Raw genomic sequence first — 57,671 nt, 5'->3', positions numbered from 1 at the left:
TACCGACAATTCACGACAAAAAAACAGGAGCTCTCTAGCCCCTGTCTTCTAATACTTTCAATACAGTTTGTTTCAATATTTCTACCCCATCCATAATACAACTATGATCAAATCTCATATACGGATGGTGTAATCCAGGTTGTAGGTCTGCTCCTAGTCCAAGCATGACAGCTTTTAAATGTGGTCTTTTCACTGTATAGTAATGGAAATCATCGCTTCCCGTCGTATAGAGCGGTCCCGTACATCTCTCTTCCCCATACACTTCGAGAATACCTTTACGCATAAAGCGCTCTGCTTCTTCGGAAACCTCCGCTCCTGGTGCAAGATCCATCCATTCGTATGAAGTTTTTGATCCCATCGATGCAGCTGATTCTATTACATGCTCAATCTTTTTCTTTAATTCTTCTAATAGTATATTACTCTCTGCTCTTACATCTAAACTGAAATGACCATTTCCCGGAATAATATTTAAATTATCACCACCAGCTTGGCATCTCGTCATTTTTACTGAATAGGAACTTTGCGGTGGCAGCCAAATATTTTTCAAACCGATATTAATCATGGAAATGACATCAATTGCATTCACACCTTGATGTGGTCTTGCCCCGTGTGCATCCTCCCCATGAATCATACCCTCTAAAAATCCTGCTGCTCCATGACGAATAGATGGGGCTGCTTGTTTCAAAGATAGTTCTTCAATTGGTCTTAGATGGACGCCAAATAAGAAATCAGCATCATCTACAGCACCTTTCTCCACCATCTTCAAAGCACCATTACCCTTCTCTTCTGCTGGCTGAAAAATAAATCTAACCGTACCACTTTTCCATCTCATATTTTTCAATTGTAAAATAAGTCCCATTACAATGGTCATATGAGCATCATGGCCACATGAATGGTTCGCTTTAAATTCTCCATTTACTTCTTGCCAAAGTGCATCCATATCAGCACGAATCGCAATAACTGGATTCCCGCCTCCAATCTCAGCAATTACACCTGGACAATCATCAAATGTTCTATATGAAATTCCTTCTTCTTTTAAAAAGTCAGTAATATACGCTGTCGTTTCATATTCTTTCCAACTTACTTCAGGGTTTTCGTGTAAATGCTGAAAAATCTCCGTTAAGCGCTCTTGTAGTTCTAATGTTTTCAACGTTCCAGTCTCCTTCCCACATTACAAACGATTCGGGTTAATTATACTTATGAAAAACAGATGTTTTTATGAACATATTGAATTTTAAGAAAAAAGTCAATTATTTATTTTTAAATACTTAAAAAGCTTACTACTCACCTATATTACAAACTAAACAAACAACTAGAACATTCCTTATTTTCTGTTTTTTATGTTGACGCTTACATAAACTTTTAGTTATCATAACCTAATAAACGTCTATTTTACGACAATTCTAAAAATACAAACAAACATACGTAACAAGGAGGAACTTTATGAAAAAAGAAATACCTTTTGGAATAGCGATTATCCCTATTATCATTACCGTTGCAGTTATGATGGTTACAATTGTTGTATTAAAACAAACCCCTCACGTTCCACTTATTATTGGTACAACCGTTGCTTCTATTGTCGCTTGGCGTTACGGTTACAAATGGAATGATCTTGAAGAAGCAATGTATAAAGGGATTCGTCTTGCATTACCCGCTATCGTCATTATTATTCTTGTTGGCTTAACAATTGGTGCTTGGATTGGCGGTGGAATCGTCGCAACGATGATTTATTACGGTTTAAAACTTTTAACTCCATCACTATTTTTAGTTTCCATTACCGTCATTTGTTCTATCGTAGCATTAGCAATTGGTAGCTCTTGGTCTACAATGGGCACAATTGGTGTTGCTGGAATGGGAATTGGCCTAAGTATGGGAATTCCAGCTCCAATGGTTGCTGGTGCCATTATTTCAGGCTCTTATTTTGGCGATAAAATGTCACCGCTTTCAGACACAACTAACTTAGCCGCAGGATTAACAAATACAGATTTATTCGCACACATTCGTCATATGTTATTTACTACAGTTCCAGGTTTAATTATTACTCTTATCGTCTACGCAGTCTTAGGAAAAAGCTTCGGCGCTAACAATATTGATGCGAAGAGCATCGATCAAACGTTACAAGTATTGCAACAAAACTTTGTTATCTCGCCTTTCCTACTCATTATACCCGTAGTCGTTATGGTATTGGTCGCTAAAAAAGTCCCTGCTATACCAGCGATTCTCGTCGGTATTATTTTAGGATTCTTATCACAAGTCTTTATTCAAGGTGGTTCTGTCTCAGCATCTGTCGGTGCACTCCAAGCTGGATTTGTTATAGACACTGGAAACAAGCTAGTAGACGAACTATTTAACCGCGGTGGCTTAGATTCGATGATGAATACAGTCTCTATGACAATTGTCGCTATGACTTTCGGAGGAGTATTAGAACATACAGGTATTCTTCGCTCAATTGTAAATCAAATTTTAAAGTTAGCGAAATCAGCAAAAGGGCTTATCGCTTCTACTATCGCATCTTGTTTTGCAACAAACCTTACTTGCTCTGAACAATATATTTCAATTGTTGTCCCTTCAAGAATGTACGCAAATGCATACACGGAAAAAGGACTACATTCAAAAAACTTATCCAGAGCATTAGAAGATGGTGGAACATTAACTTCTGTCTTCGTTCCTTGGAATACGTGCGGTGTATTTATTCTCGCAACACTTGGCGTAGGTGCATTTGAATATGCTCCTTATGCTATTTTGAATTTCATCGTACCTATTATCTCAATCATTTATGGTATAACAGGCTTCACAATTGTAAAACTATCAGACATTGAAAAAGCAGAACTACTAAAGAAACAAAAAGCTCAACTAGAAGCTTAAAAATAGCGGTAAATTCAGTTCATATAGTGCGCGAGGTCGCCCTTGTTGATAGGGCATTTCCTCGCCGCAAATATGAGCATACCCGTAATCAACTAATTTCTTTAACAACCTTTCTGTCGATCTTCGAGTCACTTGTAAGTACTCAGAAAGGTCAGCTGCTGTAAACTTCAATGACGGGTGCGATTGACTAAATTGAATGATTTTTGACAAGTTGGCCGGACTAAGCTTTGTTTCCTTCGCTATTTTCATTAGTTCCGGATTATCATTTTTCAAACTTTGTACTCTCTGTTCTTTCGGGAACGGACCAAACAAATCTTTATCACTTGTTAGTATATAAAAACAACGATCTATTGGATTGTTCTTTGCAAAACTTTGAGCAATTTTTGCATTTTGCTCCGCTTCTTTCACGGTTTTCCCATAACCAAATCCAATAGCTATCGTTCCTTCTACGCTCGCAAACAAGTTATCTATCGCATTTGTTTTAATAATTGATTCGATATCACCACGAGTTGTATACAAAATGCATGTCATTTCATCCACTTGTTTAAATGAACCACGTAGTTCTTTTGAAATGACATCTAGTTTTTCAAGCAAACTCGCTCGTAATTCTAAGGAAGAAATTATACAAGCACCAACAGTAGCTGAATAGCTTTTTGCTAACTCAGCTTTTATTTTTGCATCTTTTAGCCCATGTATAATGGATTGTGTTGGATCAATCATGCGCTCTGAAGGAACACCTATTTTTTGAAGCTCGTCGTAAACAGTGTGAATACTAGTTAAAGCTAAATGAGCTTCTCCAGATTGATATTTAGCTACATGAAAATCGATAACTCTATTTATCTCATCTTTACTCCACAGCATATTTTCATAATCCAACACTTGCGGACTTTCTTTTATACCAATATCATGGAACACATTTGTAATAAACGAGCGGTCTACTAAATCGATGGAAATGTTATGTGGTTGAATACTTTGATGATACATGATAGAAAGAATGGAAGATGCGACAGTTGTCTCGTCTTGCTGTAAGTATGTACTTGGAATTCGTAATTGTTCTCTTATTTCTTTTGCCATATAATAAGGTAAAGCACCTGAGAAAAAGATGACATCACAAGGCTTTAGACACTTTAATAGTTCAGAAGATTCCGCCGGATGAAGGTAAATATATGGATCAATTTCTATTCCCTCTAATTTTTGAGCAATAGGAAAAAGGTTGTCCATAAATTCCTTTGAACCGACAACTGCAATTTTTATCATCATTTTCTCTAACTCCTTATCATTAATTAACGACTATTTAACGTCAACTATATCAAATGTACAAAACTATTGTAAACAGGAAGGGGTTTCTATTCAATGAAAATTACAGCTATTCATCTTTACGCAATTCGTTTACCGCTTCGCAATCCGTTTGTTATTAGTTATGGCTCTTATTCTGATATGCCCTCTATTATCGTCAAAATGGAAACAGATGAAGGTATTATCGGTTACGGTGAAGGCGTTGCTGATGATCATGTCACAGGTGAATCATGGGAAAGTACTTTCCATACTTTAAAACATACGCTAACCCCTGCTCTAATCGGGAAAAATCCAATGAATATCGAAAAAATACACGACATGATGGACAATACAATTTACGGTGTTCCAACAGCGAAAGCCGCAATTGATATTGCTTGTTTTGATATAATGGGCAAAAAACTAAATCAACCTGTATATCAATTAATTGGCGGGCGCTACCATGAAGAATTCCCTATCACTCACGTTTTAAGTATTGCCAATCCAGAAGACATGGCTGAAGAAGCTGCTTCTATGATTCAAAAAGGTTACCAATCTTTCAAAATGAAAGTTGGTACGAATGTAAAAGAAGATGTGAAACGTATTGAAGCTGTACGTGAACGTGTAGGAAATGACATCGCTATTCGCGTTGATGTAAACCAAGGCTGGAAAAATAGCGCGAACACATTAACAGCACTGCGTTCATTAGGACATTTAAACATTGACTGGATTGAACAACCTGTTATCGCGGACGATATTGATGCAATGGCTCATATCCGTTCTAAAACAGACCTACCGCTTATGATTGATGAAGGACTAAAAAGTTCTCGTGAAATGCGCCAAATTATTAAATTAGAAGCTGCTGATAAAGTGAATATAAAACTAATGAAATGCGGTGGCATATATCCAGCTGTAAAGCTCGCTCATCAAGCTGAAATGGCCGGCATTGAATGCCAAGTGGGATCAATGGTCGAATCATCTGTTGCCTCTTCCGCAGGATTCCATTTCGCTTTCTCAAAGAAAATCATTACGAGCGTAGAGCTAACAGGACCATTAAAATTCACGAAAGACATTGGAAACTTACATTACGATGTACCATTCATTCGCTTAAACGAAAAGCCCGGACTCGGCATTGAAATAAACGAAGATACACTACAAGAACTAACCGTCTTTCAAGACGTTGTACGCTAAAGGAGGACTATCATATGACAGTTCTATACAAAGGAACATTAAAACAAAATAACAATCCATTTCACGTTACATTACTATCACTAGAGCACATCGAGCAAACCTTATCACTACAAAACATTGTAGTTGAAGCACTAGAAGATAAAAGTCGTTTACAACCACTCTCACAAGAAGAATTTCAATACATTCTAGAAGGAAACGGCATGATGATCGGTGCTTTTATCGAAAACGAACTCATCGCATTTCGCGCTCTACTCGTCCCGCCTATCGATGATGAACATTTAGGGCTTGATATTGGTTTGCCAGAAAGTGAACTACACCGCGTCATCTATCAAGAAATCTCAAACGTTCATCCGAACTGTCGAGGAAATGGCATACAAAAAATATTAGCGATGGTCATTATGGACGAATTGCAAAAAGAAGATAGCAAATACGATTATGTCTGCTGCACCGTAGCACCTTTTAACATTCCAAGTTTGAAGGATAAATTTGCGCAAGGGATGGAGATTGCTGCGCTGAAGGAGAAGTATGGTGGTAGTCTGCGGTATGTTTTTGTGAAGGAATTGCGCGGAGATAAAGAAAGCGATTTGACGGATGTTCAAAGTATTCTAATGAGTGATGCTAGTGGACAGCAGGCTTTGCTTTCGGAGGGGTATCGTGGGTATGAGATGGAGAAAGTTGATGAAGAATTTGTTGTGAAGTTTGGACGATAATCTATATACTCGAAAAGAGGAGATGTCCCTTGTGACATCTCCTCTTTTCGATTTGTTGAACAATCCTGTAGTAAATGAAATTATATCAACGATTTTTCGAATATATCTATCATAACTTACAATATATCAACGATTTTTAAAATATATCTATCAAAACTCACAATATATCAACGATTCGACAAGAAATATCGATTTACAGACAAAAATCGATATCCCTTCCTAAACCGTCATCTTCCAACTAGATAAAGCTAACCAGTTCTCCATTTCTTTATAATCAGGCATTATCTTCCCGACAAGCCGCCAAAAAGAACGATCATGATTTAAATGAACCATATGACACATTTCATGAACGACTACATAGTCAATTACTCGCTGTGGTGCCATTGCTAGCTTCCAATTGAATGTTAGTTGTAAATTCGAATCGCAAGTACCCCAAGTACGACTACTATCTGTAATACGAATAGAACGTGGTTTTGTTTTGAAATTACTTTGATGCGCTTTAATACTCTTCTCTACTAAAGATTTACACTGCTTATAGTAAAATCGTTTTAAAGCTTGCTGTATTTTCTCATCCTTTAGCTCTTTTACATAAATATGTAACTTATCCCCTTCAAAAATCGCATTGTCTTGCTCAATGCTTGCATCTTGGGAAATCTGTATCGGATACGTATTCCCTAAATACAAAAAGCCTTCTCCTTGATCGTAATCCTTTTCCTGTGGTCCACGCGCTCGCTCCGCCATTTCCTTACGAGTTGTCTGAATCCAATCCCACTTTTCCTCTAGCAACTGGACTAAGTATTCAACAGGTGTCCCTTTCGGAGCCTGCACTTCCACATTTCCATACGAATCCACAAAAAGACGCACGGACTTTTTCTTCTTATAAGTTATATGAAAATTAATTGTCTCACCTAAATATGTATGTACCATTTCATCACCTAGCATAGTATTTTTACAAATAAAAAAGAGTAGGATACGAACGTCCTACTCTACCTATTATATCATTTACTGCTTTAACGAACTCATTATCCTCTATACTTTACACCTAATCCCTTAATGAAATTCCTTGCGTATCTATCGCCGCACTCTTTGTAATTTTTATGACCTTTTTTTCTTAATAGAGCGCCTAACTCTCCTTTTGTTACCGTAACGCCTACGCTATCTAATATATCAAGTACATCCTCACTCGTTAAAGATAGTGCGATTTTCATTTTCTTTAGAAGAAGGTTATTGGCACTCTCCTTGCTCTGTACAGGTGCAGGCTGCCCTGGTTTCGGATCTTGCTTTCCTCTTTTTAAAGTAATAAATCCATTTAAAAATGCCTCTAACATCATCATATCGCATGTTAATACGTACTCATCTTCAGCTACCTCATCATTTTCAGCTTCATGCTGAGGAGCCCTCTTTATTTTTGTAAGCATATCAACTACGTCTTCTTTCGTTACTTCCATCCCGCCAAGTTTAAAGATTTCTACCATATCTATATCTTTTATATCTAAAGCGTATCTTACTCTTTTTAATATATCGTTGTTGCTCATTGCCATTGGGTTTCCTCCTGAAATGTTGATTATTTATTCAGCAGTTAAAGTTTATCCTATAACGTGCTTTAAATTATCATGTTTAAATCTAACCTTTTAGTTATTGTCCGCTAAATTAATACTTTAACATTTTAAAGATATGTTTTATAGTCTTACCCGAACTTTTCTCTATCATTGTATCTACAGAGCTCTTACGTGTTTTTTATATGCCTTTAAAAAGATTTCTCTCTTAACATTAACTAAAAGAAAAAAACAGTGCTTTGATTTCTCAAATACACTGTTCTTTTCCAGCTCTACGCTTATTTTCAACTCACTCATGTCATACACTACATATGAAATGATTTAACTGCTTAAAAGTTAAACCGTCTCACTATCCTGAGCCACACCAACACTATCCTCAAACCTATCCAACAAAGCACGCACCTCATCAGTCGACTTCGTACTCATCAATTGATTTCTCAATTCAGCAGCTCCTGGGAAGCCCTTCACATAAATTTTGAAGAAGCGGTGAAGCCCTGTGATTGAGCGTGGCAGTACTTCTGCATATTGATCTTGTAAATCAAGTTGTAGTCTTAAAAGATCTAGATGCTCTTTACTGCTATGCTCTCTTGGCTCTTTTTCAAACGCAAATGGATTTTTGAAGATGCCTCGTCCGATCATTACGCCATCAATGCCGTATTTTTCAGCAAGTTCCAGTCCCATTTTACGATCAAGGATGTCTCCATTGATTGTTATTAACGTATTTGGTGCGATACGGTCACGTAATTTTTTAATTTCCGGAATTAATTCCCAATGCGCATCTACTTGGCTCATTTCTTCTCTTGTGCGTAAATGAATAGAAAGGTTTGCAATATCTTGTTTGAAAATGTGCGTTAACCAATCTTCCCACTCGCTTAACTCTTTAAAGCCAAGTCTTGTTTTTACGCTGACAGGTAGTCCGCCCGCTTTTGCTGCTTGGATAAGTTCTGCTGCAACGTCTGGACGTAGAATAAGGCCACTACCTTTTCCTCTTGATGCAACGTTCGGAACTGGGCAACCCATGTTAATATCGATACCTTTAAATCCTAGCTCTGCCATACCGATACTCATTTGACGGAAGTATTCAGGATTATCTCCCCAAATATGTGCTACCATCGGTTGTTCATCTTCTGTAAAAATCAAACGGCCACGTACACTTTTCATACCTTCTGGATGGCAATAGCTATCCGAGTTTGTAAACTCTGTGAAGAATACGTCCGGACGACCTGCTTCACTTACTACGTGACGGAAAACAACGTCTGTCACATCTTCCATTGGTGCAAGTACGAAAAATGGTCGTGGTAATTCACGCCAAAAATTATCTATCATTTCAAATTCAAATCCTCTCACTAAGAATACAATTTCAAAATCTCAATTTATAATTTGTGAAAATCAGCAATATTTATTTTAACTAAAATCGCTTATGAATGGTATTTTTGTAAACCAAAAAGCAGGTGGTATAGATTTTTTCTATATCAACTGCTTTCCTATTATACTAACTTAAGCCAAGCTACACACTCCACATGAGTCGTATGCGGGAACATATCAACAGGTTGTACTTCCTGTGTTTTATATCCGCCTTCTTCTAATACTTTTAAGTCACGCGCTAATGTTGCTGGGTTACATGATACGTATACGACGCGGTTTGGCTTCATGTCAATGATTGTGTTTAGTAATGCTTCGTCACAGCCTTTACGCGGTGGGTCTACGACCATTGTGTCAGCAATTACGCCTTCTTTGTACCATTTTGGAATGACTACTTCTGCTTCTCCTACGCCAAATTCAGCGTTTGTCATGTTGTTTAGTGCTGCATTTCGGTTTGCGTCTTCAATTGCTTCTGGGACGATTTCAACGCCGTACACTTTTTTCGCTTTTTGCGCTAGGAATAACGAGATTGATCCGATTCCGCAATAGGCATCGATTACAGTTTCGTTACCATTTAATTTTGCGTATTCTAACGTTTTATCGTATAGCACTTTCGTTTGTTCTGGGTTTACTTGATAGAATGAACGTGCTGAAATCGCAAATTTAATGTCACCGATAAAGTCATAAATATATTCTGATCCGTACAGTACTGTCGTTTTATCTCCGAAAATTACATTCGTACGCTTCGTATTTACGTTTTGAACAATCGATTTTACTTCTGGAAATTTTGCTGCAATTTCTTCAATAATTGCTTTTTTGTTTGGTAGTTCTGCTGTACGTGTAATGAAGACAAGCATAATTTCCCCTGTTACTTGTCCGTAACGAGCCATTACGTGACGAAGTGTTCCTTTGTTACGCTCTTCGTTGTACGCAGTGATACCGTGCTTTTCACAAATACGTTTTACTTCTTGAATTAATGTATCGTTTTCTTCTGCCTGAATTAAGCATGATTCCATATTAATGATGTCATGCGTTCCTTGACGATAGAAACCAGCTACAAGCCCACCTTCACGTTCTCCGATTGGTACTTGTGCTTTATTGCGGTATACCCACGGGTTCTTCATACCAAGTACAGGATGAACAGGAACATCGCCTAGTCCTCCGATGCGATGCATAACGTCACGTACTTGCTTTTCTTTCGCCTGTAATTGTCCTTCATAAGTTAAGTGCTGAAGCTGACAACCGCCGCACTGGTTATATACCGGGCACTCTGCATCTTTACGATATGGACTTTCTGTATGAAGCTTCATTAAACGACCAAATGCAAAGTTTTTCTTCACTTTAATAATTTTAATTTGCGCTTCTTCACCTGGTAATCCGTTTTTAACGAAAATAGGATAGCCCTTTACTTTCGCAACACCGGCACCATCATGTGTTAAATCTTCAAATACTACATCTATAAACTCGTTTTTCTCAACTGGTGGCGTCATTTTAGTACTCATTTTCCGACCTCTCTTTTTCATAACACTGCGTTACATTTTATCATACTTATATGGTCTTTTTCTATTGGAAGAAAAAAAGCTATTGACGATACTTCTCTGTTAATGTTACGCTACTACTAATTTAATACGGACGATGTTACCTCATATATACTTGATAATATGGATCGAGAGTTTCTACCCGGCAACCTTAAATTGCTGGACTATGGGGAAAACTAATGAATATTAGCCTATGCGTAAAAAAGGACTCATATTGATTAGCTTTCTCTCATAGATGAAAGTGAATCCATATGGGTCTTTTTTTATTTTTATTTTTCTAAAAGGTCAGACATCTTACGTATGACATAAAACCTCGTTCTTTTATTTTTAGTAATATAACGAACGTTTTATGTACAAACTTTATACGAACTTCTGAAAGGGGCAACTACATGCAATATGTAATGAGCATTATCGGTATTCTTGCCGTGTTAGGTTTATGTTTTGCTTTGTCAAACAACAAAAGTAAAATCAACTTCCGTGCAATTGCAATTATGATTGGTTTCCAAATTTTAATCGGTTGGTTTATGTTTGCTACAAAGATTGGTCAACAAATCATTATTTTCATTAGTAAAGTTTTCAACAAACTAATTAAACTTGGTACGACAGGTGTCGATTTTCTCTTTAATGGAATTCACAGAGATTTTGTCTTTTTCTTAAACGTATTATTAATTATCGTATTTTTCTCAGCACTACTTTCAATCTTTAGTTATTTAGGTGTTTTACCATTCATCGTTCGTGTTGTCGGCGGTGCAATTTCAAAAATTACTGGTTTGCCACGCGTTGAGTCATTCCACGCAGTAAACTCTGTATTCTTCGGTTCAAGTGAAGCGTTAATCGTCATTAAAAACGATTTACAGCATTTCAATAAAAATCGTATGTTTATCATTTGTTGTTCTGCGATGAGCTCCGTTTCTGCTTCTGTTACAGCATCATACGTAATGATGTTAGATGCAAAATACGTACTAGCAGCTCTTCCGCTAAACTTATTCTCAAGCTTAATCGTTTGTTCGTTATTAACACCAGTTGATACGAAAAAAGAGGATGAAGTGATTCAAAAATTTGATAGAACTCTATTCGGAGACAGCTTTATCGGCGCAATGATTAACGGTGCGCTTGATGGTTTAAAAGTAGCTGGTATCGTTGCCGCATTAATGATCGCCTTTATCGGTGTGATGGAAGTTGTAAACTACGTAATTAGTGCAGCTTCAGGCGCAATGGGACATGCTGTTACTTTACAACAAATCTTCGGTTACGTACTTTCTCCATTCGCATTCTTAATGGGTATTCCAACTCAAGATATTATCCCAGCTGGTGGTATTATGGGTACGAAGATTGTTTTAAACGAGTTTGTAGCAATCCTTGATTTAAAAGACACAGCTACAACATTAGCTCCACGTACAGTTGGAATCGTTACAGTATTCTTAATTAGCTTCGCAAGTATTAGCCAAATTGGTGCAATCGTTGGTACAATCCGTGCCCTTTCTGAAAAACAAGGAAGCGTTGTTTCTAAATTTGGTTGGAAAATGCTGTTTGCATCAACACTTGCTTCTATTTTATCTGCGACAATCGCTGGATTGTTTATTTAATAAAAAATCACCTTTGCTTAGACAGCAAGGTGATTTTTTTATTATCATCATTTAAGAAACTGAAGAAAACTCTAATGCCTCTTCCTTATTAATAATTTCCCCCTTATAATTACCTTTCACCGAAATATCAATAATTGATTTATTTTCTGCTTCCATTTTCCCTAAAGAAAATATATATATTAAATCATCTTTTTTTAACATCCATTGTTTTCCGTGCCAAGGACCAGTTAACTTCTGTTCTGGTGACGCCAGTATTTCTCCAAAATATTCACATTCCCCTAGAGATGTTTTTACTGTATTCTTCTTCGTATCAATAACTACATATTTAAGGAGCTTTATACTTTCACTTGAAAAAATCTCTACTTCATGATCATTTTTTTTCTTAAATTTCAGCTTTCCATCTTTTGTATTAACCAATTTACTTTGATCAATTGCATTTAGTACAAACTCATACTCTTCTTTTGTAACACCGAAATTAGGATGATATGGAAAACTTTTTTTCTCTGCATGTTCTTCTACATATTTTAAATACCATTCCATATTACTCGCTAGATGCTCTCTCATTCTTTGACCAATACTCCCTACCTTTTTAAGAGTATCTGGTTCCATCTCTAGTGTCATAATATCCGCCGTCACTTCCGCATTCATAAGATGCGATGGAATATACTCTTCCACACTATTTGCTTTACTCACTTCACTTTGACAACCAGCTATAAATAGCGATATGAAAAAGATATATATTATTTTTTTATATTTCATTTCTATTCTCCACTCCATACATTATCCTTACTTAGTTTTATAGCGGTTTTTATTATAGTATAAAATCTTTATATTTTAATAGAATCCATACCCGTATGCAAAATTGCATATTAATAAGTCTTCTTCTTACTTTAAAATTAGCTTAAATCACTTTCCAAATTATACAAATAACAAGTTTAAAATGTTATAATTTTCAAAAAACCATTGGAGGATATTATGAAAGCCCACGCAATTTTCGATTTCTTACATTTACTAGTCTTAACCCTAAAAAGCTATTATGTATGGGGAATGCCTATCTATGTCTTTATTATTCCTCTTATCTTTGTAGTCGGTTATATTATTATTAATTCTAATAAGAAACAAAAAAATACATCTATTCAAAGTCACTAATCTATTACCTTAATAGCCTCCTAAAAATCATATTCCCCTCATTTTCTTCAAATGATATGATGAACAAGGGTATATCCCCACCACTCTTATAGCGGTGGGGATTTTAATGTCAATATGCAACATACTACACAATAGAAGGTGATTTTTATGAGAAAATACGCAGCAATTGCTTTATGTACGTCTGCCATTCTAGCAGGCTGTAATACTAACAATGTAAGTCCAGAACCTAAAAAAGAGAAAACGGCTCAAGGGATTAAGAAACAAGAAGAGACTGTGCAAAAACAAGGTAAAATCTCATATAATGCAATTACACACGAATCTACAAACACAAGTATTCATATTACAGACATAAAAGATTCTTTAAATGAAGTACAATATAAAATTTGGCGCACAGCTGATGGAAAGGAAAGTGCTAAATCTTTTTCTTCTAAAGAAAAAGAGAAACAATTTACACTTCCTTTTGATATAAAAGAATTTGAAGGAAAACGCGGTGAATTCCAAATTGAAGCAACAGGAATGAAAGAAGATGGGAAAACAATCCCGCTTACGAAATCTACTATTACTTTCGAACAAAAGGTTCCTGTTCTTATGTATCACGCAATTGATGATTATCATGGTCAAGGTATTAAAGACTTATTCGTATCACCAGCTAACTTTGAAGCACAAATGAAACATTTAAAGGACAATGGTTATACACTGTTAACGTTTGAACGCTGGAGTGATATAAATAAAGTAAATAAGCCGATTTTCGTTACATTTGATGACGGTATGAAAAATAATATGAATGCATTTCGCGTTTTACAAAAGCTAAAAGATGATACTTTCAAACCGGTAGCAACAGAATATATGATTGTTGATAACGTTGATGTAGAAGGAGCATTGTCTACTTCTGAAATAAAAGAAATGGTTGATTCCGGCATTTTCTCGGTGCAGTCTCATACTGCAACACATGCAGACTTGCCGAAAATTACAAACTATGAGGAAGAGTTAAAAGGTTCAAAAGAAAAGCTAGAAAAAATAACAGGTAAGCCTGTTATCGCGATTGCATATCCATTCGGCCATGTAGATGATAAGGTTGTTGCAGAAACGAAGAAGTATTACCAATTTGCGACGACGACAAAGCCTGGGCAATTCATTACGAAGGGTGAACCTGATGAATTGTTAAAGATGAAGCGCGTTCGTATACACCATACAACGACTGTAGAGCAGTTTGCTTCTTCAATTAAGTAAATGTAAGAGCTCAATACATTTTGAGCTCTCTTTTTGCGCTATATTTATATATATTTTTAGAATTTTCTTGTATTATATATAGTAAGAAATTTTTCAAATTAAAGGAGATTATACATATGTCATTTGAACAAACGTTAGAGAAATATGCTGCTCTTGCAGTTAATGTTGGTGTTAATATTCAACCTGGACAAACTTTATCAATTAGCGCACCTCTTGAAGCTGTACAATTTGTACGCCTCGTTACAGAGAAAGCATATAAATCTGGTGCAAAACACGTATATGTGGATTGGAATGACGAGACGTTAACACGCTTAAAGTTCGATCTAGCTCCTGAAGAAGCTTTCTCTGAATTTCCTTCTTGGAAAGCACATGCTCGTGAAGAATTAGCAAAAGAAGGCGCTGCATTTATGTCTATCTATGCAGAAAACCCTGATTTATTAAAAGGTGTAGAACCAACCCGTATCGCAACAGCTCATAAGGTAGCTGGAGAAGCGATGAAAGTATACCGTGATTACGTACAAGCTGATAAAGTAAGCTGGTGTGTCATTTCTGTTCCTACGAAAGAATGGGCTGCGAAAGTATTCCCTGACATAGCGCCAGAAGAACAAGAAGCAAAGCTATGGGATGCTATTTTCAAAGCTACTCGCGCTGATTTAGAAAAACCTGTAGAAGCATGGAAAGAACATGATGAAACATTACATACAAAAGTGGATTACTTAAACGAAAAGCATTATAAAGCTCTTCACTATACAGGTCCTGGAACAGATTTAACAATCGAACTTCCAGAAAAACATGTATGGGCTGGTGCTGGTAGCTTAAATGAAAAGAATGTACCATTTATGGCGAATATTCCAACTGAAGAAGTATTTACAATGCCACTTAAAACAGGTGTAAACGGCCAAGTGTCTAGCACAAAGCCGCTAGCATTTGCAGGTAACATTATTGATAACTTCACGTTAACATTTGAAAACGGACGTATCGTAGACTATAAAGCTGAAACTGGTGAAGAAGCTTTAAAACATTTAGTAGAAACAGATGAAGGTTCTCACTTCTTAGGAGAAGTAGCTTTAGTACCTCACGACTCACCAATTTCAAACACAAATATTTTATTCTACAATACGCTATTTGACGAAAATGCGTCTTGCCACCTTGCAATCGGAAATGCTTATGCATTTAACTTAGATGGCGGAAAAACAATGTCTAAAGAAGAACTTGCTGAAAACGGCGCAAACGCTAGTATTACACACGAAGATTTCATGATTGGATCAGCTGAGCTTGATATCGACGGTATTACAGCTGATGGCAGACATGAGCCTATCTTCCGTAAAGGTAACTGGGCGTTTTAATAAAGTGAAACTTTAATCAGCCCTCACCAATTGGGCTTTTACGGGCAGCCCGATCCCCCACCTAACTTCTTTGCTTTCGCTGAATTTTGAAGTAGGGGTCTTACTGCCCGGAAAATAGCGGGATAAAAGTAAAAGGCTATCTTCCACACAGGAAGATAGCCTTTTATGATGCCGATGAAACCTTAAGACCAATGACACCCAAAACAATAAAAAGAATACAAAATGCTTGGAATAAGCTAATGTGCTCTTTAAAAAAATACACACTAATGATTGTAATAAGTAATGTTCCAACGCCAGACCAAATAGCATAAGCAATACTTAAATGAATCTTCTTCACAACGATGGCGAACACGCTGAAACAAATTCCATAAAATACGAAAATCAATACACTTGGAACGAGCTTTGTTAAACCATTTGATAGTTTCATCGCAATTGTTCCAGCCACTTCAAAAATAATTGTAACAAGTAATAATAGCCAATATACCATACTAGAATCTCCTTCTCTGTTACCTTATAGAGATTCTAGTATACTACTTATAGTCCTAATGAAATATATTTAATTTCTAAATATTCCTCGATGCCGAAATGGCCTCCTTCACGGCCGATACCACTTTCTTTAAAGCCACCGAATGGTGCTTGTGCAACTGATGGAAGACCGTCATTTAGACCAATAATACCGTACTCTAGCGCTTCACTAATTTGGAATGCTTGGCTAATGTCTTTCGTGAAAATATACGCAGCTAAACCGTATGGTGTATTATTTGCACGTTCGATTACTTCATCAACTTTTTTAAATTTCGCAACTGGTGCCACTGGCCCAAATGTTTCTTCGTTCATACAAAGCATCGTATCATTTGCCAACCCAATTACAGTCGGTTGAATGAAATGTCCCTCTAACTCTGCGACCTTTTGACCACCATATAAAACTTTTCCACCTTTTTGAATAGCATCTTCAATATGTTCTTGTACTTTTGAAACTGCATTCTCATCAATAAGTGGTCCGACAGTCGTTCCGTCACCGAAACCGTCTCCTACTTTCAACTGCCCTACTGCCTTTTGGAACTTCTCTACAAATACTTCGTATACTTCTTCTTGAACGAATACTCGGTTTGTACATATACACGTTTGTCCTGCGTTACGGAATTTCGAACCAATCACCGCTTCTACTGCTTTATCTAAATCTGCATCATTCATTACGATAAACGGAGCGTGACCACCTAACTCAAGTGAAACTTTTTTCATCGTTTGCGCCGCACTAGCCATTAACTCTTTTCCGATTTCCGTTGACCCTGTAAAGGACACTTTTCGCACACGACCATCTTCCATCCACGTATCAGCAATTGCTTTTGCACTACCTGTTACGATATTAATTACACCCTTTGGAATATCCGCTTCATGTGCTAATTCAGCTAATTTTAATGCAGTTAGTGGTGTTTGACTTGCAGGTTTTACAACTGCTGTACAGCCTGCTGCAAGCGCTGGAGCAACCTTTCTCGTAATCATCGCTGCTGGGAAGTTCCAAGGTGTAATAGCTGCCATAACGCCAACTGGTTGCTTCATAACTAAAATGCGCTTATTCGGATGAGAAGCAGGAATCATTTCACCATATACACGTTTCCCCTCTTCTGCATACCATTCAACAAAGCTATTTGCATAATTTACTTCACCAAGCGCTTCTGCAAACGGCTTTCCTTGTTCCTTCGTCATAATCGCTGCGATTTCTTCCTTATTTTCATCAATAAGTGTGAACCACTTTTTTAATTTCGCTGCACGATCCGCTGCTGTTAACTTAGACCACGTTTTAAAAGCTTCATGTGCAGCATCAACAGCTTGCTTTGCCTCTGTTACTCCGCCTTTTGGTACAGTTGCAAATATTTCCTTCGTCGCAGGATTATTTACTTCAATTTGTTCTTGTAGTGTAATCCACTCACCATTTATATACATCGCCTTTTTATCTATACTTACGAAAGTCGCCTTTTTATCCAATGTTTTCTTCCTCCTCTATGAACTTCTTAATTTTCCTAGTAGCAGCAGATTGACTAATTTGCAAAAACTCAGCCACTTTATAACTTGATCCATACGTTTTATACGCTTTAAGAATAATATTTCTCTCTACCTCTTCCAGCATTTTATAAAGGCTTTGCCCCGATTGTTCAACTGCAGCCTCTTGCATAGAGAGTGGCAAATCCTCTACCGTTACAACATCATCGACAGTAATAACAATTCTCTCAATTACATTCTCTATTTCTCTATTGTTTCCTTCCCACGGATATCCAACAAACATTTGTAACGTACTCGGCGCTAGTTTCACATCACGTCCGTACTTTTTATTAAAGTGCTGCAAGTAATGATAAATAAGCGGCAAAATATCTTCTGTTCTCTCCCTAAGCGGGGGAATTGCAATTGGAATGACATTCAGACGATAGTATAAATCTTTCCGAAATGTTCCTTGTTTCACCATCTCGCTTAAATCTCTATTTGTTGCCGCCACAATTCGAACATCCACTTTTTTTAATTCTCTTCCGCCTATAGGACGAAATGTTTTTTCTTGCAATACTTGCAAAAGCTTCGCTTGAATTTCAATCGGCATTTCACCGATTTCATCTAAAAAAAGAGTTCCTTTATGCGCGGATTCTAATAGTCCCTTTTTCCCTTCACGATTCGCACCTGTAAAAGATCCACCTGAATATCCAAAAAGCTCCGATTCAATTAAATTAGTTGGCAATGCCGCACAATTAATTTCATAGAAACTTTCATTCTTACGGTGACTCACTTCATGTAAATGGCGTACTAATCGACTTTTTCCTACTCCAGTCTCGCCTAAAACGAGAACAGTACTATCCACTACAGATACTTTTTTGATTGTATCGACTATTTTTTGCATAGCTAGACTTTTAAAAATAAGTCCTTCATGCTCATATGTTTCTCTTAATTCTTTTTTATATGTTTTTAGCTGATTATCCATTTCCTCTACCTTTTGACGTAATTGATAGAGTTCAGTAAGGTCCCGAGAATAACTAATCACTCTTCTTAAATTTCCCTCATCATCAAAAACAGGCCTTGTACGAACGTGTAAATACTCTCCTGATTTTGTAGTTTGAACGAGTTCAATTGGCCTCTTTTTTTCAATCACTTCTAATGTCGCTGATGGATAAAAGATTCCATCCTTTTGTAGTTCTTTTACATGCTTACCAACTAACTCTTCTGCAGCTAGTTGATAGTGCCTTTCACATGTACTATTTACACGCACAACGATCCCTTGCTCATCTGTAACAAAAATTTCGTCAAACGCATATTCAAATACATCTTTTAAATCCATTAACACTCGTTCCTTTTCTGCAACCATCCTAGCCACCCCTAACTTCAAATCCATCGATCCACTTCACTACCTTTATTATAAAGTGAATTTTCTGCATTTAATATAGAGTCAGCTAGAATGTTTGCTATTTATACTTCAGTTTTTAAACGCGAGCGATGTTTGTTTGCTTATAACAAGCTTGCAACGATTCTTCAATTATTGTTAATCCTTCTTCAAGTTGCTCATCTGTAATAATTAAAGGCATTAACACACGGATAACATTTCCATACGTTCCTGCTGATAATAAAAGTAACCCACGCTTATTTGCTTCTGCACATAGATTAGCCGTTAACGTTTTGTCAGGTGCTTTCGTCTTACGATCTTGAACGACCTCAAATGCACACATTGCTCCTAACCCACGCACATCACCGATGCAATGATATTTATTTTTCATCTCTTCGAATCGATTCATTACGACTTTTCCTAATTCTATCGCTCTATCATTTAATTTCTCATTTTCTATTACATCGAGAACAGCTAAGGCAGCCGCACATCCTAATGGACTTCCTGCATACGTTCCACCGAGTTCACCTGGTGCAGACTCATTCATAATTTCTTTACGTCCAATGACACCACTTATCGGTACACCAGCCCCTAATGATTTAGACACTGTAATTAAATCTGGAACGACATCATAATGATCAATTGCAAAATATTTTCCTGTACGACTAAAGCCTGTTTGTATTTCATCCGCTACAAATAAGATGCCATTCTCTGAACAAATGCGGCGTACTTCTTGAACAAATTTCTTACTTGGGACGATAAATCCACCTTCCCCTTGAACAGGTTCCATTACAACAGCTGCAATTGTTTCTGGCGCTACTTCCGATATGAAGAAGTTCTTAAACTCTTCAATAATAAAATCATCATACTGCTCTTCCGTTAATCCCTCTGGGCGACGGTATTCGTATGGAAATGGCGCTTTATATACTTCTGGAGCAAAGGGACCAAACCCAAATTTATATGGCTTCACTTTACTTGTCATCGTCATTGTCATTAATGTACGCCCGTGGAAACCTTTAGAAAATGCGATAATACCGGGTCTCTTCGTATATTTACGAGCGATTTTCACCGCGTTCTCAACTGCTTCTGCACCACTATTTAAAAAGAGGACTTGCTTATCGAAACTTCCTGGTGCCAATGCCGCAAGTTTTTCCGCTAATTCAATATATGGCTCATACATCATGACGTTAAATCCAGTATGAATGTATTGATCGACTTGTTTATGGAGCGCTTCTTTAACCGTTGGATGACAATGCCCTACGTTAATTGTCCCGATTGCTCCTGCAAAATCAATGTACTGATTGCCATCAACATCTGTTACAAGAGCACCATTTGCAGATTGTACAAACGTTGGGATGCCGTTACTTACTCCTTTTGGTACTATATTTTGACGGCGTTCTAATAAAGATGCCGCTTTCGGTCCTGGAATTTGTTCATTTACTTTAGCAAATTTTTTTGTGTTCATTGCGTACCCCATCCTTTTCTTTACATTGTTTTCTCTTTTTATTGCAAAATGTATGCCAACTTTCTTTTCTAGCATTTATCCTATATTCTTTGTATCCAGGCATAAAAAATAAGTCTATAAAGACTCATTAAGAGTCTTTATAGACTTATTTTCCTTACACATTAGACTTTTCTTTCTCCCAGAAAAACTCACCCGATTGAGAAATAAACTCTTCAACAGAATCTAACACTAAATCAGCAAGTGGTTCTAATGTTGGACGGTCTCCCGTACCAGATAGCACCCCAATTGCATAGCAATCGCCATTTTTAGCTAAATGTAAATCAGTTGGCGTATCTCCAACAACCGCAACCTCACATGATTCTAAATTAAATTTCTCACAAAACACTTCTATAATCTTTTTATCTGGTTTTTGCACAGGGAATGTATCCGAGGCTATAATATAATCAAAAAAGTTCTCCAACTTATATTGTTTTAAAAATAATTCTGTTGGTGCAAAATCATCCGCCGTGACAACCCCTAATATAAATCCTTTATCTTTTAATGCCTGTAACACTTTCGGTAAATTCGCTGTCATTTTCATATGCGAACGATGCTCATACATAAGGGAAAATAACTTCTCACTTACCCAATGATGCATCTCTTCTTCTCTAGCAGACTCAATATAATTACAAAGCCCCTTCGCTACATCAAGGCTTGTTCCAGCAGCTATTGCACTCCTCGGATTAACAAATGCTCCCTCTACACCAATCTCTTCTAATAAGGTCTGCCGTATTGTATTTGGTAAATGATATAAACTTATACATTCAGCTACAAGTTCTTCAGCTACTTTTATCCATATTGAATGAAAATCCATTAATGTCCCATCTTTATCAAATAATATCGCCTTTATCTTCTCCATAGCATCCTACCTCTCATTTCTTATCTCTTCCAGTGTATCAATAAAGTATGGATGTAAAATAAAAGAATTGTAAAAATACCATAAAAATCAAACTAACTCCCAATTTACAATTCATTTTAACAAAGTAAAAAAGGATGCCTTTACAAGGCATCCTCTTGATGTTCAGGAACAAATAGTTCTAAACAATGATATATATTTTCGAATTCCATCGGTGCATCTCCACCATACTCACCATCTAAATTAATCATTAGTTTATCTGGTGAATGTACTTTAATTCGGTTCGCTTGTGTATATAACACTTTTGGATTGTTAATATGTTCACCACGTTGTGCTTGTGTTGCTGCTTTAATTAAATCAGCGATAGAACCTTTTTTCAGTACTAATAGGTCAAATAACCCATCGTTAATAGATGCATACGGTGCTACCTTTTCAAATCCACCTACTGAACGAGTATTCGTAATTAAAAACATTGTAATTTCTTCTTGTAGTAACTTTCCATCATACTCAATTTCAACATATGTCGGATGCAATGATGGTAACATCTCGATACCTTTTAGGTAATAAGCAAGTTGTCCTAATACTGTCTTTAACTTACTCGGTACTTCGTATGTTAATTCTGTAATACGACCGCCACCAGCGATGTTAATAAAATATGTATCGTTCGCTCTACCGAGGTCTAATGGCACTGTTTTTCCTTCGCAAATAATATCTGCTGCCTCTTCAATAGAACGAGGTACACCAATCGCACGTGCAAAGTCATTTGTCGTTCCAACTGGAATAATTCCAAATTTCGGGCGGAATTCATGTCCAACTAAACCGTTTACTACTTCATTTAATGTACCGTCGCCACCAGCGGCAATAACAACATCAAACTTACGATCCGCAGCTTGCCTCGCCGCCACAGTAGCGTCTCCAGGACCCGTTGTCGCATGACAAGATGTCTCATAGCCAGCTTGTTCTAATTTTTGTAATACTTCTGGTAAGCTCTTCTTAAATAGCTCACGCCCAGAAGTAGGATTATAAATAATTCTTGCTCGCTTCATCATTTATTAGCACAGGAAATTTCTTTATGCATCGAAAAAGAACATACCGAACTTCTATTCAGTATTCCCATGCCTACCTCCTCTCATCTTGCTATCCTTCTTTTATCCCGCTCAAACAGGCAGTAAGAACCCGATTCGTGTAGTCCATCAAAAGTAAATATTCATTTCAATGGTTTTGTTTTATTTGACCAAAAAATTTATCCCGCTATTTGCGGACAGTAAATGCCCGATTGGTGTGGGCTAATAATCAGTTGGGGATGAACCTCCCACTGATTAAAGTTTCACTTTATTTCTATCCATTCTTCCATAAAAATTTACATATAACGAATAATAACTATCTATTATTTCATGAGATGAAAAAAAACCTCTATGTTTAGATTTATCATTATTCCCACCTTTTTGCAACTATCATACCATAGTTGCTATACAAACATTTTTCCACTTTTGACAGTTAATCAAACGTTTGTTTAAACGATTTTGTCTCATTTAAACAAACGTTTGATTAACCTAGAAAAACACCCATGTACGGGTGTTTTTCTGCTTAATCTTTAAAAGTCACTACTATTATCGCTTATTAATCTCTTCAAGTAAGATTTTGTTAACAAGCGGTGGATTTGCTTGTCCTTTTGTAGCTTTCATAATTTGACCAACTAAGAACCCAATTGCACGGTCTTTACCGTTTTTAAAGTCTTCGATAGATTGCTCATTATTATCAAGAATTTCTGTTACAACTTTACGAAGTGTACCCTCGTCAGAAATTTGAACAAGACCTTTCGCTTTAACGATTTCTTCTGGGTCTCCACCTTTTTCGATTAATTCATTAAATACTTTCTTCGCGATTTTAGAAGAAATTGTACCTTTTTCAATTAATTGAACCATTTTAGATAAACCAGCAGGCGTTAATGCAACGTCTTTTAATTCTTTTTGTTGTTTGTTTAAGTATGCAAGTACTTCACCCATTAACCAGTTCGATGTTAATTTCGCATCAGCACCGTCTGCAACAGTTGCTTCAAAGAAATCAGACATTTCTTTCGTTAATGTTAATACGTGTGCATCATAAGCTGGTAAGCCAATTTCTGCAACGTAGCGAGCTTTACGCGCATCTGGAAGTTCTGGAATAGAAGCTCGAACTGCTTCTTTCCACTCATCGTCGATGTAAAGTTCAACTAAGTCTGGCTCAGGGAAGTAACGGTAATCGTCAGATCCTTCTTTCACACGCATTAAGATTGTTTTCTTCGTTGCTTCATCATAACGACGTGTTTCTTGTTGGATGATACCACCAGATAACAGTTCTTTTTCTTGGCGCACTTGCTCGTGCTCAAGACCTTTTTGTACGTAAGTGAATGAGTTTAAGTTTTTCAGTTCCGCTTTTGTACCAAACTTCTCTTGTCCAACTGGACGAAGAGAAATGTTCGCATCACAACGCAGAGAACCTTCTTCCATCTTACAATCAGATACACCAGTATATTGAATGATTGATTTTAACTTCTCTAAGTATGCATATGCTTCTTCTGGCGTACGCATATCTGGCTCAGATACGATCTCGATTAAAGGCATACCTTGACGGTTGTAGTCTACTAATGAACCATCAGCTGTATGCGTTGATTTACCAGCATCTTCTTCTAAATGAAGACGTGTAATACCGATACGTTTCTTTTTACCGTCTACTTCGATTTCAATCCAACCATTTTCACCAATTGGCTTATCAAATTGAGAAATTTGGTAAGCTTTCGGATTATCTGGATAAAAATAGTTTTTACGGTCGAACTTCGTTTCCGTTGCGATCTCACAGTTTAATGCCATTGCAGCTTTCATTGCAAAGTTAACTGCTTCTTTATTTAAAGTAGGAAGTACCCCTGGGTATCCTAAGTCAATTACACTTGTTTGTGTATTTGGCTCCGCTCCGAATTCTGTTGGACTCGCAGAGAAAATTTTCGAATTTGTTTTTAACTCAACGTGAACCTCTAAACCAATAATTGTTTCTAAATTCATCTATGCTCGCCTCCTTACAGACTTGCTTTTTTTGTATGATAGTCTGTTGCTTGCTCAAACGCATGTGCAACGCGGTAAATTGTCGCTTCATCGAAGTGTTTACCAATGATTTGTAGACCAAGTGGCATGTTGTTAGCACCGAATCCACATGGAACTGAAATCGCTGGAACACCCGCTAAGTTTACTGGGATTGTTAAAATGTCATTTGCATACATTGTCATTGGATCGTCAACTTTTTCTCCAACTTTAAATGCCGGAGTTGGTGTTGTTGGTCCAATAATAACATCATAGTTAGCAAATACATTTTCAAAGTCATTTTTAATTAATGTACGTACTTGTTGTGCTTTTTTGTAATATGCATCATAGTAACCAGAGCTAAGGGCAAATGTACCAAGCATAATACGACGTTTAACTTCATCACCGAAACCTTCACTACGTGTGTTTTTGTAAAGATCTAATAAGTTATTTACATTATCAGAACGAACACCGTAACGCACGCCATCAAAGCGTGAAAGGTTCGCAGATGCTTCAGAAGAAGATAGTAAGTAATACGTTGCTAGAGCGTATTTAGAGTGTGGAAGCGATACTTCCTCCCAAGTTGCGCCCATACCTTCTAATACTTTTAAAGCAGCTAGTACTGACTCACGAGCTTCTTCGCCAACACCTTCGCCTAAGTATTCTTTCGGTACAGCAATGCGTAAACCTTTAACATCGCCTGTTAAACCAGCTAAATAGTTTCCAACTTCAACGTTTGCAGAAGTTGCATCCATGCGGTCAATACCTGAAATAGCTTGTAATAAGTATGCATTGTCTTCTACTGTACGTGTAATCGGTCCGATTTGGTCAAGTGAAGATGCGAATGCTACTAATCCGTAACGAGATACGCGTCCATAAGTTGGTTTTAAACCTACAACACCGCAATATGCAGCTGGCTGACGGATAGAACCACCCGTATCAGAACCTAGAGAGAATAGTACTTCTCCTGCTGCTACAGCTGCTGCAGAACCACCACTAGATCCGCCCGGAACGTAATCTAAGTTCCATGGGTTTTTCGTAGCGTAGAATCCTGAGTTTTCATTTGAAGAACCCATTGCGAACTCGTCCATGTTTAATTTACCGATTGTAATTGTGTCAGCAGCTTTTAGCTTTTGCACAACTGTCGCATCATAAATTGGATCGAAGTTTGCTAACATTTTGCTCGCACAAGTTGTACGAAGACCGTTAGTTACAATGTTATCTTTTACACCAATTGGCATACCGAATAATAAACCATTATCTTCAGCGCCGATTTTTGCATCTAATTCTTTCGCTTTTGCGCGTGCATTTTCTTCATCTAATGTAAGAAAAGCTTTTACGTTATCTTCAACATCCGCAATACGTTTGTAAGATTCTTCTACTAAATCCGTAACGGAAATTTCTTTGTTGTTTAACTTCTTATGTAACTCTGATACTGAATGATCAAATAATGACATCGAAATTCCCCTCCTCTATTCTAATACTGCTGGAACACGGATTTGATTATCTTTGTGATCCGGTGCATTTTTTAATACTTCTTCGACTGGTAAACCTTTTTCTGGTACATCTTCACGCATAACATTTTTCATAGTTAATACATGAGTTGTTGGTTTTACATCTGTTGTATCTAATTCATTTAACTGTTCTGCAAATGTAACAATTGCATCTAGTTGTTTTTGAAATTTTTCTGCTTCTTGATCAGTAATTGCAAGACGTGCTAAATGTGCTACGTGCTTTACATTCTCAACGGAAATTCTTGACACGGCTAGGCCACCTCCATAATATATCGTTCAATCTACAATACTATTGATGATACCAAATTTTCAGTACTTCAAGCAAGTCAACACAGAGTACTTACGCCATTTTTACATAAAAAAAGAAAGGCAAATGCCTTTCTTTACAATTTACTCTTTATCTAACGGTTTATTTTTCGGAAATCTCTCGTTATCTTCTTCATTATCACGAATTGTTTTTTGTAATACAAAACAAGACATCGTTAAAAATAATGTTCCAATTAAATAGTATCCTTTTACACTAAGCGTTTCATCTAACGTATAAATCCCAATTAGCATACCTGAAAGCGCACAAACAAATGAAGTCCATGCTAAAAATGTGAACGCTTGCGTATTACGTCTTCTCATCGTTCTCCCCCTCGTTAGCTGTATACCCATTATAGATAAGTATATTTACCATGATGGATTTTTATGTAAATTCTAGTTTTATATTTATAAATCTATCATAAAAGAATACTATTTTAAAGAAAGTTTTCTGTCTAATCTGAAAAAACAATCTAAACAATTGGTTTTTCAGATTACCTTACTGTTCGCTATCTACTTTCATTCATAAAAAAAGACCAGGAAAACTCCTGATCCATTACTCTACTTAACAAACATTGGATTCTACGTTATACAAAATTGGAAGGTACAGAATTAGGGTTCGTTTGTTAAGTAGATTATATGTTGAACGAACTAACAGCGGAGGGGTTCCTTCTGTTAGTCCATTAAACCCAATCATTATTTTACGATTTTTTCAAGCTCCTCAAGTGAAAGGTCAACTGAAATTGAACCATCATTTGTTTCTTTCTTAATTGCATCTGTTACTTCTTTTGAATGATATAATTCAATTACTTTTTTCAGTGTTGGATCATCTTTATCTTTCGTACGAGCTGCGAAAATATTAATATAAGGCTTCGCATTTTCATTCTTTGGATCTTCTAAGAAAATAGGATCCTTCGCTGGATCTAATCCAGCTTGACCAGCAACACCGTTATTAATAACTGAAGCTGCTACATCTTTTAATACACGAGGTGTTTGCTGTGCGATAACCGGCGTGATTTTTAATTTCTTCGGATTTTCAGCAATGCCGCTTGGATCTCCAAATAAGCCAAAATCTTTTTTAAGCTTTAATAATCCAGCTGCATCAAGAAGTTTTAATGCACGTGCTTGGTTCGTTGGATCGTTTGGAATTGCAATTTCTGAACCATCTGGGATTTCATTTGCTTTCTTATATTTTTCAGAGTATAAACCCATTGGTGCAATTTGCGTTGTACCAACAGCTGTAATATCTAACTTATGCTCTTTTTTAAATTGCTCTAAGAAAGCAATATGCTGGAATGAGTTTAATTCAATATCTCCATCAGCTAACGCTTTATTTGGCGTTGTGTAATCAGAGAACTCAATCAGTTTAACTTTAATCCCTTCTTTTTCAGCTTTTTTCTTCAAAATTTCCCAAGCGTCTCCATCCGTTCCAGTTACACCGACGCGAACTACTTTTTCTTTCGCTCCTGCACCCGTGTCTCCACTTGAGCAGCCGCTTAATGCTGAGATTCCTACAATCGCTGATAATGCAAATGCTAAAATTTTCTTCATTTTCTTTTCCTCTCTTCCTTTTTATGATCTGCGTAACAAGACTTTCGCAAAGTAGTTTCCTAAATTTTGAGCTATCTGTACGAGAATAATAAGTAAAACAACCGTTACGAACATAACCGATGTATCAAAACGTTGATAACCATATGTCATTGCTAAATCACCAAGACCGCCACCACCGACAAGCCCAGCAACTGCAGAAAATTCAATTAAACCAACTGTCATAAATGTGACACCTAAGATTAATGGTGCTAACGCTTCTGGTACAAGGATTTCAAAAACGATTCTAATTGGCGAGGCGCCCATTGCTTGTGCTGCTTCAATTACTCCTTTCGGAACGGAAACAAGATTTGTTTCAACCATTCTAGCAATACCAATTGATGCGACTAACGTCATCGGGAAAATTGCCGCTGCTGTTCCAATCGTCGTTCCGATAACACTTCTTGTTAGTGGACTTAAAGCTACTAAAAAGATAATGAATGGTACCGGACGAATTGTATTAATGATAATGTTAAGAATAGAAAAGACCCATTTATTTTCTAAAAAGTTTCCTTTTCTCGTTACATATAAAAGTAAACCTAGAGGTATACCCAGAATTGTAGCAAATATAAGGGTTACAATTACCATTAAGAGGGTATCCCCCGTCGCATCTAGTATGCGCGGCCAAAATATACTCCAATCAACTCGCATGAGCTTCTACCTCCTTCAGCTGCACTTGCAGTCTTAGATGTTGTAATGCTTTTTGAATTTCCCTCTGCTCACCTTGCAATTCTATAAGAAGATTTCCAAATAGCACATTTTGAAGTTCAATAATATTTCCGTACAGTACATTTACATCGACGTTATAATTTTTTGCGATATATGATAGTACCGGCTGTCCTGTCTCCTCACCAGTAAATGTTAGACGATAAATTTGACCACCATTTTGAATTTTCGCTAGAACACTTTCTGGTAAATGATCATTAATAACAGAACGTACAAAGTTTTGAGTCGTCTTTGTTTTTGGTTGCGTGAAAACATCAAACAGTTTTCCTTCTTCAATAACTTTTCCCTTCTCCATTACAGCTACACGGTGACAAATTTCTTTCACAACATGCATTTCATGTGTAATAAGAAGAATTGTTAAATTGTATTCTCGATTTACCTTCTTTAATAAGTTTAGAATTTCTGTCGTTGTTTCTGGATCTAAGGCTGATGTTGCCTCGTCACATATAAGAATATCTGGCGATGTCGCAAGTGCTCTAGCAATACCAACACGCTGCTTTTGTCCACCTGATAGCTGTTCTGGATAATAGTTTGCTTTATCTTCTAGCCCTACAAACCTTAGCAGTTCATTTACTCTTTCTTTTATCTCATTCTTTGGTACTTTCGCTAACTTTAATGGATAAGCAATATTTCCAAATACTGTTCTTGAATTAAATAAATTAAAACTTTGAAAAATCATTCCAATTCTTTGTCTTAGTTTACGTAATTCTTTCGTCGATAATGATGTAATATCTTTATCATCTATTGAAATCGTTCCTGCCGTCGGTCTCTCTAACATATTTACTAGGCGTAATAACGTACTCTTTCCAGCGCCACTAAAACCAATAATGCCAAAAATTTCGCCTTTCTCAACTGATAATGTTACATCCTCCACCGCATGAACAGATTGCCCAGCTGATTCATACACTTTACTTACATTGTTAAAAGAAATCATTTTTCCCCCTCCTATATGCTGTAAAAACTTGAAGTAGAGCTTTCGAGGTAAAATAAAAAGTGCTCTCCTTCTTATCAACCATAAAGATTAAGAAGGAGAGCACTTATATGTACTCGTTCACATCTTCTCATCTTCCAAGCCTTTATATGGCTTGCTGGAGTTAGCACGGTATTAAAAAACCCGTTGCTGAGGTATCGTAGGGCCAGTCCCTCCACCTCTCTGGATAAGAATGTATCGATTTAATTGTCGTTTAATTAATTCTCATTATAGAACTCAGAATAATAAGAGTCAATACATTTTTTAGAAAAATATTAATTATTCCTTTATCGAAATTTTCAGATGAACATTCATAAGAAAATAGTAACTTTCAAGGTTATTTAAAATTCTTCTTCCTCATATTTTTAAACAGGAGAATCCTCTCTACGAATTGAATAAATTTATTTGAATATGAAACTCGGAGGAAGATAAATATATGAAAACAGCTCTTTTACTCGTCGATATTCAAAACGATTATTTTCCAAATGGAAAGATGGAATTGCGTAATCCAGTAGAAGCAAGCGAATATGCTAATCAGTTATTACAACACTTTAGAACAAACAGCGAACCTATTTTTCATATCCAACACGTAGCTATAAAAGATGACACTACTTTTTTCCTACCTAATACAGAAGGTGTACATATTCACGAAAGCGTACGTCCACTTAGAGAAGAAACAGTTATACTCAAACATTATCCAAATAGCTTCCGAGAAACTAATCTTCTAGAGCAATTAAAACGTTTAAATATTGAACATGTCGTTGTATGCGGGATGATGACTCATATGTGTATTGATGCAACAGTAAGGGCTGCATTCGATTTTGGCTTTCAATGTACCGTTATACATGATGCTTGTGCTACAAAAGACCTTTCTTTTAAGAACGCTACTATACCAGCTGTTTATATTCACAATACAATTTTAGCTAGTTTAAATGGCGTATATGCAAATGTAATAAGCACGCAAGAATTTTTAGCTACATAAAAAAACACTCCTTTCAGTGAGCAAAACTGAAAGGAGTGTTCCTTGTCGAACCATAGATTTTCTTTCAAATTGTATTATACAGGAAATTCTCAAAATGAATACTAAAAAATATGACTAATAAGTCAACTTTTCTCATCATTTTATTTCTGTTCACATGTTTATCCCGCTATTAATAGGTTTTAGCTCATTCCCTTCGAACGATGGTAATATACGGGATTTCAATTTTAAAAGGAGCTCTTCACATTCTGTGAAGAGCTCCTTTACTATTTCTTATAAAGTTTCAGAAGTAGTTTTTGCTTGCATGTGAAGTGCTAAGTAGTCAGGGCCACCAGCTTTAGAGTCTGTACCAGACATGTTAAAGCCACCGAATGGTTGGTAACCTACGATTGCACCAGTACATCCACGGTTGAAGTATAAGTTACCCACATGGAATTCTTCACGTGCTTTTTCAATATGGTCACGGTTATTAGTAACAACAGCACCTGTTAAACCGTATTCTGTATTGTTTGCAATTGCAAGTGCATGATCAAAGTCTTTCGCTTTACAGAATGCTACTACTGGTCCGAAGATTTCTTCTTTCATTAAGCGAGCATCTTCTGCAACGTCAGCAACGATTGTTGGTTGGATGAACCAGCCTTTAGAATCGTCTCCTTCGCCACCTGCTAAGATTCTACCTTCTTCTTTACCAATTGCAACATAGCTCATTACTTTATCGAATGCAGCTTGGTCATTAACAGGGCCCATGTTTGTACCTAATACAGCTGGGTTAGCAACTGTTAATTCTTTCGTTAATTCAACAGCACGATTTAATACGTGATCGTATACGTCTTCATGGATTACTGCACGAGAACATGCAGAACATTTTTGTCCTGAGAACCCGAATGCTGATGCAACGATAGACTTAGCTGCTAATTCAAGATCTGCTTCTTTATCAACAACGATTGTATCTTTACCGCCCATTTCAGCAATAACGCGTTTTAACCAAATTTGGCCTGGGTTTACTTTCGCTGCACGCTCATAGATACGGATACCTACATCACGAGATCCAGTGAAGCTTACGAAACGTGTACGAGGGTGATCTACTAAGTAGTCACCAACTTCAGAACCATTACCTGGAACGAAGTTTACTACACCAGCTGGTAAGCCAGCTTCTTCTAATACTTCCATAAATTTCGCTGCTACTACAGGAGTTGTACTAGCTGGTTTTAGTAATACTGTGTTACCAGAAACTAAAGCAGCTGTTGTCATACCTGCCATAATTGCGAATGGGAAGTTCCAAGGAGAAATGATAACACCTACTCCTAATGGAATGTAAGAGAAACGATTATATTCAATTGGACGGCTTTCTACTGGAATACCGTCTTTTAATTTTAACATTTGACGACCATAATATTCCATAAAGTCGATTGCTTCTGCTGTATCAGCATCTGCCTCATTCCATGGCTTACCTGCTTCTTTTACAAGAATAGCAGAGAATTCATGTTTTCTGCGACGAACGATTGCTGCAGCACGGAATAAAATGTCTGCACGCATTTCTGGCTTTGATTTTCTCCAAGTTTGGAATGTTTCATCCGCTACTTGCATTGCTTTTTCAGCTAACTCACGGCTTGCTTTTGAAACACGACCAACAAGTTCCTCTTTATTTGCAGGGTTTACAGAAACAATTTTGTCTTCTGTAGTGATTTTTTCTCCCCCAATAATTAATGGATAGTCTTGTCCAAGATAAGATTCTACTTTCTTTAAACCTTCTTCAAACGCTAATTTGTTAGCCTCCACTGAAAAATCTGTAAATGGCTCATGTTTGTATGCTACTACCATTTTTTTTAGCCTCCCCTTAGAAAAACGTTTACATTTTACAACATTATTCTACACGATAATTTAGATTTATTCAAATATTCCTAGACTTATATTTTAAAAATTAATAAATTTTTAAAATATAATAAAAAAAAGAGATTCATACATGCGTATGAATCTACAAAATATGAGTATATTCCAAAACATTTTTCCCAATCAATAATATAGTAACTAATAAAAATAAAGTCCTTACATATCCAACGCCTTTTTGAATCGCAAACTTCGATCCAAAATAAGCACCTAAGATCATTGATAATCCCATGATAATACCGTATTCAAAATGAATTATGTCTAAAAATAAAAAAGTAATTAAAGATACAATATTACTAACAAAGTTCAAAAGTTTTCCAGATGCTGCCGCTTGAATAAAATCCAAACCAATTAATAAAAATGCAAAAATTAAAAATGACCCTGTCCCTGGTCCAAAAAACCCATCATAAAATCCTATCATTAAAATAACAAAGAAAAATATTAATGTTTTTCTTTGCGTCATCTTCTTATAGGTAGACACACTTCCCCAATTCTTTTTTGCAATAATATAAATAGCAATAAATACCAACATTACAAGTACTAATGGGCGTAAAATATCCGATGGAATAAATTTTACTACTAAAGCACCTGCAACAGCTCCAACAATAGTTAACGGGATTAACTTTCCTACAATTTTAAAATCAACTTTTCCTGATCGAATGAAATACATCGCACTCGTAAACGTCCCCATCGTTGCTGCTAATTTATTCGTTGCAATTGCCGAAGCTGGCGATAAGCCAACAAACATAAGTGCAGGAAGCGAAATTAACCCTCCTCCTCCAACAACGGAATCAATAAAAGCTGCTAAAAAACCGAATGCAATTAATAAAATAATGACTTGAAAACTTAATTCTTCCATGAGCTTTACCCCTTACCCCTATTTTTTACAACATTTTAAATTATAACAAAATTACATAAGAAAAAAAGCTGTTCCATAGAGGAACAGCCTTCATATTTAATCTAAAATCTTCACAAGTGGTTCATCTTGTTTTGCTTCACGTATAATAATAGCTTCTGGGCGTTCTACAGATTTAATCGTTACTTGTACTTTCATATAATTCGGGAAGTATTCCATAACAAGCCCTGCCACATATTGTGTAAAACCAACTATTTCAGCTTTTCCATTAAATTGGACAGGAATATCAAGCTTCATTTCTCTTAATTCATCATCTCTATACATACCAGTACCAATAACAGCTGTATAGTCGCCTTGGAAATAATCGCTTAGTTTTGCCTTAAAGTTGGATACTCTTGCAAGATCTTCACGTTTATTATCTGTTTTCGCTTGCTCAGATGGGAACAAATAATATTTTTCATTAATTTGTTTCCAATCTTCAACCGTTTCACTACCTTTTTCAACATTGGCATAAGAAACAAAGTTACCTGGCACAAGTGAAGCCTTCGGAGCCTGACGATAAATTGCAAATGTTATCGGAAGGTTTTTTGTTGCAGGATCTTTTTGATGCATAAACTTCAAGACTTCTTGCGCCATTTTTTTCCCTTCAGCTAACATTTTTTCATTCGAGATTGTAGCTTCACGCGGGTAACCATGTTCTTCATTATAATAATGCACTGAATTCATTGCTAATCCAACTACAATGCCGCTACGCTCATCTTTGTCGCCGTTTTTCACATAATAATCATGCTCTAAAATATTGGAAATATATATTGGATTTTTTTTGTTTTTTTCTTCTAGTATTTCGGATCCTTCACCTAAAGCTGGATTTAATCCTATGTTTGGAAATTTAACTGCATCTTTTTTTAACGTGTCTTCTAGTTCTTTCTGTTCAGCATTTGTACGCTTTCTTTTGACAAGCATTTGTACATATTGAGCCTCTAGAGTATCTCCGCCTTTAAAGAAATAATCTTTCGTACTAAATGATTCCTTCGCAATACGCATTAATCCTGTTTCAAATTCATCTATATCAAGACGATTATTTACTCCTTGCACGACTAAACCACGTGCCTTTCCACCATCAAATGGAATAGTCGTCTTATAATATTCATCCGACATAGCGTATTTTGGAACAACTGATTGTTCTTTTGCTTTCCCCGATTTCTCAGCCACTTTTTCATCTTTTTCGGCACCTGTACTACACCCACTTATAAGTAGGCCAAGGCTTAATACCGCTAATGCTATTTTTTTCATGGTAAGTTTGCACCTCTTACTTATTTAGCTCTTGTAAGAACCTCTCTTCATTCCAAACCTCAACATTATGTTTCTCCGCTTGTGCTAATTTCGAACCAGCCGCTTCACCTGCAACAACCAAATCTGTACTCTTACTAACACTTCCTGTTACTTTTCCACCTAATGCCTCAATCTTCTTCTTCGCTTCACTTCGTCCCATAACTTCTAGCTTACCTGTTAAAACAACCGTTTTTCCTGCGAAGTAAGATTCAACATTTTGTAAATCTGCAATTTTTATACCTTTGTATGTCATATTCACGCCATACTCTTTAAACTGCTGTAATAACTCTAATACATCTTCATTATCAAAATATGTCACAACAGATTGAGCCATTTTTTCGCCAATTTCATTAATTGCTTTTAGTTCTTCTTCTGTTGCTTTTACAAGCTCATCCATCGTTTCAAAGTGCTCTGCAAATGTACGTGCTGCTTTCGCTCCAACGTGGCGAATTCCAAGACCAAATAATAATCGCTCTAACGAGTTTTCTTTAGAATTTTCAATTGCCTGTATTAAGTTTGTTGCTGATTTTTCACCAAAACGTTCTAACTGTAATAATTGCTCTTTCGTCAATGCATATAAATCAGCAAATGTACGAATATAATCTGCATCAAAGAGTTGTGTAATGACACGTTCTCCAAGTCCATCAATATTCATCGCATTTCTTGAAACGAAATGGATTAATCCCTCTCGAATTTGAGCCGGACAAGTCGGATTTATACATCGAAGTGCTACTTCTTCTTCTAAACGAACAAGTTCACTCTCACATGCTGGACAATGCGTTGGCATGCGGTATTCTTCTTCCTCACCAGTACGCTTATCAAAAATAACGTTCACAACTTCAGGAATAATATCTCCAGCCTTCTTCACAACAACGTAGTCACCAATTCGAATGTCTTTTTCACGAATTAAATCTTCGTTATGTAAAGAAGCACGGCGAACAATCGTACCAGCAACTCTCACTGGCTCTAGCTCTGCAGTCGGTGTTACAACCCCTGTTCGGCCAACACTTAATTCAATGCCTGTTAATCTCGTTACAACTTCTTCAGCTGGGAATTTATAAGCAATCGCCCATCTTGGACTCTTCGCTGTAGTTCCTAGACTTTCTTGAAGAGCAACATCATCTACTTTTATAACGATTCCATCAATCTCATAATCAAGATGCGGACGTTTTTCTTGCCATTCTTCTACATAAGCTATAACCTCTTCGATTGTTTCACATGTACGGCGATTTGGATTTGTCTTAAATCCGAGTTCACCTAAGAAATCAAGCGATTCACTGTGCGATGGAATTGTTTTTTCTTCTACATTCGCAAGACCGTACACAAACATAGATAAGTTACGCTTCGCTGCAATTTTCGGATCAAGTTGACGTATTGAACCTGCTGCTGCATTACGCGGATTCGCAAATACATCTTCCCCATTTTGCTCTTTTTCTTCATTTAGTTTAACGAATGAACGCTTCGGCATATAAGCTTCGCCTCGTGCCTCTAACGTTACTTCTTCATTTAAACGCAGTGGGATAGCTTTAATCGTTTTTAAATTTTGAGTAATATCTTCACCCGTTACACCATCACCACGTGTCGCCCCTTGAATGAAGCGTCCTTTTTCATAATGAAGCGAAACGGCAAGCCCGTCAATTTTTAATTCACATATATATCTTACATTCGCACCATCAATTCCTTGACGTACTCTTCTGTCGAAATCACGTAAATCCCCTTCGTTAAATGCATTTCCTAAACTTAACATTGGTGACTTATGTGTTACTTTTTCAAATATATCAAGAATAGTTCCCCCAACGCGAACGGAGGGAGAATCTTCACTCATAAACTCAGGGTTCTCTGCTTCTAATTTTATAAGCTCCTGCATATCACGGTCATATTCCGCATCAGAAACAGAAGGATTGTCTAATACGTGATATTGATAGTTAAATGTATTTAACAAATCACGCAGTTCTTCTATACGTTTTTTTGCTATCTCTTTTGACATATCCTCATTCCTTTCTATTGTTTCGTCACAGGTGCAAATTTTGCTAACAAACGTTTAACACCAATCGGGCTTGGGAACGCAATATCTAATTCTTTTGCATCACCTTCACCTTTTACACTTACAACTGTACCGATTCCCCATTTTTGGTGGGAAGCTTTATCGCCTACTGCCCAGCCAATTTGCTCACCGCCTGTCGTCTTAGCTGCAGGACGCGCGAAAGCTGAACGAGAGCGTGTTGTGGTTGTCGTTGTCATTTTACTACTACTTGCTGTTCTGCCTTTTGCACCAAACGAATTTTCACGCTTCGGCGCTGTTTCATTTAATGATTCCACTAGTTCTGCCGGGATTTCTGTAATGAAGCGAGACGCAGCGTTCATACTTGTTCTACCAAATAAAGTACGCATTTGCGCATTAGATAAATATAGCTCTTCTTCTGCACGAGTAATACCTACATAAGCAAGACGACGTTCTTCTTGCATTTCATCCTCTTCCATAAGAGAACGAGTATGAGGGAATATCCCTTCCTCTAAACCAACAATAAAGACAACCGGGAACTCTAATCCTTTTGCTGAGTGCATCGTCATTAAAATAACTTCTTCACCAGCAGTTGGGTCTTCATCTACACGATCAATATCAGCAACAAGTGCTAAATCTGTTAAGAATGCAACAAGGCTCTTATCTTCGCTTTGAGATTCAAATGTTTGCGTAACAGATAAGAACTCGTCTAAGTTTTCTAAACGACCTTCCGCTTCTAAAGAACGCTCATTTTTCAACATATCGCGATAGCCTGTTTTTTCAATAACTTCTTCTACTAATTCTGTAACAGATAAATACTCTTGCATATTTACCCAGTTGTGTAATAAACTTGCGAATTCTTTTACTGCCTTTGTAATTTTTGCACTTACTCCAACATGCTCAATCTCATCAAATACAGCAGTTAATGAAATTCCGTTTTGCACACCATAATTAATAATTTTATCAATAGAAGTCGCACCAATACCACGCTTTGGCATGTTAATAATACGTGCAAAACTAATTTCATCATCTGGATTACCGATTAAACGTAAGTATGCCAAAATATCTTTAATCTCTTTACGGTCGTAGAACTTCGTACCCCCGACAATTTTGTACGGAATGTTAGATTTAAGGAAAATCTCCTCGACCATACGAGACTGAGCATTCGTACGATATAGTACTGCAAAATCAGTATATTTTCGTTTCCCCATTTGAAGATCGTCACGAATTTTTTTCGCAACAAAATATGCTTCGTCCTTTTCAGTTGCAGCACGATAATACGAAATTTTGCTTCCAACTTGATTGTCCGTCCATAATTTCTTCGGTTTACGATTCGTATTTTTTTCAATAACAGCATTCGCTGCATTTAAAATATTTTGTGACGAACGATAGTTTTGTTCTAACAAAATTACTTGTGCATTCTCATAATCTTTTTCAAATGACAAAATGTTAGAAATATCTGCACCACGCCAGCGATAAATAGACTGGTCAGAGTCACCTACAACGCAAAGATTTTTAAAACGTGCTGCCAAATGTTTAACAAGAAGATATTGCGCTTTATTCGTATCTTGATACTCATCCACGTGAATATATTGGAACTTACGCTGATAAAACTCCAATACTTCTGGAACACGTTCAAATAGCTGAATCGTCGTCATAATTAAATCATCAAAGTCTAATGAATTATTTTTCAAAAGACGTTTTTGATACTCTGTGTATACATCGCTCGTTAATTTTTCATATGGATCAGCCATTGTAATTTTTTTTGCATATTTATCCGCAGATAACAGTTCATTTTTGGCATTACTAATACCCGCTAAAATAGAGCGCGGCTCAAATTTCTTCGGATCAATATTGCGCTCTTTCATAATTTTTTTGACTACAGTTAGCTGATCACCTGAATCTAAGATTGTAAAGTTACGATTAATACCAATACGATCGATATCGCGTCGTAAAATACGTACACACATAGAGTGGAACGTCGAAATCCAAATATCTTCTGCTTCTGGTCCCACAAGTGTATCAATACGCTCGCGCATTTCACGAGCTGCTTTATTTGTGAAGGTAATAGCTAGTACATTCCATGGTGCTACACCTTTTTCACCAAGCAAATACGCAATACGGTGTGTTAACACACGTGTTTTACCACTACCTGCACCTGCCATTAATAGAAGTGGTCCATTCGTTGTTTGTACCGCTTTTTGTTGCTGTGGATTTAAACCGTTTAATAACTTATCTGTCATACTCATATACGCCTGCACCTACTCTCCTTTTACTGCTTTAACTGTTTTTAACGCCGATTTTATATCATCATAAATAATATTTCCAACAACTACTGTATCAGCATACTGTGCCATTTCTTTCGCCTGTTCTGCATTAGAAATACCGCCGCCATAGTATAACTTAGCTTGTTTCAATTCTGCTTTTACATTTTTAACAAGTTCAACTTCTCCATACGTACCGCTATATTCTAAATAAAATATCGGTAAATGTAATAACTTGTCTGCTAAACGCGCATATGCAATAACGTCATCTTCTGTTAAATCACATTTTGCATCTGTAAGCTCGGCTACTTTCGCTTCTCGATTTAAAACACAATAACCTTCCATAAAAATTTCGTCCCAGTCCATAATATCCCCAAATTCTTTCAATGCCTCATGATGAACACCTGTTACCCATTCTACTTTTCGGCTATTTAACACACTTGGGATGTAATAAAAATCAAATCCTGGTGTAATTGCTTCTACATCAGAGACCTCTAATACACAAGGAACAGCATATCTACGAATGCTAACTAGCATGTGTAATACGTTATCAATTGTAACCCCATCACTTCCGCCTACAATAACCGCATCAGTTCCAGACTCACAAATCATTTCTAAATGTTCATCGCTTAACTCCTTATTTGGATCAAGCTTAAATACATGTTTCCATCCGGAAATATCGTACATGAAAACACCCTTCCTTTTCTCTAGTTATATCTATAGTTCTGTTTAAAATAACAGTTAGTTTTCATCTTGTTTTTTTTAAATAACTATTAAATATTTTTCAAAAAGAATGATTTAATTTCATCTTCTTTTTATGCATTCTTTCATTATAACAAAAAAAGCTACTGACACACACGCCCATTCCAACATCTTTTTCAACGTCAAATGTTGGATTACATATCCCGAAAATCACACGGGATACTAATAAGAGAAGTAGTATTTACTATTTCAATTTTCATAAAAAGGAGTGTTTTTCTAATGAAGCAAAACATCGGGACAATAAACGCTCTAATTCGAATTACACTTGGGCTTGTCCTCTTCGGGTGTAGTGCAACTAAACTTGTACGCAAGCCATGGTGCACTTGGTCTAACATTTTTCTATGGATTGGTGCAATGAAAGTTGCAGAGGGAATTGTTCGCTTCTGCCCTATTGTTGAAGCGTGGAAGTTTGGAAAATACATGAATATGGGTGCATTTAAAATGCCTAGCATGAATTTTACTGAAAAAGGACATGCTAAAGAAGAAGTAAATCAAACTTCCTCTCATGACAAGCCAAAGTCAAAAGGAAGTTATGACGCTTCTGACAAAGAGATTGAGTCAGCGATTGAAGAAATAATCCTGGCAAAACCGCTTTGAATCATTTGTCACAATGCAAGATGCTCTCAAAGGGACTTAGCTGCTGCAGTGGGCGGTTAAGTCTTCTTTATTTTACCATAAAAACAGAACGTACATTCCCTTTTTTAAGCTTAAAATGTACATAAAAGATATCAATCAATAAAATTCAGAAAATTAGGTGCATACCTCTTGCTTAAAATGATATAAAAGTGATATCATTTTTATATCAGGAGGCGATTATATGAAAGAAAAACAAGTATTTTATGTAAATGGTTTTCTCGGTATTATTGGAATTTTGATTTTAGCGGCTATCGGTGTATTTTTCCTTGCACAAGAAATTTTTATAGGAGCAGCACTAACTATTGTATTAGCCGCAATTCTCGCTACGGGTATCGGGATTGTTCAACCGAATCAAGCGAAAGTTATTACGTTCTTTGGTAATTATTTAGGAACAATTCGTCAAAACGGTTTATTTTTAACGATTCCGTTCGCATTCCGTCAAACTGTATCGTTACGTGTTGAAAACTTTAATAGTAAGAAATTAAAAGTAAACGATGTTGAGGGAAATCCGATTGAAATTGCAGCTGTTATCGTATATAAAGTAGTTGATTCTGCAAAAGCAATGTTCGGTGTTGAACATTACGATCGATTTGTAGAAATTCAAAGCGAAACGGCAATCCGCCACGTCGCAACAAAATATCCTTATGACAATTTCCAAGATGAAACTTGCATTACGTTACGCGGAAATACTGAAGAAATCTCTGAAGAATTAAAACGTGAGTTAGAGGCACGTCTTGAAATTGCTGGTGTAGAAGTATTGGAAACTCGTTTAACGCATTTAGCTTACGCAACAGAAATTGCCCATGCAATGCTACAACGTCAACAAGCAAAAGCAGTATTAGCTGCTAGAAAAGAAATTGTTGAAGGTGCTGTGAAGATGGCCAAAGATTCAATCCATATGTTAGATGAAGAAGGCGTACTGGAACTCGATGACGAGCGTAAAGCAAATATGGTAAACAACTTATTAGTTGCCATCGTTTCAGATAAAGGTGCGCAACCCGTTATTAATACAGGAAGCCTATACTAAGGGCTATAAGTAATTATGGCTAAAAAGAAAAGCTTTCCATTACGTATTGATCCTGAATTACACGCAGTCATCGAAAAATGGGCAAATGATGAGTTTCGTAGCGTCAATGCACACATCGAGTATTTACTTCGAGAAATGGCAAAGCAAAAAGGGAAATTAAAAAAAGATAAAGATGAATAAAAAATCCCGCTGATTCCTCAGCGGGATTTTTACATATTAACTTCTCGTCATCTCATGCCCAATTGCACGATATCCTATATCACTTCGATAAAATAGACCATCACTCTCAATTTTACCGATTTCTTTATATACTTTATCTTTTGCTTCTTGTAAACTATTTGCCTTACAAGCAACAAATAATACACGGCCACCGTTCGTTACAAAGTCCCCATGTTTCATTGCTGTACCTGCATGGAAAACAATCACATCTTGCAGTGCATCTAGTCCGCTAATAATATCACCTTTTTTATATGCTTCTGGGTATCCTTTAGAAGCAAGTACAACACCAATTACCGCTTTTTCTGACCATTGTAACGTTATCTCACTCTCATCTAATACAGCGTTACATACATCAACTAAATCGTTTTCTAAGCGAGGTAATACAACTTCTGTTTCAGGATCACCAAAGCGTGCATTAAATTCAATTACCTTTGGACCATCATTTGTTAAAATAAGACCTGCATATAAAATGCCTGTAAATGAACGATTTTCTTCAATCATCGCTTTAGCAGTTGGATGTAATACTGTTTCAATCGCTTCTTGAACTGCTGATTCTGGAATTTGTGGTACTGGAGAATATGCACCCATTCCGCCCGTATTTGGACCTTTATCACCATCAAAAGCTCTTTTATGATCTTGGGCGATTACCATTGGATGTACAGTTGTTCCATTCACGAATGCCATTAATGAAAATTCTTGTCCATCTAAAAACTCTTCAATAACGACCTTCTTACTTGCCGCGCCGAATTTCACATCTTGCAGCATTTCTTTCACAGCTTGTAATGCCTCTTCAAGCGTCATTGCTACTGTTACCCCTTTACCAGCAGCTAAGCCGTCAGCTTTAATAACGATTGGTGCACCAACTTTTTGAATGTACTGTACTGCTTCTTCATAATCTGTAAAAGTTTCGTACGCCGCAGTTGGAATATCATACTTTTTCATAAGCTCTTTTGTAAAAGCTTTACTACCTTCAATAACAGCAGCCGCTTTATTCGGACCAAATACACGAAGTCCCTCTTCTTTAAAACGATCAACAATTCCATTCATAAGTGGAATTTCTGGCCCAACGAAAGTTAATTCCACATTATTCTCTTTTGCAAATAAGACTAATGCATCAAAATCATTTTCATCAATATCAACTGGTGTTGCAACATCTCGCATACCTTCATTACCTGGTGCTACATACACCTTTTCTACTTTTTCAGATTGTGCAAACTTCCAAGCTAAAGCATGCTCACGCCCACCGCGGCCAATTACTAAAACATTCATATTTCATCCCCCAATAATTAAATAAGTACAAACTAGAAGCTATGCTCCTAGTTTGCTTTTTCATATCAATAAAAGTTTAAAAGGAGGATCAAGAGAACCGAGCTGGTCTAGGCGCATTTGCCAGGAGGACACGGAGTGTAGCTTTCCTACATGAGTACCGCACTGGCATTGCAACGACGACTTGCGAAGGTTATCTCGACCGGACCTTTTAAACATCCTCTATTAGTGTTTGAAATGACGTACGCCAGTGAACACCATAGCAATCCCATACGTATCCGCCACTTTAATAGAATCTTCATCACGGATTGATCCGCCCGGTTGAATGATTGCTGTAATTCCTGCTTTTGCTGCTTCTTCTAATGTATCTGGCATTGGGAAGAAAGCATCAGATGCAAGTGCGCTACCTTGTGCTTTTTCACCAGCTTGTGTAATTGCGATTTTTGCAGAACCTACACGGTTCATCTGTCCCGCACCGACACCAATTGTCATATCATCTTTCGCTAAAACAATTGCATTTGATTTCACATGCTTTACAACTTTCCAAGCTAGTTTTAAATCTTTCCATTCTTGCTCTGAAGGTTCACGTTTCGTTGGAATTGAAATTGTACTTTCATCTAATGATAACGTATCTTCCTCTTGAACGAGAAGCCCACCTTGTACAGAAGTTAGTTTTTTGCTTGCACTTGTCGCTTTTTCAATATTTACAGTTAGTAGACGTAAGTTTTTCTTACTTTGCAATACTTCTAAAGCTTCTTGCGAGAACGAAGGTGCGATAACAATTTCTAAGAAAATTTCATGTAACTTTTCTGCTGTAGCTTTATCAATTTCACGATTTGCTGCAATAATACCGCCGAAGATTGATATTGGATCTGCTTCATAAGCACGAGTATATGCTTCGTGAATATCAGTTCCTACTCCAACACCACATGGATTCATATGTTTTACCGCTACTACTGCTGGTTCTGTAAATTCTTTTACGATGCTAAGCGCTGCGTCTGCATCATTAATATTGTTATACGATAATTCTTTACCGTGTAATTGTTCTGCGTATGCAACAGAAGAAGTTGCTGCGAATGGCGCTTTATAGAAAGTTGCTTTTTGATGTGGGTTCTCGCCATAACGTAAGTCTTGCTTTTTCTCAAATGTCACAGTTAATGTTTCTGAACTTTCTTCACCCATTTGCTCTGTTAAGTAGTTAGAAATTAACGCATCATACGCTGCTGTATGACGGAATACTTTCGCTGCTAGTTTACGTTTCGTTTCCTCTGCTACTTCATCGTTCTCTTTCAGTTCTGCTAACACAATATCATAATCTACTGGATCTACAATTACAGATACGAATTTATGATTTTTCGCAGCAGAGCGAATCATTGTCGGGCCACCGATATCAATATTTTCAATTGCATCAGCAAATGTTACATCAGGCTTAGCGATTGTTTCTTTAAATGGGTATAAGTTAACAACAACAAAATCAATTGCTTGAATACCTAATTCATTCATTTGCGCTACATGTGTTTCATTATCACGAACTGCTAATAGACCACCATGAATATTTGGATGTAAAGTTTTCACACGACCATCCATAATTTCAGGGAAACCAGTTACTTCAGAAATACCAATTACTTGTAAGCCGTTTTCTTCTAGTAACTTTTTCGTACCACCTGTTGAAATAACTTCAATCCCTTGCTCTAGTAACCCTTTAACAAATTCTACTACTCCTGTTTTATCTGAAACACTTACTAATGCACGCTTTTTCATTTATCCTTCACCCCTGGTTGTATGTTAGTTAACAGTTGCTTCTTTCACAGACTGAACAATTTGATTCACTGTATTTACGTATAATTTATGTTCAACTTGTTGAATTTTCTTTTGTAAGCTTTCTCTCGTATCCCCTTCAGAAACAACCACTGCTTCTTGCGCAATAATTGGCCCTGTATCCATACCTGCATCTACATAATGAATTGTTACTCCAGTTACTTTCACACCTGCTTCTAACGCTTGACCGACAGCATCTTTACCCGGAAAGCTCGGTAGTAATGATGGATGAATATTAATAATCTTTCCGCTGTATGCTTCTAGTAACGTCGGCCCAATTAAACGCATATATCCAGCTAAAAGAATATAATCAATTTCATATTCTTCTAGCTTCTTTAATATCTCTTTTTCAAACGCTTCTTTGGACTCATATGCTTTCGCTGAAAAAGCGAAACACGGAATATGATGATAATTTGCCCGTCCAACAGCGCGTGCTTCTGGTTTATCACATACTAATAAACTAATTTCTGCATCCAATCTTTTTTCTTCTACCGCATTAACGAGAGATTGAAAGTTAGATCCGCTTCCAGAAGCAAAAACCGCTAATCTACTCATAGTGCTGTGCCCCCATTAAAAGTAACACCAGCTCCTTGTATAGTACGTCCAATAATACGAGCCGTTTCTCCTTGTTCTTCAAGAAGACGAACAACATCTTTTGCATCTTCTTCCTTTACTGCCACTACCATACCAATACCCATGTTAAAAATATTGAACATGTCTTTCTCTTCCAGTTTTCCAACTTCTTGAAGTAAACTAAATATCGGCTGAATTTTCCAAGATCCTAGTTCAATCTCAGCACCAATTCCTTCTGGCAACATGCGTGGAATATTTTCAATAAATCCGCCACCTGTAATATGCGCCATACCGTATACTTCATGTTTCTTCAATAGTTCTAAAATAGGTTTGACATAAATTTTCGTTGGTTTTAATAATTCTTCACCAAGAGGTAGTTCTAAGCGACCATAAATACGCTCTAAAGCTAGTTCTCCATCTTCTAGTAACACTTTTCGTACTAAAGAGTAACCATTGCTATGAATACCGCTAGATGCTAAGCCAATTAACACGTGACCAGCTTCAATTTTTTCACCTGTTACAATTTTCTTTTTATCAACAATCCCAACTGTAAAACCAGCTAAATCATATTCTTCCGTAGAATACATTCCTGGCATTTCAGCTGTTTCTCCACCGATTAATGCACAACCAGCTTGGCGACAGCCCTCTGATATACCTTTGACGATGTTTTCAATTTTACTAGGTTCAGCTTTACCACAAGCAATATAATCAAGGAAGAAAAGCGGCTCTGCTCCTTGGACAACAATATCATTTACACACATTGCTACTGCATCAATACCAATTGTGTCATGTTTATCTGCCATAAAAGCGAGCATCAATTTCGTTCCCACGCCATCTGTTCCAGATACTAATACAGGTTCTTCTAATGCAAATTTTGATAGATCAAACATACCTCCAAAACCGCCTAAACCGCCTAGTACTTCTTTTCTCATAGTTGTTTGTACGTGTTTTTTCATGCGAGATACCGCTTCATATCCAGCTTCAATATCTACTCCTGCTTGCTTATATGCATTCGCCATCGTTATTTACACCTCGTCTTTTAATTTCTCCCCATCCAGGGCGGGCTATTTTAAGAAAGGAGCTAGCTTCTACATCAAAAGAAGTAGAAGCTTTTTTCACTTTTCTTATTTCATACTTTCTAAAAGCTCTTGCTCATAATCATAAAGAGCTGTTGGATAGTCCCCATTAAAGTAAGCCATACATAGACCGCCATATTTCCCTTCATATGGACGCCCAATTGCATCTACTAATCCATCTTCGCTTAAAAATGTTAAAGAATCTGCTCCGATCATTTCACGGATTTCTTCTACTGTATTATTTGCTGCAATTAATTCTTTTCTCGTTTGAATATCAATGCCATAGAAACATGGATACTTAAGAGGTGGTGAAGCGATTCTTACGTGAACTTCTGTCGCTCCAGCTTCACGAAGCATACGAACAATTCGTTTACTTGTCGTTCCTCTTACGATAGAGTCATCAATCATAACAACTCGTTTCCCTTCAACTACACCTCTTACTGCGGAAAGCTTCATCTTAACCCCTTGCTCGCGCAGTTCTTGAGAAGGTTGAATAAACGTACGTCCAACGTAACGATTTTTAATTAATCCTAACTCATATGGAATACCTGTCGCCTCCGCATAGCCAATCGCAGCTGAAATACTAGAGTCTGGTACACCAGTAACAACATCTGCCTCAATAGGAGCTTCTGCCGCTAAACGTTTCCCCATATTCTTACGTGCTGCATGAACATTAACGCCTGCAATATTAGAATCTGGTCGTGCAAAGTAAATGTATTCCATACTACAAATTGCATGTTCTACATCATTTGTGAAACGATCTACGTGAATTCCTTCATCATTAATGACAAGTAATTCACCCGGTTCTACATCGCGAATGTATGTTGCACCTACTACATCAAAAGCACATGTTTCTGACGCTACAACGTAAGCATCCCCCATCTTTCCAATTGAAAGCGGACGGAACCCATTCGGATCTAATGCAACGATCATTTCATTTCCAGTTAGTAAAAGATACGCAAACGCACCTTTCACTTTATTTAAAGCCTCTTTTACACTTTCAATTAAAGAATCTTTCGTACTACGTTTAATAAGATGTAAAAGTACTTCTGTATCTGAACTAGTTTGAAAAATACTGCCCTCTGCTTCTAATTCACGACGAAGCATTTTTGCATTAATTAAATTTCCGTTATGAGCTAACGCCATACTATGATCGGAAAAACGGAACAACAATGGTTGAACGTTAGCAACTTCACTTCCACCAGCTGTTGCATATCGTACATGTCCGATTGCTGATTTTCCATTTAATCCTTCTAGCTCACCTCTTGAAAACACTTCTGATATTAAACCTAACCCCTTGTGACCGATGATTTTTTCCCCATTATTTACGACAATGCCTGCGCCTTCTTGCCCACGGTGCTGTAAACTGTGCAATCCGTAGTATGAAACTTGTGCTGCATTTTCATGCCCCCAAATTCCGAAAACGCCACATTCTTCGTTTAACCCCTTTATTTCAGCAAGCATGGGATTGCCCCTTTCCAAGCCTTTCTCATTTCATCTACATTTGCTGTAAGTAATACTTCATTTTCTTCATTATGAATTGTTACTTCATTTGTACTTGTTACTTCTCCAACTTGGATTGCTTCTACCACTTTCTCAAACGCCTCTTTATTTTCACGTTTTACAGTTATCACGAAACGAGACTGTGATTCAGCGAATAATGCTGCTGTTGCTTCTCCATCTAATTTCACAGTAGCACCTAAGCCTTTAGCACCAATTGCACTTTCTGAAATCGCAACTGCTAAACCACCTTCAGCAACATCATGTGCAGATTGAACAAGACCAGCTTGAATTGCTTCTAATACTTGTTTTTGGCGTTTTAATTCTACATCTAAATCGATACTTGGTGATTGACCGAAAATTTTGCCGTGAATCATTTTCTGTAATTCACTTCCGCCAAACTCAGCTTTCGTCTCACCAATTACATACACTAAATCACCAGCTTGCTTAAACTCTTGTGTTGTTACATGTTTTAAGTCATGCACAAGTCCGACCATCCCAACAGTTGGTGTTGGATATACAGCTTCACCACTACGCTCGTTATACATCGATACGTTTCCGCCGATAACTGGTGTTTGTAATGTGCGACAAGCTTCACTCATACCGTCTACTGATTTCTCAATCTGCCAGAAGATTTCTGGTTTTTCTGGGTTCCCGAAGTTTAAGCAATCTGTAATTGCAAGTGGCTCTCCGCCAGAACATACGATATTACGCGCTGCCTCTGCTACTGCAATTTTACCGCCCATCTCTGGGTCTAGATAAATGTAGCGAGAGTTACAATCTGTCGTCATTGCTAATCCTTTTTCTGTACCGCGTACACGTACAACTGCAGCATCTGAACCTGGCGTAACAACTGTGCTTGTGCGAACTTGGTAATCGTATTGATCGTATACCCACTCTTTACTTGCAATTGTTGGTTGCTGTAATAAAGCGAATAACGTTTCTTTATAATTTTCTACTTTTGGCGTTTCCATTTTCATTGCTTGGAATTCAGCAAAGTATGCTGCTTCTTTTGATGGCTTATGATAAATTGGTGCTTCTTCTGCTAAAGCATCTGCTGGAACTTCAGCTACCTTTTCACCTTTATGGAATAAACGAAGCATTTTATCTTCTGTTACTTTCCCCATCGTAACCGCTGCAAGACCATACTTCTCAAATAAATCTACTATTTCTTGTTCTCTACCTTTTTTCACGACAATTAACATACGCTCTTGTGATTCAGATAGCATCATTTCATATGGTGTCATTCCTGTTTCACGCTGTGGTACATCATCTAAGTACATTTCAATACCCATTCCTGCTTTACTTGCCATTTCTGCAGATGATGATGTTAAACCAGCCGCACCCATATCTTGAATTCCAACAAGTGCATCGGATTGAATTAATTCTAAACACGCTTCAATAAGAAGTTTTTCCATAAATGGATCCCCTACTTGAACCGCTGGACGTTTCGCTTCTGAGCTTTCAGATAGTTCTTCCGACGCGAATGTTGCACCGTGAATACCGTCACGACCAGTTGATGCTCCTACGTACATTACTGTGTTACCAGCACCGTGCGCTTGCCCTTTTTTAATGTCTTCGTGGTTAATCAAACCTACGCACATTGCATTTACAAGTGGATTTCCTTCATAACATGGATCAAATTGTACTTCGCCGCCAACAGTCGGAATACCGATGCAGTTACCGTATCCTGCAATTCCTGCTACTACTTCTTCGAATAAATATTTCACACGTGGTGACTGTAATTCACCGAAACGAAGTGAGTTTAATAGAGCTACCGGGCGTGCTCCCATAGAGAATACGTCACGAATAATACCACCAACACCTGTTGCAGCTCCTTGATATGGTTCAATAGCTGAAGGATGGTTATGACTTTCCATTTTAAATACAACTGCTTGATTATCACCGATATCTACAATTCCAGCACCTTCTCCAGGTCCTTGCAGAACGCGCTCACCTGTAGTTGGAAACTTACGAAGAACTGGTTTCGAATTTTTATAACTACAATGTTCAGACCACATTACAGAGAATAACCCTGTTTCTGTATAATTTGGCAGACGACCTAAAATCTTTTCAACCATGGCAAACTCTTCGTCTGTTAGCCCCATTTCCGCATATATACGCTCTTCTTTAATTTGTGTTGGATTTGGTTCAAGCATTAACGACATATGTTTCCCTCCACTGTTTTAAGATAGATTGAAAGACTTTTAACCCTTCAGCACCGCCAAGTAATTCATCTACAGCACGCTCTGGGTGTGGCATCATACCAAGTACATTTCCTTTTTCATTTACAATACCAGCAATATCTGAAACGCTACCGTTAGGGTTTTCTACGTAACGGAATGCGATTTGATTGTTCTCTTCTAATTGTTTAAGCGTCGCTTCATCACAATAGTAATTCCCCTCACCATGCGCGATTGGAATATTAATTACTTCATCTTTTCCATATTGTGATGTAAACATCGTTTCATTATTTTCAACACGCAACTGAACAGTGCGACACATAAATTTTAAGTTTTCGTTTCTCATTAACGCTCCTGGTAGTAATCCTGATTCAACAAGAATCTGGAATCCATTACATACACCTAAAATCGGCTTTCCTTGCTCAGCAGCTTTTTGCACTGCTTTCATTGCATTAGCAAAGCGAGAGATAGCACCGCAGCGTAAGTAGTCACCATAAGAAAATCCACCTGGTAGTAGAATTGCATCATATTCATCTAGATTCTCTGTATCGTGCCAAACGTAATCTACTTCTTCGCCAAGCTCATCTTTAATTGCATGGAACATATCGACATCACAGTTCGAACCCGGAAATACTATTACGGCAAATTTCACTGTGCGACAACCTCCTCAACTTCATAACGGAAGTCTTCCATTACAACGTTCGCTAATAGTTTTTCACACATTTCCTTTACCTTGCTATCTAAATCAGATACAGATTTATCAATTGTTAGTTCCATGTACTTTCCGATTCGAACATCTTGTACTTCTGTGAATGAAAGACTATGAAGTGCTCCTTTTACTGCTGTTCCTTGTGGATCTAATACGCTTTCTCTTAATGTTACATATACCTTAACTTTATACATGTGAAATTCCCCCTAAACGTTTTAAAATCTCTTCATAAGCAGCTGTTAAATTTCCAAGATCGCGACGGAATACGTCTTTATCAAACTTTTCATTGCTCGTTTCATCCCATAAACGGCAAGTATCCGGTGAAATTTCATCCGCTAAAATGATTTCTCCTTCTTCCGTTACACCAAACTCTAATTTGAAATCTACTAATCTTACACGACAGCTTGCGAAATGATCAATCAACACTTGATTGATTTGTAGAGCCATATCTCGTAATACACTTACTTGCTCTGGTGATGCAACGTTTAATACACGAATATGATCTTCCGTTACAAGCGGATCTCCTAAATCATCATCTTTGAAGTAAAATTCTACGATTGGTTCTGCAAGTACAGTTCCCTCTTCCATTCCTAATCGTTTTGAAAGACTTCCTGCAATTACATTTCTTGTGACAACTTCTAAAGGAATAATACTCACTTTTTTAACAAGTTGTTCTGTTTCAGATAACTTCTCAACAAAATGTGTTTTAATTCCCACTTCTTGTAACTTTCTGAACAATAAAGTTGTAATTTCATTGTTCAAACGACCTTTTCCTGTAATCGTCTCTTTTTTCTCCCCATTGAAAGCAGTCGCACTATCTTTGTACTCTACCCAAACCATATCTGCTGATTCTGTACGATAAATTCTTTTTGCCTTACCTTCATACAGCAATTCTAGCTTTTGCATTTCGCAAGCCCCCTGTAGTTTGAAAAATGTGAATAATGTTTTTATAAAGAATGGCACAGAATGACTCTATTCTGTGCCATATGAAATTTTACGCTTCGTTTAATCCAAGGCGTTCAAAGATTGTATCAACGTGTTGCATATGATGCTCATAGTTGAAGCATTCATTAATTTCTTCTTGTGTTAACTTACTTGTAATACGCTCATCAGCTTCTACAAGCTCTTTAAATTGTACTTGTGTTTCCCAAGCTTCCATCGCTTTAGGCTGTACGATATCATAAGCTTCTTCACGTACCATACCTTTGTCGATTAGTGTAAGCATTACGCGCTGAGAATAAATTAAGCCGTATGTTCTTGTCATATTGCGTTTCATATTCTCTGGGTATACAGTTAAGTTTTTAACGATATTACCAAAGCGATTTAACATGTAATTTAATGCGATTGTAGCATCTGGTAAAATTACACGTTCTGCCGAAGAGTGAGAAATGTCACGCTCATGCCATAATGGAACATTTTCGTAAGCTGTCATCATATAACCGCGGATAACACGAGCTAAACCAGTCATATTTTCAGAACCAATTGGATTACGTTTATGTGGCATTGCAGAAGAACCTTTTTGACCTTTTGCGAAAGCTTCTTCAACTTCACGTGTTTCACTCTTTTGTAAACCACGAATCTCAACTGCCATCTTTTCGATAGATGTTGCAATTAGTGCAAGTGTTGACATGTAGTGTGCGTGACGATCACGTTGCAATGTTTGTGTTGAAATTGGTGCTGCTTCTAATCCTAAGTTTTCACAAACATATTTTTCTACGAATGGATCGATATTTGCATATGTACCAACCGCACCAGATAGTTTACCAACACGAACTGTATCAGCAGCTTGTTTGAAACGCTCTACGTTACGTTTCATTTCTTCATACCAAAGACCAAGTTTTAAACCAAATGTTGTTGGTTCTGCATGAACACCATGTGTTCTTCCCATCATGATTGTGTATTTATGCTCTTTCGCTTTGTTAGCTAAAATGCTTACAAAGTTTTCTAAGTCTTTTAATATGATTTCATTCGCTTGTTTTAAAATGTAAGATAACGCTGTATCTACTACGTCTGTAGATGTTAAACCGTAATGAACCCATTTACGTTCCTCACCTAATGCTGGCGTTTCGGATACAGCACGAGTGAATGCAACTACGTCATGACGTGTTTCTTTTTCAATTTCATAAATACGATCAATATCAAATGATGCATGCTCACGAATTTTCTTAACATCTTCTTTTGGAATATCGCCAAGCTCAGCCCATGCTTCACAAGCTAAAATCTCAACTTCTAACCATGCTTTAAATTTGTTCTCTTCCGTCCAAATTGCACCCATTTCTGGGCGTGTATAACGACTAATCATCTTTTTCCCTCCAACAGTTGTTCTTGATGGTCCCAAATATGCAAACTCTTCGCTTTTTCTAGAGCGACTTCAATATTATCATTTAAAATATTAACATGCCCCATTTTTCGCTGTGCTTTTGCTTCTTCTTTTCCATACAAGTGTAAATAGCACCCGGTTAATCTATTCACTTGTCTTAGGACCCCTTCTATATGTTCGCCTAAAATGTTTACCATGACAACTGGTTTTAACAAATTTGTTTCTCCTAGAGGTAAATTACAGATTGCTCGAATATGTTGACCAAATTGACTCGTCTCACATGCATCCTGTGTATAGTGTCCTGAATTGTGAGGTCTTGGCGCTAATTCATTAATATAAATCTCACCATTATCTGTAGCAAACATCTCTACAGCTAGTGTTCCCACAAGTTCTAATTCATCCGCAAGTACCTTTGCATAAGCAATTGCTTTTTGAGAAAGCTCTTCTGTAATGCGAGCTGGAACGATAGATTCATGTAAAATGTTATTTACATGAATATTTTCTGCTACTGGAAACACTTTTGTTTCACCACTTACACTACGAATCACAATAACTGATACTTCTTTTTCAAAAGGCACCCATTTCTCTAAAATACATTCTGCTTTATCCACAAGATTTCTTGCTGTCTCAACATCAGCTTCACTTCTTAAAACAACTTGTCCTTTCCCATCATATCCACCTGTCGTCGTTTTTAAGACGGAAGGGAATGATAACTCAGCAATTGCTTCTGTAAGCTGATCTTGATTTTGAACTAATCTATACGTTGCTACTGGTAACCCAGCCTTCTCAATCGCATTCTTTTCTGTAAAACGATTTTGCGTTTTATTTAACAACTGACTACCTTGTGGCAAGTAAGCATGTTTTTCAAGCCATTGTAAACATCTATAATCAATATTCTCAAATTCGTATGTGACAACATCACTTATCTCTGCTAAATGCTGAATTGCTTTTAAATCATCATATGGTGCAACAATTTCAACATCAGCAACTTGTGCACATGGTGAATGCTTTGTAGGATCTAAAACAGCAATTTTATATCCCATCTCCTTGGCTGCCAATGCCATCATTCTTCCTAGCTGGCCGCCTCCAATAATGCCGATTGTTTTTCCAGGTAAAATGATTCTCGTCATACTAGCTCACTACCTTCACGCACATCTTTTTCAATCGCTTCTCGTCTCAATTCTAATGCATCATGTATATCATCATGGAATGATCCAAGTATTTGTGCAGCAAGTAATCCAGCATTCGTTGAACCGGCTTTACCAATTGCAACAGTTGCAACTGGAACACCTCCTGGCATTTGGACGATGGATAATAATGAATCTAAGCCGTTTAATGCTTTTGATTGAACTGGAACTCCAATTACAGGAAGATTTGTCTTCGCTGCAACCATTCCTGGTAAATGTGCTGCTCCACCAGCTCCAGCAATAATAACTTTCAATCCACGTTCACGAGCCGTCTCTGCATATTCAAACATATAATCCGGAGTCCGATGAGCGGATACAACTTTTTTCTCATACGGTATATTTAATTCATCTAAAATGTCACAAGCATATTTCATTGTTTCCCAGTCTGACGTACTTCCCATTATGACTCCAACTAGTGATTTCATATTAGAATCCCCCCGATTCAAATAAAAAAAGCCTGAAATAGAACAGTTTCTCTTTTACTATGAGAGAAAGCGCTCTACTCAGGCATACGTATCCCTTGTGAATAGAAAAATACCGAGTGACTTTCCCTCATAGTCTAACGAATAACGGTCGTTAGGTAGAGACTTGCAGGCCATATCCCCGCGATTATATGAGGTCTTATATTATTGTTTCTATGGCTATATTAACAATATTTCATAAACGATGTCAATAAATAATCGAATGTTTTTTTATTAGTAGTCAATAACGTTCGTGTTTTAGTTATATTCAAAACAAGAATTGCAACTATATGCAAGAAGAAAAAGGAATTAGAATATATATTTCTAGAGATCCATTTACTTATAATCGTTTATATAATACTTCAGTATGTTTTTAATCAAAATATATACACTCTTGTATTCTACACATCAATAAAACTTTTATTATAACGATTTAATTTCTAAGGAGGATAAACGTGAAAGAAAGAACTATGCTATTATCCTATTTATTTTTTTCTATCGCAGTAATTGTTGTAATTATTGAATACTTATTTATAGCATCTCATTATTTAAAATATATACTTATGATAGAAATAATGTGTCCTATTTTAAGTATTACTTTAGCGGCATTAGGAAAATCAAGAACACAAAAAATCATTGCTATTATTTTAAACAGTCTCTATTTCATTCTTCTTTCGTCTTTAGCGTTATTAAATTTATGGATTATAACATTCCGTAAATAAAAATAAACACAAAAAAACCTAAGTCGAAACGACTTAGGTTTTTGCTTGGCGACGTCCTACTCTCACAGGGACAAGGTCCCAACTACCATCGGCGCTAGAGAGCTTAACTTCCGTGTTCGGTATGGGAACGGGTGTGACCTCTCTGCCATCATCACCAAACTATGAAGGCATATTCCTTCAAAACTAGATAACATTTGCTACATATTATATGGTTAAGTCCTCGATCTATTAGTATTCGTCAGCTCCACATGTCACCATGCTTCCACCTCGAACCTATCAACCTGATCATCTTTCAGGGATCTTACTAGCTTACGCTATGGGAAATCTCATCTTGAGGGGGGCTTCATGCTTAGATGCTTTCAGCACTTATCCCTTCCGCACATAGCTACCCAGCTATGCCCTTGGCAGAACAACTGGTACACCAGCGGTGCGTCCATCCCGGTCCTCTCGTACTAAGGACAGCTCCTCTCAAATTTCCTACGCCCACGACGGATAGGGACCGAACTGTCTCACGACGTTCTGAACCCAGCTCGCGTACCGCTTTAATGGGCGAACAGCCCAACCCTTGGGACCGACTACAGCCCCAGGATGCGATGAGCCGACATCGAGGTGCCAAACCTCCCCGTCGATGTGGACTCTTGGGGGAGATAAGCCTGTTATCCCCGGGGTAGCTTTTATCCGTTGAGCGATGGCCCTTCCATGCGGAACCACCGGATCACTAAGCCCGACTTTCGTCCCTGCTCGACTTGTAGGTCTCGCAGTCAAGCTCCCTTATGCCTTTGCACTCTACGAATGATTTCCAACCATTCTGAGGGAACCTTTGGGCGCCTCCGTTACACTTTAGGAGGCGACCGCCCCAGTCAAACTGCCCACCTGACACTGTCTCCCGGGTCGATAAGACCCGTAGGTTAGAATTTCAATACAGTCAGGGCGGTATCCCACCAGCGCCTCCACCGAAGCTAGCGCTCCGGTTTCAATGGCTCCCGCCTATCCTGTACAAACTGTACCAAAATTCAATATCAGGCTACAGTAAAGCTCCACGGGGTCTTTCCGTCCTGTCGCGGGTAACCTGCATCTTCACAGGTACTATAATTTCACCGAGTCTCTGGTTGAGACAGTGCCCAAATCGTTACACCTTTCGTGCGGGTCGGAACTTACCCGACAAGGAATTTCGCTACCTTAGGACCGTTATAGTTACGGCCGCCGTTTACTGGGGCTTCAGTTCAGAGCTTCGCTTACGCTAACCCCTCTCCTTAACCTTCCAGCACCGGGCAGGTGTCACCCCCTATACTTCGCCTTACGGCTTCGCAGAGAGCTGTGTTTTTGCTAAACAGTCGCTTGGGCCTATTCACTGCGGCTTTCCGTTAAGAAAGCACCCCTTCTCCCGAAGTTACGGGGTCATTTTGCCGAGTTCCTTAACCAGAGTTCTCTCGCACACCTTAGGATTCTCTCCTCGCCTACCTGTGTCGGTTTGCGGTACAGGCACCTTTTATCTCGCTAGAAGCTTTTCTTGGCAGCGGGGAATCAAAGACTTCGCTCCATAAGGAGCTTCCCCATCACAGCTCAGCCTTTACGATAAGCGGATTTGCCTACTTATCAGCCTAACTGCTTGGACGTGCACAACCAATCGCACGCTTCTTCTATCCTTCTGCGTCCCTCCATTGCTCAAACGATAAAGAGGTGGTACAGGAATATCAACCTGTTGTCCATCGCCTACGCCTGTCGGCCTCGGCTTAGGTCCTGACTAACCCTGAGCGGACGAGCCTTCCTCAGGAAACCTTAGGCATTCGGTGGACGGGATTCTCACCCGTCTTTCGCTACTCATACCGGCATTCTCACTTCTAAGCGCTCCACCAGTCCTTCCGGTCTGACTTCACTGCACTTAGAACGCTCCCCTACCACTGATACCATTGGTATCAATTCGCAGCTTCGGTGGTGTATTTAGCCCCGGTACATTTTCGGCGCAGAGTCACTCGACTAGTGAGCTATTACGCACTCTTTAAATGGTGGCTGCTTCTAAGCCAACATCCTAGTTGTCTAAGCAACTCCACATCCTTTTCCACTTAATACACACTTTGGGACCTTAGCTGGCGATCTGGGCTGTTTCCCTCTTGACTACGGATCTTATCACTCGCAGTCTGACTCCTAAGGATAAGTCATTGGCATTCGGAGTTTGACTGAATTCGGTAATCCGATGAGGACCCCTAGTTCAA

48 protein-coding genes, 2 rRNA genes, 1 pseudogene and 3 riboswitches (1 of these 54 only partly in view) are annotated in these 57,671 nt (G+C 37.5%); of the genes and pseudogenes, 11 read left to right on the top strand and 40 right to left on the bottom strand.

Annotated features, from left to right (window positions below; genetic code table 11):
- Positions 1–34: 34 nt before the first annotated feature.
- Positions 35–1,150: a M20 peptidase aminoacylase family protein gene (locus MHI26_RS01900; RefSeq protein ID WP_000853516.1), complete on the bottom strand. Its 1,116-nt coding sequence runs from the start codon at positions 1,148–1,150 to the stop codon at positions 35–37.
- A gap of 293 nt (positions 1,151–1,443) precedes the next feature.
- On the opposite strand from MHI26_RS01900, the gene nhaC reads away from it, so the two are divergent.
- Positions 1,444–2,865: a Na+/H+ antiporter NhaC gene (gene nhaC / locus MHI26_RS01895; protein ID WP_000711522.1), complete on the top strand. Its 1,422-nt coding sequence runs from the start codon at positions 1,444–1,446 to the stop codon at positions 2,863–2,865.
- On the opposite strand, the gene MHI26_RS01890 is transcribed toward nhaC, so the two are convergent.
- Positions 2,854–4,125, bottom strand: a complete 1,272-nt coding sequence (locus MHI26_RS01890) for a hypothetical protein (protein WP_061666182.1) — start codon at positions 4,123–4,125, stop codon at positions 2,854–2,856. The two genes, nhaC and MHI26_RS01890, sit on opposite strands and share 12 nt — an antisense overlap.
- A gap of 93 nt (positions 4,126–4,218) precedes the next feature.
- On the opposite strand from MHI26_RS01890, the gene MHI26_RS01885 reads away from it, so the two are divergent.
- Complete coding sequence (locus tag MHI26_RS01885; protein ID WP_061666181.1) at positions 4,219–5,328, top strand: mandelate racemase/muconate lactonizing enzyme family protein; 1,110 nt, start codon at positions 4,219–4,221, stop codon at positions 5,326–5,328.
- Between the two features lie 14 nt (positions 5,329–5,342).
- Positions 5,343–6,038 carry a GNAT family N-acetyltransferase gene (locus tag MHI26_RS01880; RefSeq protein ID WP_061666180.1) on the top strand — a complete coding sequence of 232 codons (696 nt, stop codon included), beginning with the start codon at positions 5,343–5,345 and terminating at the stop codon, positions 6,036–6,038.
- A 219-nt stretch (positions 6,039–6,257) separates the two neighbouring features.
- Here MHI26_RS01880 and MHI26_RS01875 read toward each other — a convergent pair whose 3' ends face one another.
- The 4 genes from MHI26_RS01875 to rlmD all read right to left on the bottom strand — a co-directional run bounded on the left by MHI26_RS01875 (position 6,258) and on the right by rlmD (position 10,458).
- Positions 6,258–6,965 (bottom strand): M48 family metallopeptidase, encoded by a 708-nt coding sequence (locus tag MHI26_RS01875; protein WP_000233759.1) that lies wholly within the window; start codon positions 6,963–6,965, stop codon positions 6,258–6,260.
- 95 nt (positions 6,966–7,060) lie between these two features.
- Positions 7,061–7,579 (bottom strand): YehS family protein, encoded by a 519-nt coding sequence (locus MHI26_RS01870; RefSeq protein ID WP_001251704.1) that lies wholly within the window; start codon positions 7,577–7,579, stop codon positions 7,061–7,063.
- A gap of 351 nt (positions 7,580–7,930) precedes the next feature.
- A complete protein-coding gene (locus tag MHI26_RS01865; RefSeq protein ID WP_016083712.1) occupies positions 7,931–8,920 on the bottom strand; it encodes a tRNA dihydrouridine synthase in 990 nt (329 codons plus the stop codon).
- 161 nt (positions 8,921–9,081) lie between these two features.
- A complete protein-coding gene (gene rlmD, locus MHI26_RS01860; RefSeq protein ID WP_061666179.1) occupies positions 9,082–10,458 on the bottom strand; it encodes a 23S rRNA (uracil(1939)-C(5))-methyltransferase RlmD in 1,377 nt (458 codons plus the stop codon).
- Positions 10,459–10,579: 121 nt separating this feature from the next.
- Positions 10,580–10,681, top strand: a riboswitch (purine riboswitch).
- A gap of 202 nt (positions 10,682–10,883) precedes the next feature.
- On the opposite strand from rlmD, the gene MHI26_RS01855 reads away from it, so the two are divergent.
- On the top strand, positions 10,884–12,080 hold the full coding sequence (locus tag MHI26_RS01855) for a NupC/NupG family nucleoside CNT transporter (RefSeq protein WP_001200491.1): 1,197 nt from the start codon (positions 10,884–10,886) through the stop codon (positions 12,078–12,080).
- A gap of 51 nt (positions 12,081–12,131) precedes the next feature.
- On the opposite strand, the gene MHI26_RS01850 is transcribed toward MHI26_RS01855, so the two are convergent.
- Positions 12,132–12,839, bottom strand: coding sequence for a hypothetical protein (locus tag MHI26_RS01850; protein ID WP_061666178.1), 708 nt, complete (start codon positions 12,837–12,839; stop codon positions 12,132–12,134).
- 537 nt (positions 12,840–13,376) lie between these two features.
- On the opposite strand from MHI26_RS01850, the gene MHI26_RS01845 reads away from it, so the two are divergent.
- A complete protein-coding gene (locus MHI26_RS01845; protein ID WP_061666177.1) occupies positions 13,377–14,459 on the top strand; it encodes a polysaccharide deacetylase family protein in 1,083 nt (360 codons plus the stop codon).
- Between the two features lie 116 nt (positions 14,460–14,575).
- Positions 14,576–15,805, top strand: coding sequence for an aminopeptidase (locus MHI26_RS01840; RefSeq protein WP_000007374.1), 1,230 nt, complete (start codon positions 14,576–14,578; stop codon positions 15,803–15,805).
- Positions 15,806–15,968: 163 nt separating this feature from the next.
- Here MHI26_RS01840 and MHI26_RS01835 read toward each other — a convergent pair whose 3' ends face one another.
- The 13 genes from MHI26_RS01835 to MHI26_RS01775 all read right to left on the bottom strand — a co-directional run bounded on the left by MHI26_RS01835 (position 15,969) and on the right by MHI26_RS01775 (position 29,643).
- Entirely contained in the window at positions 15,969–16,292 is a 324-nt protein-coding gene (locus tag MHI26_RS01835) for a DMT family transporter (protein WP_000263262.1), read from the bottom strand.
- A 47-nt stretch (positions 16,293–16,339) separates the two neighbouring features.
- Positions 16,340–17,791: an NADP-dependent succinate-semialdehyde dehydrogenase gene (gabD, locus tag MHI26_RS01830; RefSeq protein WP_000358122.1), complete on the bottom strand. Its 1,452-nt coding sequence runs from the start codon at positions 17,789–17,791 to the stop codon at positions 16,340–16,342.
- Positions 17,784–19,151, bottom strand: coding sequence for a sigma-54 interaction domain-containing protein (locus tag MHI26_RS01825; RefSeq protein WP_000225140.1), 1,368 nt, complete (start codon positions 19,149–19,151; stop codon positions 17,784–17,786). Before MHI26_RS01825 ends, gabD begins: the two co-directional genes overlap by 8 nt.
- A 115-nt stretch (positions 19,152–19,266) precedes the next feature.
- Positions 19,267–20,631: a 4-aminobutyrate--2-oxoglutarate transaminase gene (gene gabT / locus MHI26_RS01820; protein WP_042973203.1), complete on the bottom strand. Its 1,365-nt coding sequence runs from the start codon at positions 20,629–20,631 to the stop codon at positions 19,267–19,269.
- Between the two features lie 154 nt (positions 20,632–20,785).
- Complete coding sequence (locus MHI26_RS01815) at positions 20,786–21,529, bottom strand: HAD family hydrolase (protein WP_061666176.1); 744 nt, start codon at positions 21,527–21,529, stop codon at positions 20,786–20,788.
- Positions 21,530–21,669: 140 nt separating this feature from the next.
- Positions 21,670–22,575: a diacylglycerol kinase gene (locus MHI26_RS01810; protein ID WP_000977679.1), complete on the bottom strand. Its 906-nt coding sequence runs from the start codon at positions 22,573–22,575 to the stop codon at positions 21,670–21,672.
- A gap of 561 nt (positions 22,576–23,136) precedes the next feature.
- Positions 23,137–24,564 (bottom strand): Asp-tRNA(Asn)/Glu-tRNA(Gln) amidotransferase subunit GatB, encoded by a 1,428-nt coding sequence (gatB, locus tag MHI26_RS01805; RefSeq protein ID WP_001047683.1) that lies wholly within the window; start codon positions 24,562–24,564, stop codon positions 23,137–23,139.
- 14 nt (positions 24,565–24,578) lie between these two features.
- The gene (gene gatA, locus MHI26_RS01800; protein WP_000051441.1) at positions 24,579–26,036 is read right to left on the bottom strand and encodes an Asp-tRNA(Asn)/Glu-tRNA(Gln) amidotransferase subunit GatA; all 1,458 of its coding nucleotides are present in this window, start codon (positions 26,034–26,036) and stop codon (positions 24,579–24,581) included.
- A gap of 15 nt (positions 26,037–26,051) precedes the next feature.
- A complete protein-coding gene (gene gatC, locus MHI26_RS01795; RefSeq protein ID WP_000086999.1) occupies positions 26,052–26,342 on the bottom strand; it encodes an Asp-tRNA(Asn)/Glu-tRNA(Gln) amidotransferase subunit GatC in 291 nt (96 codons plus the stop codon).
- A 141-nt stretch (positions 26,343–26,483) separates the two neighbouring features.
- On the bottom strand, positions 26,484–26,720 hold the full coding sequence (locus tag MHI26_RS01790; protein WP_001254393.1) for a YiaA/YiaB family inner membrane protein: 237 nt from the start codon (positions 26,718–26,720) through the stop codon (positions 26,484–26,486).
- 372 nt (positions 26,721–27,092) lie between these two features.
- On the bottom strand, positions 27,093–27,947 hold the full coding sequence (locus MHI26_RS01785) for a MetQ/NlpA family ABC transporter substrate-binding protein (protein ID WP_000721588.1): 855 nt from the start codon (positions 27,945–27,947) through the stop codon (positions 27,093–27,095).
- A 21-nt stretch (positions 27,948–27,968) separates the two neighbouring features.
- On the bottom strand, positions 27,969–28,634 hold the full coding sequence (locus MHI26_RS01780; protein WP_001261865.1) for a methionine ABC transporter permease: 666 nt from the start codon (positions 28,632–28,634) through the stop codon (positions 27,969–27,971).
- Complete coding sequence (locus MHI26_RS01775; protein ID WP_000622971.1) at positions 28,624–29,643, bottom strand: methionine ABC transporter ATP-binding protein; 1,020 nt, start codon at positions 29,641–29,643, stop codon at positions 28,624–28,626. The genes MHI26_RS01780 and MHI26_RS01775 overlap by 11 nt, the downstream gene beginning before the upstream one ends.
- A gap of 124 nt (positions 29,644–29,767) precedes the next feature.
- A riboswitch (SAM riboswitch) is annotated at positions 29,768–29,873 on the bottom strand.
- Positions 29,874–30,115: 242 nt separating this feature from the next.
- Here MHI26_RS01775 and MHI26_RS01770 point away from each other — a divergent pair.
- Positions 30,116–30,681: pseudogene (locus MHI26_RS01770) on the top strand (cysteine hydrolase family protein).
- Positions 30,682–30,931: 250 nt separating this feature from the next.
- Here the strand turns inward: MHI26_RS01770 and pruA are convergent.
- The 6 genes from pruA to MHI26_RS01740 form a co-directional block, all read right to left on the bottom strand.
- The gene (gene pruA / locus MHI26_RS01765; RefSeq protein ID WP_000259556.1) at positions 30,932–32,479 is read right to left on the bottom strand and encodes an L-glutamate gamma-semialdehyde dehydrogenase; all 1,548 of its coding nucleotides are present in this window, start codon (positions 32,477–32,479) and stop codon (positions 30,932–30,934) included.
- A 154-nt stretch (positions 32,480–32,633) separates the two neighbouring features.
- Positions 32,634–33,404: a TSUP family transporter gene (locus tag MHI26_RS01760; RefSeq protein WP_000391978.1), complete on the bottom strand. Its 771-nt coding sequence runs from the start codon at positions 33,402–33,404 to the stop codon at positions 32,634–32,636.
- Positions 33,405–33,500: 96 nt separating this feature from the next.
- Complete coding sequence (locus tag MHI26_RS01755) at positions 33,501–34,694, bottom strand: CamS family sex pheromone protein (protein WP_000717021.1); 1,194 nt, start codon at positions 34,692–34,694, stop codon at positions 33,501–33,503.
- Between the two features lie 16 nt (positions 34,695–34,710).
- Complete coding sequence (gene ligA, locus MHI26_RS01750) at positions 34,711–36,720, bottom strand: NAD-dependent DNA ligase LigA (protein WP_000031419.1); 2,010 nt, start codon at positions 36,718–36,720, stop codon at positions 34,711–34,713.
- Positions 36,721–36,734: 14 nt separating this feature from the next.
- Entirely contained in the window at positions 36,735–38,984 is a 2,250-nt protein-coding gene (gene pcrA, locus MHI26_RS01745; RefSeq protein WP_042973201.1) for a DNA helicase PcrA, read from the bottom strand.
- A 12-nt stretch (positions 38,985–38,996) separates the two neighbouring features.
- Positions 38,997–39,686 (bottom strand): heptaprenylglyceryl phosphate synthase, encoded by a 690-nt coding sequence (locus MHI26_RS01740; RefSeq protein WP_000272105.1) that lies wholly within the window; start codon positions 39,684–39,686, stop codon positions 38,997–38,999.
- A gap of 294 nt (positions 39,687–39,980) precedes the next feature.
- On the opposite strand from MHI26_RS01740, the gene MHI26_RS01735 reads away from it, so the two are divergent.
- The 3 genes from MHI26_RS01735 to MHI26_RS01725 all read left to right on the top strand — a co-directional run bounded on the left by MHI26_RS01735 (position 39,981) and on the right by MHI26_RS01725 (position 41,604).
- A complete protein-coding gene (locus tag MHI26_RS01735) occupies positions 39,981–40,358 on the top strand; it encodes a YgaP family membrane protein (RefSeq protein ID WP_000812342.1) in 378 nt (125 codons plus the stop codon).
- A gap of 220 nt (positions 40,359–40,578) precedes the next feature.
- Positions 40,579–41,424: an SPFH domain-containing protein gene (locus tag MHI26_RS01730; protein ID WP_000660674.1), complete on the top strand. Its 846-nt coding sequence runs from the start codon at positions 40,579–40,581 to the stop codon at positions 41,422–41,424.
- A 15-nt stretch (positions 41,425–41,439) separates the two neighbouring features.
- Positions 41,440–41,604 carry a toxin-antitoxin system HicB family antitoxin gene (locus MHI26_RS01725; protein WP_001085172.1) on the top strand — a complete coding sequence of 55 codons (165 nt, stop codon included), beginning with the start codon at positions 41,440–41,442 and terminating at the stop codon, positions 41,602–41,604.
- 36 nt (positions 41,605–41,640) lie between these two features.
- Here MHI26_RS01725 and purD read toward each other — a convergent pair whose 3' ends face one another.
- The 12 genes from purD to purE form a co-directional block, all read right to left on the bottom strand.
- Positions 41,641–42,912 (bottom strand): phosphoribosylamine--glycine ligase, encoded by a 1,272-nt coding sequence (gene purD / locus MHI26_RS01720; RefSeq protein WP_061666175.1) that lies wholly within the window; start codon positions 42,910–42,912, stop codon positions 41,641–41,643.
- Between the two features lie 222 nt (positions 42,913–43,134).
- Entirely contained in the window at positions 43,135–44,670 is a 1,536-nt protein-coding gene (gene purH / locus MHI26_RS01715) for a bifunctional phosphoribosylaminoimidazolecarboxamide formyltransferase/IMP cyclohydrolase (RefSeq protein ID WP_061666174.1), read from the bottom strand.
- 24 nt (positions 44,671–44,694) lie between these two features.
- Positions 44,695–45,282 (bottom strand): phosphoribosylglycinamide formyltransferase, encoded by a 588-nt coding sequence (gene purN / locus MHI26_RS01710; RefSeq protein WP_061666173.1) that lies wholly within the window; start codon positions 45,280–45,282, stop codon positions 44,695–44,697.
- Complete coding sequence (purM, locus tag MHI26_RS01705; protein WP_061666172.1) at positions 45,279–46,319, bottom strand: phosphoribosylformylglycinamidine cyclo-ligase; 1,041 nt, start codon at positions 46,317–46,319, stop codon at positions 45,279–45,281. The genes purN and purM overlap by 4 nt, the downstream gene beginning before the upstream one ends.
- A 105-nt stretch (positions 46,320–46,424) precedes the next feature.
- Positions 46,425–47,840, bottom strand: a complete 1,416-nt coding sequence (gene purF / locus MHI26_RS01700) for an amidophosphoribosyltransferase (protein ID WP_061666171.1) — start codon at positions 47,838–47,840, stop codon at positions 46,425–46,427.
- Positions 47,825–50,044 (bottom strand): phosphoribosylformylglycinamidine synthase II, encoded by a 2,220-nt coding sequence (purL, locus tag MHI26_RS01695; RefSeq protein ID WP_000055564.1) that lies wholly within the window; start codon positions 50,042–50,044, stop codon positions 47,825–47,827. Before purL ends, purF begins: the two co-directional genes overlap by 16 nt.
- Positions 50,028–50,711 (bottom strand): phosphoribosylformylglycinamidine synthase subunit PurQ, encoded by a 684-nt coding sequence (gene purQ / locus MHI26_RS01690; RefSeq protein WP_000666787.1) that lies wholly within the window; start codon positions 50,709–50,711, stop codon positions 50,028–50,030. Before purQ ends, purL begins: the two co-directional genes overlap by 17 nt.
- Positions 50,708–50,962, bottom strand: coding sequence for a phosphoribosylformylglycinamidine synthase subunit PurS (gene purS, locus MHI26_RS01685; protein WP_000278823.1), 255 nt, complete (start codon positions 50,960–50,962; stop codon positions 50,708–50,710). The genes purQ and purS overlap by 4 nt, the downstream gene beginning before the upstream one ends.
- Entirely contained in the window at positions 50,955–51,674 is a 720-nt protein-coding gene (gene purC, locus MHI26_RS01680; RefSeq protein WP_061666170.1) for a phosphoribosylaminoimidazolesuccinocarboxamide synthase, read from the bottom strand. The genes purS and purC overlap by 8 nt, the downstream gene beginning before the upstream one ends.
- A gap of 88 nt (positions 51,675–51,762) precedes the next feature.
- Positions 51,763–53,070, bottom strand: a complete 1,308-nt coding sequence (purB, locus tag MHI26_RS01675) for an adenylosuccinate lyase (RefSeq protein ID WP_000625682.1) — start codon at positions 53,068–53,070, stop codon at positions 51,763–51,765.
- Positions 53,067–54,218, bottom strand: a complete 1,152-nt coding sequence (gene purK, locus MHI26_RS01670; protein WP_061666169.1) for a 5-(carboxyamino)imidazole ribonucleotide synthase — start codon at positions 54,216–54,218, stop codon at positions 53,067–53,069. The genes purB and purK overlap by 4 nt, the downstream gene beginning before the upstream one ends.
- Positions 54,215–54,700, bottom strand: coding sequence for a 5-(carboxyamino)imidazole ribonucleotide mutase (gene purE / locus MHI26_RS01665; protein WP_000839367.1), 486 nt, complete (start codon positions 54,698–54,700; stop codon positions 54,215–54,217). The genes purK and purE overlap by 4 nt, the downstream gene beginning before the upstream one ends.
- 110 nt (positions 54,701–54,810) lie before the next feature.
- A riboswitch (purine riboswitch) is annotated at positions 54,811–54,912 on the bottom strand.
- Between the two features lie 294 nt (positions 54,913–55,206).
- On the opposite strand from purE, the gene MHI26_RS01660 reads away from it, so the two are divergent.
- A complete protein-coding gene (locus MHI26_RS01660; RefSeq protein ID WP_340809178.1) occupies positions 55,207–55,458 on the top strand; it encodes a hypothetical protein in 252 nt (83 codons plus the stop codon).
- A gap of 43 nt (positions 55,459–55,501) precedes the next feature.
- Here MHI26_RS01660 and rrf read toward each other — a convergent pair.
- Positions 55,502–55,617 (bottom strand): 5S ribosomal RNA (gene rrf / locus MHI26_RS01655).
- A gap of 49 nt (positions 55,618–55,666) precedes the next feature.
- Positions 55,667–57,671: ribosomal RNA gene (locus tag MHI26_RS01650) — 23S ribosomal RNA — on the bottom strand (it continues 917 nt past the right edge of the window).

The organism is Bacillus sp. FSL K6-1218 (genome assembly GCF_038006445.1).
Taxonomy (GTDB): domain Bacteria; phylum Bacillota; class Bacilli; order Bacillales; family Bacillaceae_G; genus Bacillus_A; species Bacillus_A thuringiensis_S.
The sequence above is the reverse complement of the archived record's forward strand: the minus strand, read 5'-3'. Positions and strand labels throughout refer to the sequence as shown.

Excerpts from the sequence above, each read along its gene's own strand:
- nhaC (WP_000711522.1), top strand. The coding sequence starts at position 1,444 with ATGAAAAAAGAAATACCTTTTGGAATAGCGATTATCCCTATTATCATT.
- MHI26_RS01890 (WP_061666182.1), bottom strand. The coding sequence starts at position 4,125 with ATGATGATAAAAATTGCAGTTGTCGGTTCAAAGGAATTTATGGACAAC.
- MHI26_RS01885 (WP_061666181.1), top strand. The coding sequence starts at position 4,219 with ATGAAAATTACAGCTATTCATCTTTACGCAATTCGTTTACCGCTTCGC.
- MHI26_RS01880 (WP_061666180.1), top strand. The coding sequence starts at position 5,343 with ATGACAGTTCTATACAAAGGAACATTAAAACAAAATAACAATCCATTT.
- MHI26_RS01875 (WP_000233759.1), bottom strand. The coding sequence starts at position 6,965 with ATGGTACATACATATTTAGGTGAGACAATTAATTTTCATATAACTTAT.
- MHI26_RS01870 (WP_001251704.1), bottom strand. The coding sequence starts at position 7,579 with ATGGCAATGAGCAACAACGATATATTAAAAAGAGTAAGATACGCTTTA.
- MHI26_RS01865 (WP_016083712.1), bottom strand. The coding sequence starts at position 8,920 with ATGATAGATAATTTTTGGCGTGAATTACCACGACCATTTTTCGTACTT.
- rlmD (WP_061666179.1), bottom strand. The coding sequence starts at position 10,458 with ATGAGTACTAAAATGACGCCACCAGTTGAGAAAAACGAGTTTATAGAT.
- MHI26_RS01855 (WP_001200491.1), top strand. The coding sequence starts at position 10,884 with ATGCAATATGTAATGAGCATTATCGGTATTCTTGCCGTGTTAGGTTTA.
- MHI26_RS01850 (WP_061666178.1), bottom strand. The coding sequence starts at position 12,839 with ATGAAATATAAAAAAATAATATATATCTTTTTCATATCGCTATTTATA.
- MHI26_RS01845 (WP_061666177.1), top strand. The coding sequence starts at position 13,377 with ATGAGAAAATACGCAGCAATTGCTTTATGTACGTCTGCCATTCTAGCA.
- MHI26_RS01840 (WP_000007374.1), top strand. The coding sequence starts at position 14,576 with ATGTCATTTGAACAAACGTTAGAGAAATATGCTGCTCTTGCAGTTAAT.
- MHI26_RS01835 (WP_000263262.1), bottom strand. The coding sequence starts at position 16,292 with ATGGTATATTGGCTATTATTACTTGTTACAATTATTTTTGAAGTGGCT.
- MHI26_RS01825 (WP_000225140.1), bottom strand. The coding sequence starts at position 19,151 with ATGGTTGCAGAAAAGGAACGAGTGTTAATGGATTTAAAAGATGTATTT.
- gabT (WP_042973203.1), bottom strand. The coding sequence starts at position 20,631 with ATGAACACAAAAAAATTTGCTAAAGTAAATGAACAAATTCCAGGACCG.
- MHI26_RS01815 (WP_061666176.1), bottom strand. The coding sequence starts at position 21,529 with ATGGAGAAGATAAAGGCGATATTATTTGATAAAGATGGGACATTAATG.
- MHI26_RS01810 (WP_000977679.1), bottom strand. The coding sequence starts at position 22,575 with ATGATGAAGCGAGCAAGAATTATTTATAATCCTACTTCTGGGCGTGAG.
- gatB (WP_001047683.1), bottom strand. The coding sequence starts at position 24,564 with ATGAATTTAGAAACAATTATTGGTTTAGAGGTTCACGTTGAGTTAAAA.
- gatA (WP_000051441.1), bottom strand. The coding sequence starts at position 26,036 with ATGTCATTATTTGATCATTCAGTATCAGAGTTACATAAGAAGTTAAAC.
- MHI26_RS01790 (WP_001254393.1), bottom strand. The coding sequence starts at position 26,720 with ATGAGAAGACGTAATACGCAAGCGTTCACATTTTTAGCATGGACTTCA.
- MHI26_RS01785 (WP_000721588.1), bottom strand. The coding sequence starts at position 27,947 with ATGAAGAAAATTTTAGCATTTGCATTATCAGCGATTGTAGGAATCTCA.
- MHI26_RS01780 (WP_001261865.1), bottom strand. The coding sequence starts at position 28,634 with ATGCGAGTTGATTGGAGTATATTTTGGCCGCGCATACTAGATGCGACG.
- MHI26_RS01775 (WP_000622971.1), bottom strand. The coding sequence starts at position 29,643 with ATGATTTCTTTTAACAATGTAAGTAAAGTGTATGAATCAGCTGGGCAA.
- pruA (WP_000259556.1), bottom strand. The coding sequence starts at position 32,479 with ATGGTAGTAGCATACAAACATGAGCCATTTACAGATTTTTCAGTGGAG.
- MHI26_RS01760 (WP_000391978.1), bottom strand. The coding sequence starts at position 33,404 with ATGGAAGAATTAAGTTTTCAAGTCATTATTTTATTAATTGCATTCGGT.
- MHI26_RS01755 (WP_000717021.1), bottom strand. The coding sequence starts at position 34,694 with ATGAAAAAAATAGCATTAGCGGTATTAAGCCTTGGCCTACTTATAAGT.
- ligA (WP_000031419.1), bottom strand. The coding sequence starts at position 36,720 with ATGTCAAAAGAGATAGCAAAAAAACGTATAGAAGAACTGCGTGATTTG.
- pcrA (WP_042973201.1), bottom strand. The coding sequence starts at position 38,984 with ATGAGTATGACAGATAAGTTATTAAACGGTTTAAATCCACAGCAACAA.
- MHI26_RS01740 (WP_000272105.1), bottom strand. The coding sequence starts at position 39,686 with ATGTACGATATTTCCGGATGGAAACATGTATTTAAGCTTGATCCAAAT.
- MHI26_RS01735 (WP_000812342.1), top strand. The coding sequence starts at position 39,981 with ATGAAGCAAAACATCGGGACAATAAACGCTCTAATTCGAATTACACTT.
- MHI26_RS01730 (WP_000660674.1), top strand. The coding sequence starts at position 40,579 with ATGAAAGAAAAACAAGTATTTTATGTAAATGGTTTTCTCGGTATTATT.
- MHI26_RS01725 (WP_001085172.1), top strand. The coding sequence starts at position 41,440 with ATGGCTAAAAAGAAAAGCTTTCCATTACGTATTGATCCTGAATTACAC.
- purD (WP_061666175.1), bottom strand. The coding sequence starts at position 42,912 with ATGAATGTTTTAGTAATTGGCCGCGGTGGGCGTGAGCATGCTTTAGCT.
- purH (WP_061666174.1), bottom strand. The coding sequence starts at position 44,670 with ATGAAAAAGCGTGCATTAGTAAGTGTTTCAGATAAAACAGGAGTAGTA.
- purN (WP_061666173.1), bottom strand. The coding sequence starts at position 45,282 with ATGAGTAGATTAGCGGTTTTTGCTTCTGGAAGCGGATCTAACTTTCAA.
- purM (WP_061666172.1), bottom strand. The coding sequence starts at position 46,319 with ATGGCGAATGCATATAAGCAAGCAGGAGTAGATATTGAAGCTGGATAT.
- purF (WP_061666171.1), bottom strand. The coding sequence starts at position 47,840 with ATGCTTGCTGAAATAAAGGGGTTAAACGAAGAATGTGGCGTTTTCGGA.
- purL (WP_000055564.1), bottom strand. The coding sequence starts at position 50,044 with ATGTCGTTAATGCTTGAACCAAATCCAACACAAATTAAAGAAGAGCGT.
- purS (WP_000278823.1), bottom strand. The coding sequence starts at position 50,962 with ATGTATAAAGTTAAGGTATATGTAACATTAAGAGAAAGCGTATTAGAT.
- purC (WP_061666170.1), bottom strand. The coding sequence starts at position 51,674 with ATGCAAAAGCTAGAATTGCTGTATGAAGGTAAGGCAAAAAGAATTTAT.
- purB (WP_000625682.1), bottom strand. The coding sequence starts at position 53,070 with ATGATTAGTCGTTATACACGCCCAGAAATGGGTGCAATTTGGACGGAA.
- purK (WP_061666169.1), bottom strand. The coding sequence starts at position 54,218 with ATGACGAGAATCATTTTACCTGGAAAAACAATCGGCATTATTGGAGGC.
- purE (WP_000839367.1), bottom strand. The coding sequence starts at position 54,700 with ATGAAATCACTAGTTGGAGTCATAATGGGAAGTACGTCAGACTGGGAA.
- MHI26_RS01660 (WP_340809178.1), top strand. The coding sequence starts at position 55,207 with ATGCTATTATCCTATTTATTTTTTTCTATCGCAGTAATTGTTGTAATT.